At 39.4% G+C, this 43420-nt stretch carries 34 protein-coding genes and 2 pseudogenes; 20 read left to right on the top strand and 16 right to left on the bottom strand.

Going from position 1 to position 43420, the window contains the following annotated elements:
* Positions 1-159: 159 nt before the first annotated feature.
* The 5 genes and pseudogenes from FC15_RS00275 to uxaC all read left to right on the top strand — a co-directional run bounded on the left by FC15_RS00275 (position 160) and on the right by uxaC (position 6180).
* Positions 160-1775: pseudogene (locus FC15_RS00275) on the top strand (mannitol dehydrogenase family protein).
* A 2-nt stretch (positions 1776-1777) separates the two neighbouring features.
* Positions 1778-2860, top strand: a complete 1083-nt coding sequence (gene uxuA / locus FC15_RS00280) for a mannonate dehydratase (RefSeq protein WP_057822749.1) — start codon at positions 1778-1780, stop codon at positions 2858-2860.
* Positions 2861-2906: 46 nt separating this feature from the next.
* Positions 2907-3566, top strand: a complete 660-nt coding sequence (locus FC15_RS00285; RefSeq protein ID WP_057822751.1) for a bifunctional 2-keto-4-hydroxyglutarate aldolase/2-keto-3-deoxy-6-phosphogluconate aldolase — start codon at positions 2907-2909, stop codon at positions 3564-3566.
* A complete protein-coding gene (locus tag FC15_RS00290) occupies positions 3567-4592 on the top strand; it encodes a sugar kinase (RefSeq protein ID WP_057822753.1) in 1026 nt (341 codons plus the stop codon).
* 169 nt (positions 4593-4761) lie between these two features.
* Positions 4762-6180 carry a glucuronate isomerase gene (uxaC, locus tag FC15_RS00295; RefSeq protein WP_057822756.1) on the top strand — a complete coding sequence of 473 codons (1419 nt, stop codon included), beginning with the start codon at positions 4762-4764 and terminating at the stop codon, positions 6178-6180.
* Between the two features lie 815 nt (positions 6181-6995).
* On the opposite strand, the gene FC15_RS00300 is transcribed toward uxaC, so the two are convergent.
* From FC15_RS00300 to FC15_RS00335, 8 genes and pseudogenes are all read right to left on the bottom strand, one after another.
* Positions 6996-7589 carry a YesL family protein gene (locus FC15_RS00300; protein ID WP_057822758.1) on the bottom strand — a complete coding sequence of 198 codons (594 nt, stop codon included), beginning with the start codon at positions 7587-7589 and terminating at the stop codon, positions 6996-6998.
* A 5-nt stretch (positions 7590-7594) separates the two neighbouring features.
* Positions 7595-8356: a carbohydrate ABC transporter permease gene (locus FC15_RS00305; RefSeq protein ID WP_371861349.1), complete on the bottom strand. Its 762-nt coding sequence runs from the start codon at positions 8354-8356 to the stop codon at positions 7595-7597.
* 167 nt (positions 8357-8523) lie between these two features.
* Positions 8524-9432 carry a carbohydrate ABC transporter permease gene (locus tag FC15_RS00310; protein WP_057822760.1) on the bottom strand — a complete coding sequence of 303 codons (909 nt, stop codon included), beginning with the start codon at positions 9430-9432 and terminating at the stop codon, positions 8524-8526.
* Positions 9433-9463: 31 nt separating this feature from the next.
* Positions 9464-10773 (bottom strand): annotated as a pseudogene (locus tag FC15_RS00315) (ABC transporter substrate-binding protein).
* 348 nt (positions 10774-11121) lie between these two features.
* Complete coding sequence (locus FC15_RS00320) at positions 11122-14313, bottom strand: AAA family ATPase (RefSeq protein ID WP_057822762.1); 3192 nt, start codon at positions 14311-14313, stop codon at positions 11122-11124.
* Positions 14301-15431, bottom strand: a complete 1131-nt coding sequence (locus tag FC15_RS00325) for a metallophosphoesterase family protein (protein WP_057822764.1) — start codon at positions 15429-15431, stop codon at positions 14301-14303. Before FC15_RS00325 ends, FC15_RS00320 begins: the two co-directional genes overlap by 13 nt.
* Before the next feature lie 6 nt (positions 15432-15437).
* The gene (locus FC15_RS00330; protein ID WP_057822765.1) at positions 15438-16346 is read right to left on the bottom strand and encodes an HNH endonuclease; all 909 of its coding nucleotides are present in this window, start codon (positions 16344-16346) and stop codon (positions 15438-15440) included.
* Positions 16347-16461: 115 nt separating this feature from the next.
* Positions 16462-16785, bottom strand: coding sequence for a hypothetical protein (locus FC15_RS00335; RefSeq protein ID WP_057822767.1), 324 nt, complete (start codon positions 16783-16785; stop codon positions 16462-16464).
* Positions 16786-17046: 261 nt separating this feature from the next.
* Here FC15_RS00335 and FC15_RS00340 point away from each other — a divergent pair, with 261 nt between their 5' ends.
* The gene (locus FC15_RS00340; protein ID WP_057822770.1) at positions 17047-17304 is read left to right on the top strand and encodes a hypothetical protein; all 258 of its coding nucleotides are present in this window, start codon (positions 17047-17049) and stop codon (positions 17302-17304) included.
* A 94-nt stretch (positions 17305-17398) separates the two neighbouring features.
* Here FC15_RS00340 and FC15_RS09385 read toward each other — a convergent pair whose 3' ends face one another.
* The 8 genes from FC15_RS09385 to rpmH form a co-directional block, all read right to left on the bottom strand.
* Complete coding sequence (locus FC15_RS09385; RefSeq protein ID WP_268872197.1) at positions 17399-17530, bottom strand: hypothetical protein; 132 nt, start codon at positions 17528-17530, stop codon at positions 17399-17401.
* A 138-nt stretch (positions 17531-17668) separates the two neighbouring features.
* Complete coding sequence (locus FC15_RS00345; protein ID WP_057822772.1) at positions 17669-19228, bottom strand: ClC family H(+)/Cl(-) exchange transporter; 1560 nt, start codon at positions 19226-19228, stop codon at positions 17669-17671.
* 61 nt (positions 19229-19289) lie between these two features.
* Positions 19290-21191 (bottom strand): tRNA uridine-5-carboxymethylaminomethyl(34) synthesis enzyme MnmG, encoded by a 1902-nt coding sequence (gene mnmG / locus FC15_RS00350; RefSeq protein WP_057822774.1) that lies wholly within the window; start codon positions 21189-21191, stop codon positions 19290-19292.
* Between the two features lie 9 nt (positions 21192-21200).
* On the bottom strand, positions 21201-22607 hold the full coding sequence (gene mnmE / locus FC15_RS00355; RefSeq protein ID WP_420835676.1) for a tRNA uridine-5-carboxymethylaminomethyl(34) synthesis GTPase MnmE: 1407 nt from the start codon (positions 22605-22607) through the stop codon (positions 21201-21203).
* A 179-nt stretch (positions 22608-22786) separates the two neighbouring features.
* On the bottom strand, positions 22787-23584 hold the full coding sequence (gene jag, locus FC15_RS00360; protein WP_057822778.1) for an RNA-binding cell elongation regulator Jag/EloR: 798 nt from the start codon (positions 23582-23584) through the stop codon (positions 22787-22789).
* Between the two features lie 26 nt (positions 23585-23610).
* On the bottom strand, positions 23611-24396 hold the full coding sequence (gene yidC / locus FC15_RS00365) for a membrane protein insertase YidC (protein ID WP_083479008.1): 786 nt from the start codon (positions 24394-24396) through the stop codon (positions 23611-23613).
* 75 nt (positions 24397-24471) lie between these two features.
* Complete coding sequence (gene rnpA, locus FC15_RS00370) at positions 24472-24834, bottom strand: ribonuclease P protein component (protein WP_057822782.1); 363 nt, start codon at positions 24832-24834, stop codon at positions 24472-24474.
* Between the two features lie 78 nt (positions 24835-24912).
* On the bottom strand, positions 24913-25053 hold the full coding sequence (rpmH, locus tag FC15_RS08920) for a 50S ribosomal protein L34 (RefSeq protein WP_083479007.1): 141 nt from the start codon (positions 25051-25053) through the stop codon (positions 24913-24915).
* A gap of 527 nt (positions 25054-25580) precedes the next feature.
* Here rpmH and dnaA point away from each other — a divergent pair.
* From dnaA to FC15_RS00440, 14 genes are all read left to right on the top strand, one after another.
* Positions 25581-26927 carry a chromosomal replication initiator protein DnaA gene (gene dnaA / locus FC15_RS00375; RefSeq protein WP_057822784.1) on the top strand — a complete coding sequence of 449 codons (1347 nt, stop codon included), beginning with the start codon at positions 25581-25583 and terminating at the stop codon, positions 26925-26927.
* Between the two features lie 166 nt (positions 26928-27093).
* On the top strand, positions 27094-28227 hold the full coding sequence (dnaN, locus tag FC15_RS00380; protein WP_057822787.1) for a DNA polymerase III subunit beta: 1134 nt from the start codon (positions 27094-27096) through the stop codon (positions 28225-28227).
* A gap of 340 nt (positions 28228-28567) precedes the next feature.
* Positions 28568-28783: an RNA-binding S4 domain-containing protein gene (locus tag FC15_RS00385; RefSeq protein ID WP_235803296.1), complete on the top strand. Its 216-nt coding sequence runs from the start codon at positions 28568-28570 to the stop codon at positions 28781-28783.
* A gap of 1 nt (position 28784) precedes the next feature.
* Positions 28785-29900 carry a DNA replication/repair protein RecF gene (recF, locus tag FC15_RS00390; protein WP_057822792.1) on the top strand — a complete coding sequence of 372 codons (1116 nt, stop codon included), beginning with the start codon at positions 28785-28787 and terminating at the stop codon, positions 29898-29900.
* Between the two features lie 50 nt (positions 29901-29950).
* Entirely contained in the window at positions 29951-31933 is a 1983-nt protein-coding gene (gene gyrB, locus FC15_RS00395) for a DNA topoisomerase (ATP-hydrolyzing) subunit B (protein ID WP_057822794.1), read from the top strand.
* 19 nt (positions 31934-31952) lie between these two features.
* Positions 31953-34553, top strand: coding sequence for a DNA gyrase subunit A (gene gyrA / locus FC15_RS00400; RefSeq protein WP_057822795.1), 2601 nt, complete (start codon positions 31953-31955; stop codon positions 34551-34553).
* 199 nt (positions 34554-34752) lie between these two features.
* Complete coding sequence (rpsF, locus tag FC15_RS00405; RefSeq protein ID WP_057822797.1) at positions 34753-35055, top strand: 30S ribosomal protein S6; 303 nt, start codon at positions 34753-34755, stop codon at positions 35053-35055.
* A gap of 27 nt (positions 35056-35082) precedes the next feature.
* Positions 35083-35574 (top strand): single-stranded DNA-binding protein, encoded by a 492-nt coding sequence (gene ssb, locus FC15_RS00410; protein ID WP_057822799.1) that lies wholly within the window; start codon positions 35083-35085, stop codon positions 35572-35574.
* A gap of 38 nt (positions 35575-35612) precedes the next feature.
* Complete coding sequence (gene rpsR / locus FC15_RS00415; RefSeq protein WP_057822801.1) at positions 35613-35855, top strand: 30S ribosomal protein S18; 243 nt, start codon at positions 35613-35615, stop codon at positions 35853-35855.
* Positions 35856-36407: 552 nt separating this feature from the next.
* Positions 36408-38420 (top strand): DHH family phosphoesterase, encoded by a 2013-nt coding sequence (locus FC15_RS00420; RefSeq protein WP_057822803.1) that lies wholly within the window; start codon positions 36408-36410, stop codon positions 38418-38420.
* Positions 38421-38454: 34 nt separating this feature from the next.
* Complete coding sequence (gene rplI / locus FC15_RS00425; RefSeq protein WP_057822805.1) at positions 38455-38907, top strand: 50S ribosomal protein L9; 453 nt, start codon at positions 38455-38457, stop codon at positions 38905-38907.
* 76 nt (positions 38908-38983) lie between these two features.
* The gene (gene dnaB / locus FC15_RS00430) at positions 38984-40366 is read left to right on the top strand and encodes a replicative DNA helicase (RefSeq protein WP_057822807.1); all 1383 of its coding nucleotides are present in this window, start codon (positions 38984-38986) and stop codon (positions 40364-40366) included.
* A 152-nt stretch (positions 40367-40518) separates the two neighbouring features.
* Positions 40519-41802: an adenylosuccinate synthase gene (locus FC15_RS00435; protein WP_057822809.1), complete on the top strand. Its 1284-nt coding sequence runs from the start codon at positions 40519-40521 to the stop codon at positions 41800-41802.
* 422 nt (positions 41803-42224) lie between these two features.
* Positions 42225-43298 carry a M42 family metallopeptidase gene (locus FC15_RS00440; RefSeq protein WP_057822811.1) on the top strand — a complete coding sequence of 358 codons (1074 nt, stop codon included), beginning with the start codon at positions 42225-42227 and terminating at the stop codon, positions 43296-43298.
* The last annotated feature ends 122 nt before the right edge of the window (positions 43299-43420 follow it).

Genomic DNA, 43420 nt, shown 5'->3' on the forward strand with positions numbered 1-43420 from the left:
CGGGGAAGGTCTTCCCTTTTCAATTACTATTTACACAAAATATTGTACACTCCCAATCTATTTAACAAAATACGATTGACATTTGAATAAAAGAGAATAAACTATTAATCGTCAACTGATATATTAATATTTTAAAAGGCGGAAGGGTCTAACTACAAAATGGTCAAATTAACTGACGACTATCTCAATAACCCCAATAAGTTTAAAAAAAATAACATTCAAACTCCAAATTTCAACCAAGAAGATATGGAGCAAGAAACAGACAAAAATCCAGTATGGGTGCACTTCGGTGGAGGAAATCTATTCCGCTGCTTTCACGCAGAGATTGCGCAAAACCTTTTAGACCATGGAGATTTAAAATCTGGTCTTATTATCGCTGAAACATATGATGATCAAGTAATTGAACAGGTTTATCAACCATTTAACAATCGAATATTACAAGTGGTCATGCAACAAAGCAGTACCTACAAAAAAAGCTATTAGCCAGTGTGGCAGAAAGTATCTATTATAACCATAATAATCCTAAGGGTTGGCTTAGATTAAAACAAATATTTTGCAACCCTACCTTACAAATGGTAACAATGTCAATTACCGAAAAAGGATATCAATTATTAGACGCACATGGTAACTTGACTGATAATGCTAAACAGGATATTAAGGAAGGCCCTGATAAGTCCATGACAAATATGGGAATGATTGCTCGTCTGTTATTCTGCCGTTATAATGCAGGCGCATTTCCACTAGCCATGATTAGTACAGATAACTTTTCTGAGAACGGGCATCATTTCGAAGAGGGCATATTAACAATTGCAAAAGGGTGGGCGCATAACAAGTTTGTTCCTAAATCATTTATTGATTACTTGCAAGATGAAACTCAGATCAGTTTCCCTTGGTCAATGATTGATCGAATTACTCCAAATCCATCAGAATTAGTCGCTCAACAGCTTAAAAAAACTGGATTTGAGGATATTGAAATTATCCACACATTAAAAAATACCAATATCGCACTATTTGGAAACACTGAAGAAACTCATTATCTAGTCATTGAGGATAACTTTCCAAATGGACGACCAGCATTAGAAAATGCTGGTGTAATCTTGACAAATCGTGAAACCGTAAATGACGCCGACCAAATGAAAGTAACGGCTTGTTTAAATCCGTTACACACTGCCTTAGCAATCTTTGGTTGTTTGCTTAATCAACAGTCAATTTCTGAAGAAATGAAAAATCCGACACTGGTATCCTTAATCAAGCAATTAGGCTATTTCGAAGGATTACCGGTTGTTAAAAATCCAAAAATTATTAATCCTAGAGCTTTTATTGATGAATTAATCAATGTTCGATTACCTAATAAAAACATTCCAGATACACCTCAGCGCATTGCAAGTGATACTTCTCAAAAGATTTCAATTCGCTATGGTGTAACTATTCAGCACTATATAGAGTCCAAGCGAAGTCTACAGCAACTAATTGCGATTCCATTAGTTTTTGCTGGTTGGTGTCGCTATCTGATGGGTATTGATGATTCAGGCAATTCGTTCGAAATAAGTCCCGATCCCCTTTTATCAGAGTTACAACCAATAGTTTCAGATATTAACTTGAATTCCAAAATATCTGTACATGATCAATTAATGCCAATCTTAAGTAATAAAAGTATTTTTGGCCATGACTTAAATGAAATTGGTCTGGCAGAAAAAGTAGAAGAATATTTTAAAGAAATGATTACAGGACCAGGTGCAGTCATCAAAACACTTCAAAGAGCGTTGGAGGATTAATAATGGCGGATTTAAAAATGGGGTTCCGATGGTATGGAGAGAAAAATGATCCAATCAATTTAAAATATATAAGACAGATTCCTGGAACTACCCAAGTTGTTGGTGCTCTGTTCGATATTCCTACAGGGGATGTTTGGCCAAAAGAAAGGATCTCACAGCTTAAACAACAAGTTGAAGCAGCGGGACTAAAACTGGAAGTCATAGAATCAGTTAACATACACGATGATATAAAAACTGGCGCCTCGACTCGAGACAAATATATAGATAATTACAAACAAACAATACGAAATTTATCAGAATATGGTATTAAAGTTATCTGTTACAACTTTATGCCAATCTTTGATTGGCTTCGCACGGATCTTCACTTTAAGCTTGAAGATGGTTCAACTGATTTAAGCTTTGAAGCAAATAAGTTAGATAATAACCCACAGAAAATCATTGACCGTGTAAAAAATAACTCCGAAGGCTATGCTTTACCAGGATGGGAACCTGATAGATTAGCAACAATTGAGAATCTCTTTAAATCATATGCAGATATCGATGAAAAAAAATTATCAGAAAATTTAAAGTATTTTCTGAATGAAATTATCCCAATTTGCGAAAAGTATAACGTCAGAATGGCAATGCATCCTGATGATCCACCTCGTTCACTGTTTGGGTTACCAAGGATTTATAAGAACCGTGAAGATATGCTTGCAATCGAAAAGATGTATGAATCTAGATATAATGGATTTACAATCTGCACTGGATCATTGGGTGAAAATCCAAAGAATGACGTTGCAGCAATCATCCGTGAGTTTGTAAGCAAAGATCGCGTTCCATTTGTACATGCGCGAAACATTAAATTTATGAACAATCAGTACGATTTTCACGAATCTGCTCATTTATCATCAGAAGGATCATTAGACATGTACAATATAATGAAAGCGCTACACGAATGTAACTATTCAGGATATATTCGACCAGACCACGGTCGTAATATCTGGGGAGAAAACGGACGACCGGGCTATGGGCTTTACGATCGTGCACTCGGAATCACTTATCTAAACGGATTATGGGAAGCACTGGATAAGAATAGATCTTAATGTAATTAATCAACATTAATACATTTTATAAAAGTGAGGCATTTTGATGTTAAAAGAAGAGATATTAGCAAGTGTTGGTAAAGCCGGTATTATTGCTGTAATCAGAGCAAATAGTATTAGTCGGAGTATCGAAGTTGCCCAAGCTTGCATTAAGGGCGGTGTGAAGGGAATCGAGCTTACCTATACAGTGCCAGAAGCCGCAAAAGCAATTAAACTGTTATTAGAAACAAACTCTGAGCATTCAGATGTTTTAATTGGTGCTGGAACTATTTTAACAGCATTTGATGCTAACGAAGCAATCAACGCTGGTGCTGAGTACATCGTTAGTCCTACATTTGATGAACAAGTTGCGCTGACGTGCAATGCACGAAATATTAATTACTTTCCGGGCTGTTTCACTCCGGCTGAAGTATATCATGCTAAAAAATATGGAATTGGATTAGTAAAAGTTTTCCCAGCCAGCGTTGTTGGCCCAGGAATGATCAGAGAATTGCATGGACCTTTCCCAGATACTCGAATTATGCCAACGGGCGGTATAAATTTATCTAATATAACAGATTGGCTAGAAGCCGGTGCATACGCTGTCGGAATTGGTGGTAGCCTTGTAGGAAATAACGAAACAAGCTTAGATACAATTACCCATAATGCTGAGCAATTTATTAAAAAAATTCAGGGCTGGCATAAAATGATTACTGAAGGTGATTAAATGGCAAAAGTACTAACATTTGGAGAGATGATGTTGCGCCTACATCCAAGTGGTTATCAACGAATTATACAGGCGAATCAATTCGATGCCAACTACGGTGGGGCGGAAGCAAATGTGGCTGTTTCACTGAGCCTTTTGGGAGATGAGTCTGAATATCTTACTAAACTACCAAATAATCCTCTAGGTACCGCTGCTTTATCTGAACTTCAAAAATATGGTGTTAATACCAAAAATATTCTTTGTGGTGGGCCGCGTTTAGGAATTTATTATTTTGAAAAAGGTGCTAGCATTCGATCAACCAATGTTGTTTATGATCGCGCCGGGAGCTCATTTGCGATGGCAACTAAATCTGATTTTTCCTGGCCAAAGATACTAAAAAGTACTAATTATTTTTATTTTTCAGGTATTACGCCTGCAATATCCACCGAAATAGAAGAATCTGTTTTTTCCGCATGTCAATATTGTCAAAAGAATGGTATTAAAGTAATCTGTGACCTAAACTATCGTGGTAAAATGTGGACAACTCATCATGCGCAATGCGTCATGTCTAAATTAATGAATTACGTTGATGTTTGCATTGCCAATGATGAAGACTTCGAAGCTTCTCTAGGAATTAAAGCATTTGATGGCAACATGAAATTCGGCATCGATCAAAAGGATAATTTCAAAAAAGGCATGTATGAAATTACCAAACGCTATCCCAACTGCCATATAGTTGCAAGCATATTAAGAAATATCGAGTCTGTGGAGACAAGTCAATGGACAGGTCTTCTGTTGAAAGACGGTCATTATTATCAGTCTCCAATTTATGACATGCATGTAATGGAAGGCGTTGCCTCTGGAGATGCCTTTGGTGCGGGCTTAGTTCATGGTATTTTGCATCATTTCGAACCCAAAAACATGATCAATTATGCAATTGCAGCCAGTGTTTTGAAGTTGACAATTAATGGCGATTTCAATTTAATTAGCGACCCCGAAATTCGCTCTATTCAGGATCACGGAACTGGTGCAAGTATGAGCAGATAACCAAACCGTAGTTCACAAATAAGCAATTTAAATCGTCAGTTGTTTCAATCAATTTATCGCAATGATACTGGTTTTATTTTCGTATAATTGCTTACTATATTTAGCGGAGCTGATAAATGATAGATTACCATTAGTGTATTTAAAAATTGCACAATCAAGGGGAATAAACATGTCTTTTCTAGATGATAACTTTTTATTAACGACTCAACCTGCACGTTATCTTTTTCATCACTATGCGAAAGAAATGCCAATTATTGATTTTCATTGTCATTTAAATCCTGAAGAAATTTATAATAATAAAAAATTTACTAACATCACAAAACTCTGGTTAAATGAAGGTACCTATGGCGACCACTATAAGTGGAGATTAATGCGTGCAAATGGTATTTCAGAACGATTTATCACAGGAAACGGAAATGATTATGAAAAATTTTTAGCTTGGGCTGAAACCATTCAAAAGGCTCAAGGAAATCCTCTTTTTGAATGGACACACTTAGAACTACAACGTTTTTTTGGCATCAATGACTTATTGACAACTGAAACAGCACCTGATATCTGGAATAAAGTCAATAAGCTATTACAAACAGATAGATTCAGTACGCGATCTTTGATTCGTAATGCAAATGTTAAAGTTGTATGCACGACAGATGATCCAGCATCGGATCTTCATTATCATAAATTACTGAGAATCGACGAAAGAATCAACGGATTTAAAACATTGCCAGCTATGCGTCCAGATAACTTAATGAACATTAAAAGTAATACATTTGGCAAATATATACAAAATTTTAGTGAGGTTTCGGGAATCAACATTCATTCATTTAACGACTTAATCTTAGCATTACATCAGCGCTTTGAGTACTTTTCCGACATTGGTTGCAAATTATCTGACCACTCACTAGGGACATTTGTATTTGTCAAATCTACAAAACAAGAACTAGACATAATTTTGGAAAAAGGGATCCATAACGAATCGTTAACTTCCATAGAATGTTATCAGTATATTACTGCACTAATAGAAGCTCTAATGAAATTAAACAATGACTTTGGTTGGACAATGCAATTTCATCTAAATGCTGCAAGAAATTTAAATCATCCAATGTTTAATAAAATCGGTGCTGACACAGGGTTTGACTCAATGGGATCTCAGCCTGATATAGTTATTCAAATGCAAAGATTATATTATGAAATGGCTGATCAAAATATCATTCCGAAATCAATTTTTTATTCCCTCAACCCTAATGATTGGTTATCACTAACAACCATGATGCAATCATTTCAGGGGAATGGCATCCAAAGGCTACAATTAGGTGCAGCATGGTGGTTTAATGATACAAAGGAAGGAATAACAAAACAATTAGAAACTTTTGCGGAGCAAAGCCTATTATCTAATTTTGTTGGAATGTTGACAGATTCCCGAAGTTTCTTGTCATATCCACGTCATGAATATTTCAGACGAGTTCTATGTGACTATTACGGAAATTTAATTGTCAGTGGCCGTGTCCCAGATGACTTAACCGGAATTGGTAAAATCGTTCAGGACATTAGTTATAATAATGCTTATAATTATTTTGGATTTTTTAAATAGTTGCAAGTACAATGTATTTGACAAGAATTTTTTTATCATCAATTTTAAACAGATTTAAAATTGATGTGCAACACTAATTCAGTTGGACCAATTTCGACTAGCAAAAAGCTATGAATGAAGTGAACCCTGAACTGAACCCCTTGAATTGGAGAAAAATAATTCAAGGGGTTTTTCTATAGAAAAATATAGTATTGAAACAAAAATTGAGAGTGTCAAACAAGCCGCCAAAATAGTTATTATAACGGTTTGTTTGAACACTACGTAAGTTTCCTTAAAAATTTGGTAAAGATGCTTGAGGAGACTAAATCAATGTTCTACAGCATAGATACTTTTATTCACTGAGTCAAAGCCAATCACCTCGATTTACCCTGCTCACTCATATCGACAGTCTATCGTTACATTGATCAAAAATTGATTCCTTTACGAAATTATGATCTACCCATGAAATCACGTCGTAGAGTAAAACTACCCAGCCATAATCATGTTCGGTTGAACAGGAAAGAGCCTCAACCAGAAATATCCAGCAGATATTATTCCTGTGTTGAGGTTTATTTAGACCAATTAAGGAATAAGTCCGAAAGTTTTGCACTTGATCTGACAATTGGAAAATTAGTAAAAAAACGCTATAGAGCAAGTTTTACGATTTGAAGTTGATAGACGTTTTGTACTGAAACTCCTTTTTATTATTTACCAATTTTAAACAACTGTTTGAACACCAACTAGTTAATTGTCATACCACGAAAATTTACTTTTTTTACATAAAAAGGAACTGACCCATATATCTGCCAGTCCTTCCAAATAATTAATAACAATCTTCAGATATTAAACTTTCTTCGTAATCGTTTCTCCACAAGAACGGTATTCAAGGTCATGAGCCCAACACCGCCTATGATGATAAATACCCCGCTAAATAATCCCATGAATAATCCTATCAATATAAGCGAACTCAATAACTGAGTGACAACGACTAAAAGATTCCTCCCCGCAATCATAAAGGCCAGTAAAAACGAGCGCTCTGAATCAAATTTGCTCAGAAGGACCCGCCAACTACAAACCACGACGAAGCCAATCATCGCGAACATCAATGCATAGCCTAAGCGATTGGTCCAAGCGGTTGGTTGCTGTAATAGAAACCAAACATTTACGCCCGCAATCATAAAGAGTAAACTTCCAATACGATCATAACGCCGTTCATTGGACTGGTAAATTTTTTTGAACAACTCACGGATTGGCTGGTGCACATTGGTCTGCAATTCACTTAGGACTAACATTGCCGATCGTGTTGATCGAAATAATGTAATAATTGGGAGACTGCTTACTAGCCAGACTAGATTTAAGGCTGCCATTTTTGGCACCCAATTGGCAATTTCCACCATAATTTGCGAGGATTTCTTTGTTTGTATTTGCATGGCGATTATCCTTTCGAGCCGGCTGTGAGATCCATACCTTCGATGAAATACTTCTGTGCGAAGAAGAAGAGTAGTATCGATGGTAGCAAGACCATTACTGCGCCGGCCATTAGGTAGTGCCATTCGGTCGTTGATTGGTTTTTAAAAACCTGTAAGCCAATCTGAAGCTTATATTGATTCTGATCTTTGATGTAAATTAGCGGTCCTAAGAAGTCATTCCATGCGCCATTGAAGGAATTAATCGCAATGGTGATTAGTGCTGGCTTGGTTAATGGAATCATCAGGTGGCTCCAAATATAAAGGTGATTAGCGCCATCCATTTTTGCGGCTTCAATTAATTCGTCACCAATAGACAGATAGAATTGGCGCATCAAGAAGATATTAAAGGCATTACCGAAGAACGAAGGTACGATCAACGGTAAGTAAGTGCCAACCCAGCCGATTTTTGAAAAAATAACATATTGCGGAATCATCGTCACAAATCCTGGAACCATCATCGTTGAGAGCACCAAAGCAAACAAGAATCTTTTCCCGGGAAATTCCAATTTAGCAAATCCATAGGCAATGAATGAATTAGAGAGAACATTGCTGATTACCACGAAGCCGGCAATAATAATGGTATTCTTCGCGTATGACCAGAAGGGAAACGCGTTGATGGCGGTTAAGTAGTTTTCCCACTGAATTGACTTTGGAAAAAAAGTCGGTGGGAATTGAACGATTTCACTCATCGGCTTCAATGATGTAAAGAACATCCAGAGGAGCGGCATCAGCAAAACTAGACTGACGCCACTTAACAACAAGTAGCTCAATAGCGTTCGGGCATTAATCTTACGTCGTTTTTTTTGCGCCAGGGTAATTGCAGTATTGTCGCTATAACGGGTGCTCAAAGGACCGTGATATCGCTCAGAACTCATTGTTTGCGGTTCAACTGCCATTATTGATTCCCCCCAGCATAATGCACCCATCTTGGTGCTAACTTCAAATTAATAATCGTCAAAATCGAAACAATGACAAACAACGTCATTGACATGGCCATCGCATACCCCATGTCGAATCCTACAAAGGCTTTATTCCACATGTGCAGGTTGAAGAATAAGAGAGAGTTTGCAGGTCCACCTTGCCCGTTATTTGTCATCACATAGGCTTCTTGGAAAATTTGGAATGATCCAATTGTACTCGTGATGACATCATAAAAGATAATTGGCGTGATCATTGGCAAGGTGACATGTCGGAATTTATGCCAGGTATTCGCACCATCAAGTTCTGCGGATTCATATAGTTGTGTCGGCACATTTTGTAACGTCGCAATATAAAGCAACATTGCCCCGCCAGCACTCCACAATTTCATCATGATCAATGCGGGCTTCGTCCAATTCGGATCGAATAACCAAGATGGTCCTTTGATGCTGAACCATGAGAGAATCGTGTTGACCATACCACTCGAAGGCGATAACAATTGCATCCAGAGAATGTATACGGCAACACCTGATAGAATTAACGGTAGGAAAAAAATCGTTCGAAAAACTCGAATTCCTTTTAGCTTTTGATTCAAAATAACAGCTAAGAAGATACTAAACACCGTCGTCATGGGAACGTTAAAAATTGTAAAATACAACGTGTTGTACAACGACTTCCAAAATAACTGATCTTCTAAAAACATGCGGCGAAAGTTGCCCAGACCAATAAAATTCATTTTGGACGTCAGATTGTAATCTGTAAAGCTACCGATGAAAGAAAATAGCATCGGACCTAGCATGAACACCACAAAGCCAATGATAAAAGGGGCAACGAATAAATAACCCCATCTTGCTTCCCGTTTTTGTCGCAATGAACGCTTCTGCATTCAGAACACCTCGCTTCATTCGAGATTGAGCTTACTTATGCTGTTTAACCAAATTTTCAACTGCAGTTTGAGCATCACCTAACGCTTGTTTCGCTGACTTGTTGCCCAGCAGCGCTGCGTCGATTTGTTCTTGGATAAGATTAGTAAAATCAGGAGCAGTCAGTGGAACCGGCGTCATTATGGTCTCCTTCATATTTTTCGCGGCCATCGCATAGATCATCTGCCCCGTTTTATCGAGCTCATCTCCGCTAATTAGATTATTATTGGCATTTTCGTTGGCCATAATATCGAAACTCGCCGCACCGAATTTCTGTTGCACTTTTTCGCTGGTCAAATATTTAATGAAGTCTGCCGATTCCTTGACGTGTTTTGCACCATGAGGAACTTCAACGGTGAACCCACCGCCCCAGGACCAATGACCACTACCCGCTTTAAATTCTGGTAATTGAAGCACCCCAAATTCAAAATCTTCAGGTGCGTTTTCCTTCAGACTCGTATAATAATTTAAATTTTGAGCACGCATCGCCACTGTTCCCGACAAGAATGGGTCAGAAACACCAGAACCAAACTCTGCTTCTAACCGATTAATCGTATCTTTACCATAGTGCTTCTGCTGGTCAAGGATCCATTGGAGTGCAGAAACTTTATTTTTAGTATTAATCTTAATATTTTCATCATCATCAAACCAACTGACACCATTATCAGCATTTAATGCTTAAACATCGGCACCTAAATTCCAGAGCGGGTAGAAACCAACACGGGAGTACGTCTTCCCTTTTTTAACGTCTAATTTACGCGCAACGTCTTCTAGTTCTGACCAAGTTGTTGGTAAATCCGCATCTTTTAATCCGGCATCACTGAATAGTTTTTTATTATAGAAAATGACCTGTGTATCTGTATTAAAAGGTAATCCATAGGTACCACCTTTATATTGTGCCGTTTTCCAAAGTTGCGGATAAAATTGTTTCTTCGTCTTTTGATCAAGATATTGGCTGATATCAACGGATTGTTTGGCTTCAGCTCGTTGCTCACAGACATAATATCCTGCACAATCACGTCGGGTGGATTGCCGGCCGTAATTGCAGACAGTGACTTGGTCCAAATATCTCCCCAAGGTTGATAACTATGTTTAACCGTCACTTTGTCTTGCGATTGATTATAATCCGAGATGATCGACTCAATAACTTCTCGACGGTCCCCAGATCCCCAAAAAGTCCAAAAATCCAACGTCACTTTATCCGAACTTTTAGTACTGGACTTAGATTGACTTTGTGCCCCACAAGCTGTCAGAAATACCATTAATGAAGCCAATAGCGCAATCATCAGTTTGCTTCTTTTCATCATCTAAAACCTCCAATATCAAAATGAAAACATGCTGTTTTTTGTAGTATAGCAAGTGATAAATAATTAATCAATCAAAACTAATGTTATTTATAAACTAAAACTAATTTATTTTTATTTATTGTGCACTTTTTATTTTTATGTAAAAAATAAATTAGCTATTAAAATGCGACTAATAAATATTAGACAAAATAAAAAAGCATTGTTGTTCGCAACAATGCTCAATATTAATCTATCTATCGACTATAGTCATTTACCTGTTTTTACGGCTAAATAGCACTTGTATTTCTATTCTGAATGACACTGATTTGTCATTGAAACCAGAATATTCAGATTGATAATCGAATGTTAGGCTTCAGCACTCAACTGGTATCTAATCTGACTTTCGCCACCACCAGTGCTGGTTACTTTTAACTGATCTGGAATCTGAGTCTGTAGTTCACGCACATGACTAATAATGCCAATCATACGCTGTTGGCTTTCAAGACTCATTAAGGCATCGATTGCTTCGTGCAATGAATTTTCATCCAGTGACCCAAAACCTTCATCAACAAATAAAGCATTGATCTCAACGGCTCCAGTTTGCTGCTGAACCACTTCACCTAACGCCAGAGCCAGAGCTAACGCCGTAATGAAGCTCTCGCCACCGGATAATGTGCGGACACTTCGATGATGACCAACATAATCATCGAACACGTCCAATTCTAATCCTGAGTTTTTACGTGTGGCACCAGATTCCGTGGCAAGCGTTAATTGATAGCGTCCTTCCGTCAATCGAGCAAGTCGCTGATTGGCAACTTCTAACACTTCTCGCAAAAAAGTTCGTAATACATAACGCTCCAAACCCAACTTTTGACTGCCATTACCACGCGTCACTTCACTTAATAATTGCAGCTCACTGAGATCTGTTAAATGGCGATTTAAATCATCCACCTGCTGATATATCTTTTCTTGCTGTTCAATTTGACTCTTGAGTTGCGCACGAATTTCCTGCTGATGTGTAAGTTGTCGCTTAACAGTTTGAACTTCTTGTTGTGCAGCGTCTAGATCTGGCACTTGGTGATAATTGGCTAATTGCGCGTTGAGATTACGTATCAAGGCTTTATTCTGAAGGACTTGTTGTTCAAAGGTTGTCAGTTGTGTCTGCCATTCAGCCATCTGGTTGATTGTATTCGCCACTTCGGCAAAACGAACCAACTGCTCATCGAACCCCATATCAGGCCAAACCTTGTCAAAAATTGTTGCAAGTTGTTGCCGTGAGTCGTTATAACGTTCTCGTTGTGTTTTTAACTGTTCGGCAAAATGTTGTTGGTTCGTTTGATTTGCGGTTTGTTGTTGGTGCAATTGATTGAGTTCTTGACGATTTGCTTCCACAGATTGGCGATACTGATCGAGTTGTTTCTGACTCACTTGCAGAAACTGATTAAGTTCTATAAGAGTCTTAAATTCAGTTGGCAATTGTTTTTGCTTATCAGCAACTTGTGTTTCGATGACTAACAACTCCTGCTCAAGCTTAGCCTCATTTGTTTGTTCAACTGTCTGCTGAGCGACCAATTCAACTTGTTGTTGTTCGAGTTGCTCGAGCTGCTTCACTCGCTGCTCCGCCAGGACCTGTTGATCTCGCAGTGACGATTGTTGCGTCGTGATCGTCGTTTGTTGCACCGTGAGCCACGAGTTAATGTCAGTTAATGTTGCTTGCTGATCTAGAGAAGATTGTCGGGTTTGCGCTGAGTCGCGTAGGTTCTGTCTAAAAAGTCGCTCAGCTGTTGAGTGATCCTCAATTAATTTATCGAGTTGTTCATGTAACATCATTAATTGATTCTTGCTTTGCGTCAGCTGTTTTAAAGCGTCTTGGCGCTTTTGATCAGCATCTTCTACCATCTGTTCAGAAATCGTCGCCACCGCAGTAGCCACGTCGTGAACTTCAGCTTGAGGATGGTCTTTAGATCCACAAACTGGACAAGGTTGCCCTGGCAACAAGTCGCGTCTCAAAACTAAAATTTGTTGATACGCATAGTCACTCTTCTTCTCCTGGTAAACCGCCAGCGACTGTTCATAGACTTCTTGCTGATCCATTGACGCTTGTTCAAGCTGACTAATTTTCTGAGTCAATTGTTGAATTGATTCCTGCTGCGATTGTAACTGTGTTAACGTCTGTTGCCAATTTGTCAGTGATTGTTGACGATGTTCCAGTTCAAGCTGTTGCGTATAAAAATCAGGCTGTTTTTGTTGCGCCGCTTTATTCTTTTGACGTTGTTGCTGATTTTGTTCAAGAGCATCTTTTAATTCAGCCAGCCTTTGTTTTTGCTGGTTGTATTGTTGCGTAATTGTTTTTTTATGTGTATTGATTTCCGTAATCTCTCGATACAATGGTTGTAACGCCGTCAACTGGAATACTTTTTGAGCCAATTTTTCTTGCTCACTAGCCTGTTCATCTAGTTTGTTTTTTTGTGTTTCAGCTTGGCTCAGCCGTTCTGAAATCTGTGTGTCCTCTTGCTGTGCCTGTAATATTTGTCGCTGTGTTGTTTCAATCAGCGACAGCAGCTGTCGTAATTCAAGGACTTGCGAACGGTTTTTTTCTGCCCAAGTTGCCAACTGTAACTGTTGCTTGATTTGATTTATTTTTGTGGCTTGGACTTGCAATGATTCAGCTTCAATCTCTAACGACGTACGTTGTTCAAATAATTCTTGAATACGTCTTAATTCGGCCAGCTGATTTTGCTTTTGTTCATTTTCTTCAGTAAGTTTCGATAAAACAACTTCGACGTTATCCAACGTTGTCGATAACGTCTCTGTCTGTATTTTTAAACGAGCTAGTTTATCAGTCGTAGAAGCTACTTCAAGTTCTTTCGCCGGACTCGACTCAGAATTTTCTGTTGTTTCAACTTGTTGCAACAACATCTGAATTTTTTGTTGCGCAGCAATATTCTGTTGTCGAGCACGCTTGAAATGTTCTTGGATTTGAACAACCCATCGTTCATAACGCTTAGTTTGGAAAAGATTGCGTAATACTGCCTCTTTTTGATTACTATCTCCATTTAAGAACATCCGAAATTCGCCCTGTGGTAACAACACAATCTGACGAAATTGATCGGCATTCAATTGCAACAGATCGGCCAAAAAAATATTCGTTGCATCTATCTTGGTGTACTGCTTCACCTCAGTTGCATCCGTCTCGTCTTCATAAACGGTGAGTTCAACTTGAGCAGCCCGTTTGGTTGTCCCTGATCCGCGCTTTTTTGCCAGAATTTGTTCTGGCTGCCGTTTAATTCGATAGAATCGATTTCGATGGATGAATGTTAATTCGACACTCGTTTCATCGTCATCACTCGCGAATTCTGAGCGAAAATCACCAACCTCGCGTTGTGAACCCGATGCCGTTCCGTACAAAGCATAAACAAGGCCATCAAAAATAGTCGACTTTCCCGCACCGGTTGGTCCACTGATGAGAAACATGGGTGACTGATCGAAGGCTGTAAAGTCGACGGCCTCGTGTCGATAAGGTCCGAAGAAATTCATGGTCAGTTTTAAAGGTCGCATTCATCTGCCTCCTTCAATGCATTTTCGGCTACTTTTTTCTGTGCTGTAGATAAAGTGGTTTGAGTCGCATCCTCGTAAAAATCTGAAAGTAATTTTAACGGTGATTGCAGTTGTGACGCGGTAATTTTTTTCTCCGTATAAGTGGCTAATCCATGCGCTCGACTCATCATCAGAAAGCGTGGGAACTTGTCGCGCAAATATTGACTCGCATTGCTAATGACGTTTGTATCCTCAAGTACAATTCCCGTATAGGCAGTTTGATCGACATGATGAGTACGTAAATAGTCATTATTCGTGAGATCACTGAATTCACCTTGGATATTCTGAACCTCATGCAATTGTTTAATTGGTCTAAAGTGTACCGAAATCTGCGGGTCCGTATCGACAATCAGCACACCTTTTGTTTGATGTGCTTCAGATAATGAGAACTTCAACAACGATCCGCTATAACGCACTAGTTTTTGTTGTAGCGCATCTTTGTTGTGAACGTGTCCTAATGCAACATAATCAAATGGTGCCAATAGATTTATCGGAACTGCATCTAATCCACCGACACTGATCGTCGTTTCGGAATCGGAACGTTGACTCCCTGCAGCAAAAAAGTGAGCCACTAAGACATGCTGCTTTCCAGCAACGAAATGTTTCTGCATCTGCTCAACCACCAGAGTGATCGCCTGTTCTAACGTTCTGATTTGATCATCTTCAAAAAACTGCCGTGCTTCATAAAGCTCAAAATAGGGTAACAGAAAGAATTGCACGTTTTCCATTTCAATTGGCTCAAAAGCCTGACTCAATTGTGTGTGCAAATAGAAATTCGTCTGCTGATACCATTGATTGCCGACACCTAAACGGACAGCACTATCATGATTCCCATTAATCATGAGCAATGGTAGCTTTAACTCAAGATTGATTTCTTGGATAAAGTCAGCCAATTGCGCGACTGCTTGTTCGGCTGGATTTTGGCGATCATACAAATCACCCGCTACGACCACTGCATCAACCTTTTCTTCTTGTGCAATCTCAATTAATTGTCGCATCGCGTCTCGTTGTTCCTCATAAAGATCATAGCCGAATAGTCGTCGACCTAAATGCCAGTCCGCAGTATGTAAAAAACGCATTTTATCCTATCCTTTCCGTTCAAGCTGCCATGCTTCATAATGCGATAAAACATAATCATGTCGAATGGCAATCATCTTTTGATAATCACTCATCTCTCCATCGATCAGACCCTGCAAAGACTTGATCTTTTGACGAAGTATCATCAGCTGTGGGTCACGTAAATTCGTTGTTAAGTGACTTTGAACCGCCAATCGATTCTGTTGTCGTTTCTGTTGTTCTGCTAGGTTGTGCAATGTCTGTTCAAATTCACGTAATCTTGCTAAAACTGCTGGTATTTCTGCATTCCATTGTTTAAATAGTTGGTAAGGCATACTGCCTTTTAACTTATTACATTCACGGCAAGATAAAGTTAGGTTTTCAATCCGATTATCGTTTGAAAATGTGACTGGATTTTTATGATCCACGCTATCGCCATAACGCCCACAATATTGACACCGATACTGATACTTTTCGCGAATATAAGCACGAGTCGTAAAATCAAGATTATTTTTATCAAACAGGACTGCTGTATCACAGCCTAAATTAGCAATATCTTCCGGGATGTTTCCTGTAATTACCAAGTGATCAGGGTGATCCTGCCACTGAATTATCCGCCGATAAAAGTCGTGCTGCAGCTCATCATGCTGAGTCGCAATCGTTAGGGCATCGAATCCATTAATTAAACTCATGCAAGCGCGCTGCTCTTTTTTCGTCAAAGCAAGACGATTCTGTGATGATTGACGAACTTCTGAAGGTAAGCCCAAGAAGATTGATTGACGCGCAAGTGCCAGTTGCTCAATAGGACCATTCTCGAACTCACCAATCGGCAACCCACGCACCTGACAAATATCGCAGATACTCGTTAATTGCTTTTCACCTAGCATAAAATGTTGTTGATCTAAAGTTAAGCGACAATATTGACACTTCAAACGCATTTATTCCACCCTCGCTTCAATCACCGTGAGCAAAAAAACCGAATGACCACAAAAACATCATTCGGTTTGACCCTTGGCATTTAAATTCATTAAACTTCGCAGACGATATCTCAACTTAAACAAAATCATCATAAACGATTTCAACTAACCCCTTTTTCGTTGCAAAGTTGACTTGATAAACAGCTTGCTCGAGGGCCTTTTGATATTCGTCTAAAACATCTTGCGGAAGTGGTGTTGTTCGCGCTAATCTTGCAATCACGTCGCCCACATCCTCAATCTGTTCTAAATCGACAAATAAATACATTTTAGTCAAAATATCATGTAATAAGTCTGTCATCACCGCATTGGGTTTACCGTTTAGGTCAGTCAATGCGACCTGGTCAGGTGACACGTTTTGATGATTGACCGTAATAAACTTGAGTGCTTGAAAAACATTCATCTGATTTACCCCGTACCCTATATTATTATCTTTATCTTAGCACAATTACTGTTGGACAACAGCTCATCACATCGTAAAATTTTAATCATCTTTTTGAGGATAGACTCAACAACCACATCACCAATTTTACCAATCGATAATAAAAATATCGTATTCTTCAAAATTAAATCAGATTTTGAACTGTTTTTTCGTCATTATCTCGACATTTATTCTTGGTAAGCTGAACTTATCATTAACAAATATCAGAAAGGATGATTGATTATGCTCCTAGAAAATCAACAAATTGTTGCTATCCAAATTAAAAGACTCGTCAACATGAAGAAAATCGAATGTATCTCTGAAGAAGGTGAATCAATTCAACTCCATTTAACAACAGTTGAAAAAAACGATCCGTTATTCTGGTGGAGTCTCGTCAGAATTTATACTGCTCAATTATGGATTCCAATTTGGCGGCAAACGCGAACTCTTCTCGAAACAGACTGGCTACAAGATGAAACACTTAACTCGATAGAAAGCTAGCAGTAGAACACATCAATATCTAAAGATCCCAATTCACTAAAAAAAGCAAAAAAAAATCGAACATCATGAATGTTCGACTTCAATTGAGCTAAAATTATTTATCAGCTGCAGCTAATTTCTTCAAAGTTTCCAAAACCTTGTCATTAGCTTTTTTGTTCTTCTTGATGTTTGTTTCGTTAACAGGGCGACGTGCACCGTTCATACCAGTGTGATTATTCTGTGACATGATGAACCTCCTTACTTATTCAATTAATTTTATTGCATTTGAACTGATTTTTCAAGCACAACCGCCGATTACTTCACAATATCATAAAAAAATACTGGAATTCATCCACGGCGATTATTCCCTGGGAAATAATCTTACTCAATCGGATGCTAGATGACTTAATTTTTCAAGACGCATCTTTACCGTTAATCTTTGATTGTGATCAGTAGAAACAATCAATGTGTCTCCTGCCTGAATCTCGGTATCACCGTGAGGAATTAATTCATGTTCCCCTCGATGGATTGAGATCAACAGTGTGTTATCTGGCCAAGCAATGTCACGAACCTGTTGATCAATAAAACTTGAACCTTCAAAAACAGGAATCTCAATTCGATCTTGTCGACCCGTTTGCTTCAATGTTAATTGCTCTTTTTGCATCTTTTCAGCTAATGATTCATAAATCGGGGCACCATCCAATAAATCGACCACTAGGTAGGCCGTTAATGAGACAACAGCTAATGGCATCAAGTGTTCCAAAGTACCAACCATTTCCGTGATCAACAGTATTGCTGTAAATGGAGCCTTCCCAATACCAGCAAAGTATCCTGCCATGGCAAAAATAACAAGATTGATGACGAGTTCGCGTGGCAATAACCCGAGATTAACCATCACAACACCATAAAGGTCCCCAATTAGCGCACCCAAAGTTAGAATTGGTAGAAAAATGCCGCCAGGTAATCCGGAGCCATAAGAAATCATCGAGAAAACAAAACGTAAAACAAACAGTCCAAGGACGATCAAGGCTGCTGGCTGATGATCAGCTAAACTGAGGATTAGGCTGTTGCCGCCTCCTAGCGTTTGTGGCCAAAGATAACCAATGGGAATCACAAGCAATATTGGCACAAAACCGTCAAGAAACCTTGGTAACTTAACCAGTCGTGCATACAGCTCAGGCAGTTTCAACAGAATTTGTTGATAAATGATACCGAGTATACCGAGCAGCACACCTAATGCAAGCAAGTGTCCATAAAGTGCTAATGGAAAATTATTCGCATAGTCCAAATGGAGGACGGGTGTTAAACCGAAAAAATTAGAAGAGATAAAATTAGCTGCCAATGCACCGGTTAATGATGTCATCCAAACCAACGGAGAAAAATTATGATAAATTTCCTCTAGTACGAAAAACGTCCCCGCAATTGGCGCGTTAAATGCCGCTGAGAGCCCACTAGCGGCTCCTGCAGAAATTAGCACCCGTTTATTAGTTCCGTGTTCATGTAACCGTTCAGCGAACCCCTGACCTACTGAAGAACCTAATTGAATCGATGGTCCTTCACGACCTAGAAATAAACCCGCACCGATTGCTAACACGCCACCAACGAATTTACGCCATAAGATGGCCCACCATTTCATGGCTAAATGTCCACTCAGCTGAGTTTCAACCTCTGGGATACCAGAACCCATGATATGCGGCTGTTGTTTGACAAGCACCGCATTAATCGCACCAATAACAAACAGAATGGCAACAATCAGCACAAACCACCAATGGTTCAAGTGCGCCAATCGATATAAATCAATCCAATAACCTAAGGATTGTTGAATGAGTAATCGGAAGCAGCTCACTATTAACCCAGAGAGTAAGCCAACAATTAATCCCTTAAAAATAAAGCCAATATGAAAAAAGTTAAAATGATCCCTTTGCCTCAATATCAAACACCTCATATTTAATTAAAACTCAAAACATGAGGAATTGCTAGTTAGGTTTAGGGATCATTTAATTTAATTAGCTGACCTTTGCAATTCGGCCTTGTTCGATATAGACGCTGAGAATAGCCAAATCAGCCGGATTAACACCGCTAATACGCGACGCCTGTGCAATTGTCTCTGGCTGAATTTTCGTTAGCTTCTGTCGTGCCTCTGTCGCTAATCCATTAATAGCTTGGTAATCAATATTTTGTGGGATTTTCTTAGCTTCAAGACGCTTAAGTTTTTCAACACTCTGCTTTTCTTTATTGATATACCCAGCATACTTGATTTGAATCTCAACTTGTTCTTTAATATATCGATCAATTGGAGCTGAGCTGTCACCACACAAGGCAATAATATCATCATACTTGATTTCAGGACGCTTCAATAATTCGCTTGCTAAAATGCCGTCCTTCAGTGGTGTAACGTGTCGATCTGCCAGATAAGCTTGCGTTTGTGGTGTTGGTTTGATTCGAGTTTCATTTAAACGCGTCATTTCTTGTTCAATCAATGACTTCTTGTTCAGATAGTTTTGATATCTTGCCTCACTGATCAAACCGAGTTCATGACCTTTTTCCGTGAGTCGTAAATCTGCATTGTCATGACGTAAAATCAAGCGATACTCTGCGCGGCTCGTCAATAATCGATAGGGCTCGTTCGTTCCTTTGGTAACTAAGTCATCGATCATAACGCCAATATAAGCTTCATCACGACCGAGTGTGAAGGCAGGTTTACCTTGTGCCCGCAAACCAGCGTTAATACCAGCGATAATGCCTTGTCCAGCCGCTTCTTCATAGCCTGATGTCCCATTCATCTGCCCCGCAGTGAACAAATTGGCAACAACTTTAGTTTCTAAGCTATGCTTCAGTTGCCATGGCTCAATAATATCGTATTCGATGGCATATCCAGGACGCATCAATTCAGCGTGTTGTAAGCCAGCAACTGAGTGCAGCATCTTAAGCTGAATTTCTTCTGGCATCGAAGTCGAAAAATCACCAACATAATATTCTTCAGTATGGCGGCCTTCTGGTTCTAAGAACAATTGATGCCGTGGTTTATCGGCAAAACGAACCACTTTATCTTCGATTGAAGGACAATAACGAGGGCCAACACCCTCAATGATGCCTGAAAACATTGGTGCTCGACTTAAATTTTCACGAATAATTCGATGTGTCGTCTCGTTCGTATAAGTCATCCAGCAGGATAATTGATCTTTTAGATACGCGGTATCAGGCGTTTCAAAAGAAAAATGATTTGGTTTCGTATCTCCTGGTTGCTCTTCTGTTTGATCGTAATCAATGGTGTTTCCATCAACTCGTGGTGGTGTTCCAGTTTTAAAGCGACGTAATTTAAACCCATTTGCTTCGAGATTTTCTGATAATTTAATTGAAGGCAATGAATTGTTAGGACCAGACGAATAGGTTAGCTCGCCAATAATGATTTTTCCACGAGAAGATGTCCCAGCAGTCAACACAACACTTTTCGCATAATAGCGAGCTCCAGTTGCCGTTATAACGCCTTTACAAATCTGCTCTTCAACGATTAACTCATTAACTAACCCTTGCCGCAGCGTCAAATTAGGTTCATTTTCAATCGTATCCTTCATCACGGCATGGTAGTCTGCCTTATCTGCTTGTGCTCGCAGTGCACGTACGGCTGGTCCCTTACCCGTATTCAACATCCTCATCTGAATATAAGTCGCGTCAATATTCTTTGCCATTTGTCCGCCGAGTGCATCTACTTCGCGAACGACAATGCCCTTTGCTGGGCCACCGACAGAAGGATTACATGGCATGAATGCAACCATATCTAAATTAATGGTCAACAATAATGTTTTTTGCCCCATTCGGGCAGCTGCCAAGGCTGCTTCGCTGCCGGCATGACCTGCGCCAACAACAATCACATCATATTCATAAGAATCGTACTGCTTAACTTCCAAATTCTTTACCTACTTTCCTAAGCAAAATTGACTAAATAATTGCGTAATTAATTCATCTGGTACATTTTCACCGGTAATTTCACCCAACTTTTCCCAACATGCCGTCATATCAATTTGCACCAAATCGATTGGCACTTGCGCATCTAATCCGTTAACTACGGATACCAATGAGGCTTTAGCTTGTTGTAACAGACCAATTTGCCGATTGTTTGACACAAGAACATTCTGTTGACTATTCTCAATTCCACCAAAGAATAGCACTTTGATTTGTTGCTCAATTGAAGATAGTCCGCTCTGATTTTTGATTGAGGCAAAAATCGGCGATTCTTTGACACCTAGTGCGGCCAAATCAGCAGGACTGATTTTTTGAGGTAAGTCTGTTTTATTTAAGATCACTAACCGTTTTTGCGCTTTTGTTTCTTCTATTAATGATCGATCTTCTTCGGTGATAGGTTCACTCGCATTTAAAACTAATACAATTAAGTCTGCTTGAGATAAGGCTTTCCGACTACGAGCAACACCAATTTTTTCAACTTTATCTTCTGTTTCGTGAATTCCAGCAGTATCGATCAGCTTCAGAGGAACGCCTTGAACATTCACATATTCTTCAAGCACATCGCGTGTAGTTCCCGCAACATCTGTAACAATGGCTTTATCTTCATGCAATAAATAATTTAAAAGTGAAGATTTACCAACGTTAGGCCGACCAATAATCGCTGTTGCAAGACCTTCGCGCAGAATCTTACCTTGTTGCGCAGTTGCAAGGAGTTGATCGATTCGCTGTTGCACCATAATTGCTTTTTCCCGCAACATTTTTGCCGTGATTTCCTCTTCATCGTACTCAGGATAGTCAATATTCACTTCGACCTGAACTAAGACTTGAGATATTTCGGCGCGTAGTTCGTGAATCAGATGATGTAAATTACCGTCAAGCTGATCTAATGCAACTTGCATCGCACGATCTGTTTTTGCACGAATCAAGTCCATGACAGATTCTGCCTGCGTCAAATCGATTCGTCCATTCAAAAAGGCACGTTTCGTAAATTCACCTGGTTCAGCCATTCTTGCACCAGTTGCAAGTAATAATTGCAGAATCTTATTTGTCGGGACAATACCGCCATGGCAATTGATCTCAACAACATCCTCGCGTGTAAATGTCTTCGGCGCACGCATCACCGAAACCATGACCTCGTCGATTTCCTTCTTCGTCTGCGGCTCAATGATATGGCCATAATGAATCGTATGACTAGCAACCTTCAATAAATTCGGTCCACGAAAAACCGATTCTGCAATTTCAACGGCCTGATCACCGGAAAGTCTAACAATCGAAATTGCACCTTCACCAGGTGGTGTTGAAATGGCAGCAATCGTATCATATTCAGTAACAATCGGCATATTATCGATTCCTTTCTTCATATGCAGTTAAAATTTGACCAATAAAAAAAGCGCCCGAAATCCATTGAGCTTCCATTAAAGAAAGACTCGATGGATAAAGCACTTTGACTACTTCATCAATTAAGTTGAACAAATCATATCTTAAAAATTTAATTTTGTCAAAACATCATGTTTGTGATTTTCAACCATTAAAAGCAAGGTTAAGGTAGTTTAACAGTTTTTCTTGGCGCTATAACGACGTAGCGTTCTGGATCGACACCTTCAGAAAAAGTCTCAACATATGGACTATCTGCTAACAACGTATGAATCAGCTTACGCTCAAACGATGGCATTGGATCTAGATAGACAGACTTATGATCTGCCACCACTTCCCGTGCTGTTCGCTTTGCAAGCGCAGTTAATGCGCGCTCGCGCCGCTCACGATAATCGCCAACGTCTAAAATAATGGTTTGTCGCGAACGACCGCGATGATTAAAGAATGTCTGGCTTAAATACTGTAACGAATTGATTGAGCGGCCATGTTTGCCGATCAGCAAGCCTTCTTTAGCCGTATCTAAGTGAAAAACCTGTCCCTTACCTTGCTGTTCAACCCGAATTAATGCAGGGGTACCCAAGCGTTTCGTCAAATCCATCAAATAAACTGATAAATCTTTAATTGCCTGTGTGTCATTACGTTGTACTTCAGGCTTTTTAGCTTGAGCAACTTGTGCCTGGCGTGGTGCCATTGGATTTTTCTTAATATCTGAAACAGTTTGTTGATCTTGCTTTGCATCGTGTTTGATCGCAGTTTTTATTTTCTGTTCAAAAACTTGTTGTTTAGCCTTGGTCACCGCTGGAGAAGTGGTCATTTCAACGATCGCAGTTTTCTTCCCGAACCCCAGAAAACCCCGAGACTCTTCACGAATGACTTGAATATCAGCTTCTTGTCGTTCAATTTTCAAATTGGCTAATCCATTTTGAATCGCCGCTTCAATCGTCTCACCTTCGTATTGCGCCATGATCAATCAACTCCCCAGTATTTTTTCTATTTTTTCTTGTAAACACGTTTTCTTGCACGTCTTAAATTCTGTTCATGCTCTCGTTCAAGTCGTTCCTTCTCCTCACGCTCATGCTTTGCCTTGAAGGGGTTCTGAAGCAACAATGTTTGTACAACTTGGAATGCATTCGTGACTACCCAGTATAACGAGATTGCTGAAGCAATATTAATTGCTGGAATGATAATCATGAATGGCATTAAGTACTGCATGATTTTCCCAGTTGAACCAACTTGAGGCATACTCAAGTTACTGATATACGTACTTAAGAAAGTAAATAACCCGGCCAAAATTGCCATGATGTAATAAGGATCTTTCTCGCCCAATTGCATCCACAAGAACGTTCCTTGTTTCAATTCAGTCGTTCGCCAAATCACTTGATATAAAGCATACATGAATGGCAACTGAACCAACATTGGTAAACAACCATAGACAGGGTTAACCCCAGCCTCTGACATTAACTTCTGCGTTTCTTCACGAAGTTTTTGCTGTGTTTCCATGTCTTTCGCGCTATATTTCTTTTGCAAAGCTTGAAGTTCAGGCTGAATCGCGCTTTGTTTCTTCATGTTCTTAGTGCTGAGATGATTCAAAGGCAGTAAAATCACTCGAACAATAATTGTGAATGCCACAATTGCCCAACCATAACTGCCACCGAAAAATGAAGCCAGTTTTAGAATGAACCAAGAAAATGGATATAAAATATATTGATTCCAGAATCCCGTACTCTTACTCGTGATTGGAGCATTCATGTTTGCACATGCCGTCAAAAACAGCATGAGACTCAACAGTGAAACTACTAGCAAAACCTTTTTCAGTTGCGAACGTTTCTTCACTTATTTTTCCTCACAAATTTAATTTGCTGATGAATCGTCTTGCGACAAAAGCTGACTTAATTTTAACACATGGATGAGATTACTTTTAGTCTCTTTCATACTTAAATTTTTAGCATTCTTTCGAGCGATCACTAAAAAATCAACATCCTGTTTGAGGTCACCATCAAGCTCATGCAGACTTTGCCGAATATAACGCTTAATTCGATTGCGACTGACAGCAGTATGTCCTATTTTTTTGCCTACAGAAATCCCAACACGAAAGTGAGGCTGCTCTGGCTTATCCATTCGGTAAATCACAAAACTACGATTTGCTACCGACTGCCCAGCTTCAAATACGCGTTGAAAATCCTTTTCACTTTTTACACGGTAAGTCTTACGCATGAAATCGACCCAATCCCTTATAAATGTCGTTACGTTTTCTAAAAATAATAAATAAAAAAACCACTGAACTCAGTGGCCTTAAGCAGATAAAACTTTTCTACCTTTACTACGGCGTCTTGCTAATACTCTACGGCCGTTCTTCGTGCTCATACGTTTCATGAAGCCATGGACACGTTGACGATGACGTTTCTTTGGTTGATAAGTTCTCTTAGTTGTCATGTGTGTTGCACCTCCTAGATTAAACAGTGAATACACCATGAAGATAATTATAGATACTTTCTTCAAGCGCAATTACCTAAATATATTAGCATAGTCAATACTAAAAAGAAACTAATTTCAGCACTTTTTTCTATAAAAGTAACGGATAATTTTAAAAGTTATCCACAATTATATTTTTTTACGGTGAATTAGCTTGAGGATAACAAGATAAACGCTCTACGGTTATCCACAAGGTTTGTGAATGATTCCAAGTTATTAACGTACCCGTGAGTAAGTTTTGCACAGGCCTGTTAAAACTGTGGAAAACATCCAATACTTTTATTTCCCGTGTCTTTTAAACTCACAACTACCTGTGCATAATTCATAACCAATAAAAATTTCGCTTTATTTATGCACAAGCTGTGGACAGATTTTTAGCAGCCTGTGCATAATATTTTCGCTTTTTAAAAAATCTGTGGAAAACTTTTTTATAGAATGCTAAACTTAAGTTATCTTTCCACAGACTTTTTACGAAAGGAGTGACGTTTTTGGCAAACGAACAACTGTTATGGAATCAAATTGATGCAGAATTTAAAAAAACCTTCGAACCCGTCAGTTATGAAACCTGGATCTCCCAAGTCAAACCAATCCAATTAACGGATGATACCCTGACATTAGAGTTACCATCACCGTTTCATCGCAATTATTGGGAACGCAATCTACTCAAAGAGGCTACCGCCTTATTACGCGATTTTAGTGGGCGCGAACTGCAAATTGCTCTCATTGTCCCTAATGAGAAAGCGAACGACTCAGAAGTGGTTGACATCGATACTGATACTGACAAGTTTCCAGAAGGGTTAGTTTATTCGCATGATACTCATTTAAATGACAAATATACTTTTGATAATTTCGTAATCGGCGCAGGTAACTATCTAGCGCAGGCTGCTGCACTATCAGCTGCCGAAGAACCTGGCCAGGTTTATAATCCCTTAAATATTTATGGTGGCGTTGGTTTAGGTAAGACCCATTTAATGCAGGCGATTGGGCATGAAGTCATTCGACGTAATCCAAATGCAAAAGTTAAATACGTGACTAGTGAAGAGTTCGCCAACGATTTTATCAACTCAATTCAAACACGTCGGCAAGAAGAGTTTCGTCGTGAATATCGTTCTGTTGATTTGTTGCTCGTTGATGATATCCAGTTTTTTGCAGACAAAGAGGCTACACAGCAGGAGTTTTTCCATACTTTTAACAAACTCTACGAGAATAAAAAACAGATTGTACTAACTTCAGACCGTATTCCTAGTGATATTCCTAAACTTGAAGATCGTTTAGTTTCAAGATTTAAGTGGGGCTTGTCTGCGGATATTACACCACCAGATTTGGAAACACGGATAGCCATTTTGCGCAATAAGGCAATTGCTGAAGGTCTTGAAATCGACAATCAGACACTAAGTTATATTGCTGGGCAAATTGATACCAATATTCGAGAATTAGAAGGAGCTTTAGTCCGCGTTCAAGCCTATGCCACTATCAACAAAATCGATATTACTCTGGAAACAGCAGTCGCTGCACTCAAAGGATTGAAAGATATCACCAATCAACATGGTTTATCCATCAGCAAGATTCAAGAAGTTGTCGCACAGTATTATCGATTGCAAGTCAGCGAATTAACAGGTAAGAAACGAACGAAAAATATCGTTGTTCCTAGACAGATTGCCATGTATCTGTCACGAGAATTAACGGACAATTCCTTGCCCAAAATCGGTAAAGAATTTGGAGGCAAAGATCACACAACTGTTATTCACGCTCACGAAAAGATTGCTAAAGATCAAGAACACGATTCCGAATTGCAATCACAACTCAGTGACTTGAAAAAATTACTCCGCGGCTAGCTTGTGGATAACTCCTAAAATCATCCCCAGATTTCTTCACAACTTATCCACAGTGGAAAACTTTTAATCGTTACGTTAATTTTAGTTATCCACAGAATCAACAGGGCCTATTACTAATACTTTAAAATCTTTTATATAATAACTATTAACCTCAGGAGGATTCCTTATGAAATTCACGATTGATCGCCTTGGCTTTATGCGTCAACTTAGTAATGTTTTACGTGCAGTCCCTTCAAAAACAGTTATTCAAATTTTGACTGGTATTAAATTTGATTTAACGGATTCAGGGCTTAACTTAACAGGGAGCAACGCTGATATTTCCATCGAAACATTCATCCCTGTCACTGATGAATCGATGAAACTCCAGATTGAATCAACTGGCTCAGTTATTTTGACCGCACGTTTCTTCAGTGAAATCATTAAAAAGCTACCTGGCGAAACATTTACCTTTGAAGTTAAGGATAATTTTCAAGTCGTTCTGACTTCTTCGGTCTCAGAATTTACGGTTATTGGATTTGATGCGAATAGCTATCCGCGTTTACCAGAAATCACAGATGCAACCGAACTTGAATTTTCATCTGAAGTTTTCCGTGGGTTGATCAACCAAACTGTATTAGCTGTTTCTGCTCAAGAAAGTCGTCCAATTTTGACGGGTGTTCATTTCATGATCAATGCCGATGGTCTCTTAGCAGTTGCAACAGATAGTCATCGATTAGCTCAACGTAAACTTGATCTTCCAGTGGCTGGCAATTATGATTTTGTCATTCCTGGTAAGAGTTTAGGAGAATTAGCGCGGATGCTTGCAGACGTTCAAGATGAGATTCACTTGAAAATCACAGATAATCAAGTGTTATTCAACTTTGGATCAACGAAATTCTACTCACGTTTACTTGAGGGAAATTATCCAGATACAACTCGTCTAATTCCAACAGATTCAACCACTATCATGCAAATTGACGCTGCCACATTGCTAGCTTCTGTCGATCGTGTTTCAGTGATGTCACACGAAAGTCGTAATAATGTTGTTCGTCTTCAACTAAATGCCGAAAATAAGCAAGCGACGCTGTTAAGTAATTCGCCAGATGTTGGTAATGCCGAAGAAAATCTAAGTTTCACCGCCTTAACGGGTGAAGTATTAGATATTTCTTTCAACCCTGATTATTTAAAGGATGCTCTGCGTGCTTGTGGTGCCACAGAAATCAAATTGGCGTTCACGACTAATCTGCGGCCATTCACGATTGTTCCTTCTGAAGACGGTGATTACTATGTTCAATTGATCACACCGGTCAGAACTTTTTAGTTAAAACAATAAATAAGTGAATTTAAGATAGATTTGATAAAACTAGCATTTTTTATCGACTAGGGAGCAAATTTAACGATTCGTCGTTTAATTTGCTCTTTTTTAATTAGCTATTTTAATTCCAGACAATATTGCCAGTATAGATTCAACATTTCGCATGGTATCTTCTAGAAACGTCATAAAATACATTTTCAGCAATTTTAGCTTTTTTGGGCTAAATATATTGTTTGAGGTTAAATACGCTCTAGAAGGTTAATATTGCCATTTAAATTGTACTTTTGATCAAATAAAAGGTATAATTTAAATATGAATTACTATTTTTTTGATAGGGGCGATGTTTTTGAAACAGGTTAAATTGACCGCAGATTATTTGACATTGACTCAATTGTTGAAAGAGGAAGGCATCATCGGAAGTGGTGGTGAGGCGAAGTTTTATCTACATGATTTTCCTGTAACCTATAATGGTGAACCCGAAGATCGTCGTGGTAAAAAATTGCACGCCGGTGACGTGGTCAAATTAAGTTCTGGCGAAGAATTCCAAATTGTGAAGGCCTGAGATGTATTTAGAACACCTTGAGCTAACTCACTTTCGCAATTATGATAACTTGGTGATTGATTTTTCACCGCAAATCAATGTTTTAATTGGCGAAAATGCTCAAGGTAAGACGAACTTGCTTGAAGCAGTTTACGTTTTATCATTAGCTCGTTCGCACCGAACAAATGATGATAAGTCGTTGATTCAATGGGGAAATGATTTTGCGAAGTTATCAGGAATTGTGCAGCGTCGTGTGGGCCGGTTACCTTTAGAAATTGTGCTTAGCCATCAAGGCAAGCGTGCTAAAGTTAATCATCTTGAACAGCGCCGATTATCACAATACGTTGGACAATTGAATGTTATTTTATTTGCCCCAGAAGATTTGGGCCTCGTCAAAGGATCGCCGGCTATTCGACGCCGATTTATCGACATGGAATTTGGCCAGGTTAATCAGCAGTATTTATACAACATCACCCAATATCGAAATATTTTGAAGCAAAGAAATTTATATTTACGCTCTTTGCAACATGGTCAAGCAAAAGATCTTGTCTATCTGGAAGTCTTATCAGATCAATTAGCGGGTTTTGGTGCAGAGATTATTTGGGCACGGTGTGAGTTCTTTAAGCAGATGGAAACTTTTGCCAGTCAACAGCACCGTGAGATAACTCAGCAGCGAGAGAATCTTGCATTTCAGTATCAAACCGTTGTGCCTGTTGCTGAAATCGAAAGTTCAGAACAACTGTACCAATACTTAAAAAAACAGTATCAGAAGTTGCAGAAACGTGAGTTACAACAAGGAACAACTGTTTTAGGACCGCATCGAGATGATGTGGCTTTTATTGTAAATGGCAAAAATGTTCAAACATTTGGTTCACAGGGACAGCAAAGAACAGTCGCTTTAAGTTTAAAATTAGCAGAAATTGAATTAATGCGCGCACAAACGGGTGAAGCACCCGTTTTACTATTAGACGATGTTTTATCTGAGCTCGATGATATTCGTCAGACTCATTTATTGCAGACAATCAATCATCGCGTCCAGACTTTTTTAACGACAACGAGTTTGGATGGTGTTGCAAAGGATATTATTGGCAAACCGACAACTTTCAACGTTAATTCGGGGCAAATTGTCCAACAGTAGTCACATCACGATATACTCAGAATCGCTTGATTTATTGAGGAGGTACTTAATTGAACGACGAAAATAAACCAACAACCAGTGAAGAAACTGAAGAAGAAAAAATCGAAGAAAAAGAAGAAAGGGCCCGTGAATATGATGCGAGCCAAATTCAAGTTCTTGAAGGACTAGAAGCTGTTAGAAAACGGCCTGGGATGTACATTGGTTCTACGAGCTCACAAGGATTACACCATCTTGTTTGGGAAATTATTGATAATGGGATCGATGAAGCTTTAGCCGGTTTTGCATCAGTTATTGATGTGGTTGTTGAAGCAGATAATAGTATTACCGTGACAGATGATGGTCGTGGTATTCCAATTGATATTCAAAAGAAGACGGGACGTCCAGCTTTAGAGACAGTCTTTACGATCCTTCATGCCGGCGGTAAATTTGGCGGTGGCGGTTATAAAGTTTCTGGTGGACTTCATGGCGTTGGCGCTTCTGTTGTTAATGCGTTATCGACGATGCTCGATGTCACGGTCACACGTGATGGCAAGCGTTACTATATGGATTTTGTTCGTGGCAAAGTAAATACTGAAATGAAAATCATCGGTGATGCGCCAGAACATGAGCACGGGACTAAGGTTCATTTTCAACCAGATCCAGATATCTTTACCGAAACAACGATTTATGATGATCAAATCTTAAACACAAGAATACGTGAATTAGCATTCTTAAATAAGGGATTAAAATTAACCTTTACAGATAAGCGTGCTGCAACTGCAGAACGAATTGAATATCATTATGTTGGTGGTATTCGTAGTTACGTTGAATTCTTGAATGAAGGCAAGGACGTTATTTTTCCAACGCCAATTTATGTAGAGGGCGAGCAGGATGGTATTACGGTTGAAGTCGCCTTGCAGTACACAGATGATTTTCATTCCAACTTGCTAACATTTGCGAATAATATTCATACTTATGAAGGTGGGACCCACGAAGCCGGATTTAAGGCGGCTTTGACGCGAGTTATCAATGATTATGGGCGCAAGTCTAACCTTGTTAAAGAGAATGAGGACAAATTGTCAGGTGATGATGTGCGTGAGGGAATGACGGCTGTCGTTTCTATCAAACATCCGGATCCACAGTTTGAAGGTCAGACCAAGACGAAGTTAGGTAATTCAGATGCTCGTAGCGTTACCGATAAGATGTTTTCTGAGACGTTTACGAAGTTCTTGATGGAGAACCCTGCAGTTGCCAAACAAGTTGTCGAGAAGGGCCAATTAGCTGCAAAAGCGCGTCTGGCTGCAAAGCATGCGCGTGAAGTCACACGTAAAAAGTCTGGGCTTGAAATCAGCAATCTTCCTGGGAAACTAGCCGATAATACAAGTAAAGATCCCGAAATTTCTGAATTATTTATCGTCGAGGGTGATTCCGCCGGTGGATCTGCAAAACAAGGGCGTTCTCGGTTAACGCAAGCTATTTTGCCAATTCGTGGGAAAATCTTGAACGTTGAAAAGGCATCGATGGAAAAGATCTTAGCTAACGAAGAAATTCGAACGCTATTTACGGCTATGGGTACTGGGTTTGGTAGTGATTTTGATTTGGGCAAAGCGCGTTATCATAAGTTGATCATCATGACCGATGCAGATGTCGATGGTGCGCACATCCGCACGCTGCTGCTGACCTTGTTTTATCGTTACATGCGTCCAGTTGTTGAGGCTGGCTATGTTTATATCGCCAAACCACCTCTATATCAAGTTCGTCAAGGAAAATTCATGCGGTATATCGATTCAGATGAAGAATTAGACGAAGTAGTTGGTCAATTACCTGCCTCTCCAAAACCAGTGATTCAACGTTACAAAGGTTTAGGTGAAATGGATGCTGAACAGTTGTGGACCACTACCATGAATCCAGAGAATCGACGCATGGATCGTGTTCAAGTCACTGATGCGAAGGAAGCAGATGGTGTTTTCCAAATGTTGATGGGCGATAATGTCGGACCACGTCGTGAATTTATTGAAACTAATGCTAAATATACGAAAAACTTGGACGTTTAGAAGGGAAGTTTGCGAATAAATGGCAGAATTTGAAGATCGACGCATTGATACGGTGAATTTATCTCGAACCATGCGCGATTCATTTTTGGACTATGCGATGAGTGTCATCGTCGCGCGAGCTTTACCTGACGTGCGTGACGGTTTAAAACCAGTTCATCGTCGTATTTTATATGGCATGAATGAATTGGGAGTAACTCCAGATAAACCTTATAAGAAATCAGCCAGAATTGTCGGTGATGTTATGGGTAAGTATCATCCCCACGGTGACTCGGCAATTTATGAGTCGATGGTCAGAATGGCTCAGGATTTTAGCTATCGCTATATGTTGGTTGATGGTCATGGTAACTTTGGTTCCGTCGATGGTGATGGTGCAGCCGCAATGCGTTATACCGAAGCACGGATGAGTAAAATTGCTGTTGAAATGTTGCGTGATATCAACAAAGATACCATTGATTTTCAGCCTAACTATGATGGGACTGAACGCGAGCCGGTCGTTTTACCTGCACGTTTTCCTAATTTACTTGTCAATGGTGCTACGGGTATTGCTGTCGGAATGACGACGAATATTCCACCACATAATCTCTCAGAAGTCATCAGCGCAATTCACTTGTTGATGAAAAATCCAGATGCGACAGTCGCTGACCTAATGGAGGCTGTTCCCGGACCTGATTTTCCAACTGGTGGTATTGTCATGGGTAAGTCTGGCATTCGGCGAGCCTATGAAACGGGCAAGGGAACAATTATTCTTCGCGCCAAAACCGAGGTTGTGACCTTAAAAAATGGACGCGAACGAATTATTGTTCATGAAATTCCATACATGGTCAATAAGGCTAAGTTAGTGGAGCGGATTGCTGAGTTAGCACGCGATAAGCGTTTGGATGGCATCATCGACTTAACTGATGAGTCTGATCGTGAAGGGATGCGTGTCGTTATTGATGTGCGTCGCGATACCAGCGCGTCTGTTGTTTTAAATAATTTATTCAAGATGACGCCTATGCAGACAACCTTCGGATTTAACATGGTTGCAATTGTCAATGGTGCGCCTAAACAATTAAGCTTGAAGGAAATTCTTCAGTATTATTTGAAACATCAAGAGCAGGTTATTCGCCGTCGAACAGCTTTTGATTTAAAGAAGGCTAAAGCACGTGCTCATATTCTTGAGGGTTTGCGGATTGCGCTAGATCACATTGATGAAATCATTAAGATTATTCGTGGTTCTGAAACGGGTGATATCGCCAAGAACACGATGATGGATTGTTTCGGATTGAGTGATAAACAGTCACAGGCTATCCTTGATATGCGTCTGGTTCGTTTAACGGGCTTGGAGCGCGATAAAATCGAGGCTGAATACAATGAGCTGCTGAAAACAATCTCTGACTTAGAGGACATCTTGGCACGTCCAGAACGTATTGACCAGATTATTTATGAAGAGCTCTTGGAAATTCAGAAGCGCTTTGGCGATGAACGTCGAACGGAGCTTTTAGTTGGTGAAGAACTGAGTCTTGAGGATGAAGACTTGATTGAAGAGCAAGATGTCATGATCGTGTTGACTCATAACGGTTACGTCAAACGGCTCCCTGCAACAGAATTCAAAGTTCAAAATCGTGGTGGTCGTGGCATTCAAGGCATGGGTGTGCACGATGATGATTTTATCGAGCAGTTGATTTACACTTCAACGCATGACACACTGTTGTTCTTCACAAATACAGGTAAAGTTTATCGTGCAAAAGGGTACGAGATTCCCGAATACGGACGTACGGCGAAAGGCTTGCCAATTATTAATCTATTGGGCATTGACACAGGCGAAAATGTTGAAACCGTCATTAATGTGCATGATGTTGACGATGAAGATAGTTTATTCTTTATTACTCGATTGGGTACAGTTAAGCGAACGACCGTTGGTGAGTTTTCAAATATTCGTGCGAATGGTTTGCGTGCGTTAACGTTGCGGGATGGCGATGAGCTGTCTAATGTTCTGTTGACTGATGGTAAACAGAATATTTTGATTGGGACGCATCTTGGTTATGCGGTTTCCTTTAACGAAGAATCTGTTCGATCAATGGGTAGAACTGCCGCAGGTGTTCGTGGTATTCGATTACGAGATCAAGATTATGTGATCGGTTCAGCTGTATTGACCCCTGATCAAGAAATTTTGACAATTTCTGAGAATGGTTATGGCAAGCGCACGGCTGTTTCTGAATATCCAATCAAGGGTCGCGGTGGTAAAGGTATCAAGACAGCTAACATCACTGCTAAAAACGGACCACTAGCCGGCTTAACGGTTGTCAATGGGAGCGAGGATCTGATGTTGATTACAACTGAAGGTGTTTTAATTAGATTCCCAGTGGCAAATGTTTCTCAAACTGGACGTGCGACTCTGGGTGTTCGTCTGATTAAAGTTGATAATGGCACCAAGGTGGCAACGTTAGCGAAGGTTGATCATGAAGATCCAGGCGAAATTACAGCAGATTCTGATGAATCGGATGCAGTGGGAACCGAAGATTCCGAACAGCTAGAAGTACCAGATACTGAGGAATCTCACGAGTTACCAGCTGATGTTCAAGAATTGGTCGATCGAGCTGAAGCACCAGATGATCCGACTGAAGATCACGAAGATTAATTAACTTCAAAAAAATAATAGATCGTTTTGTTGTATATAAAGACGTAACCAACTCAAGGTTCTTTAGTCGACAAAACGATTTTTTATTGTCTAAATGACTTATCTATGATAAACTAATAGCTTGTGAGCAGGCTGAATGACTTGCTTACTCCTTGTTCTTAGTAGATAAGAACCAATAGTCCAGAAGGAGGTGTAACACATGGCACAAGCTTTTTACGAAGTTACTTATATCATTAAGCCTGATCTTGATGAAGAATCAAAGAGCACTTTGATTAAACATTACGATGAAGTTTTAGGTAGCGATGGTGCTGAAGTGGTTGATTCTAAAGATTGGTCTAAGCGACGTCTCGCTTACGAAATCAAGAATTACCGTGAAGGTATCTACCATATCGTGAACGTTAAGGCTGACAATTCTAAGGCAATCGATGAATTTGATCGTCTTGCAAAAATCGACTCAGCTGTTTTACGTCAAATGATCGTTAAACGTGAAGACAAAGAATAGTTTTTGTTAGCGAAAGGGGATTTTTAAATGATTAATCGTGTAGTACTTATTGGCCGACTAACTAAAGACGTTGAGTTGCGTTACACCGGTAGTGGTACTGCGGTTGCAACTTTCACCGTTGCCGTTAATCGTCAATTTACAAATGCCCAGGGAGAGCGGGAAGCTGATTTTATCCAGTGTGTGATCTGGCGTAAGTCGGCTGAAAACTTCTCTAACTTTACACACAAGGGTTCCTTGGTCGGTGTCGAAGGTCGGATTCAAACACGATCATACGATAACCAACAAGGCCAGCGTGTTTATGTCACTGAAGTCGTTGTTGACAACTTCTCGTTACTTGAACCAAAGGGTAGCAGTAATGGCTCGGCAAACAGCCATCCAGCTAGTTCGGGTGATAGTAACAGCTTTTCAGCACCTAAAAATAATCAAAGTCAGAATTCACCGGTGGATACTGCAACGAATGATCCATTTGCAAATACTGGTGAACCAATTGATATTTCTGACGATGATCTCCCATTTTAACAATTAAACTTAAGAACGCTTGAGAGGAGGAAACCTACATGGCTCAACAACAACGTCGTGGTGGTAACCGTCGTCGTCGTAAAGTCGACTTCATCGCTGCTAACCATATCGAATATATCGACTATAAAGACACAGAACTGTTGAAACGTTTTATCTCTGAAAGAGGTAAGATTTTACCACGCCGAGTAACTGGTACTAGCGCTTTAAATCAACGCAAGTTAACCATTGCTATCAAGCGTGCAAGAATTATGGCTTTATTACCATTCGTTGGTGAAGAATAGTCATCATGATTCAAGGGCTGCAGACTGCAGCTCTTTTTTGATGTTTCAAAGACTAACATAGATTTGAAATATCAAAAAAGGGATGATTTGGTTCAATACCCGATGATGATAGTCTAAATATCTTCATTGTCTAATCGAATAATTTTGTTAAACTGATAAGACACGTGCTTTGATTAGCACTGAAACGTCCTATGAGGATGGATGATCAAGTAAGTATAACTAGACTTAAAAGTAATTAACGAGGCCTCAGCACGAAATTAGAGAGAAATTTAGGCAATCTAATGGTGCAGTTATTTATTGGAGATTGAATGTTTACTGAGAACTTGATCGAAGTATAATTAATATTGATTTAATCGAAGTCTTTTTGATGTCATAGATCATCGATGGCAAACAATTATTTTAAAGGTATGAATAGCATGCAAGGTTGTCGTTTTACGCCATCCTTGAGAATAATACAATGTATTTATGGTAAAATGGGCATATAACATAATTAGGCGCAACTTTAACGAAAGAACCCTATTGGAATCAATCACGATGTCATGAAGGGATATTATGAAGAAAATAATTAATTGGATTCGCGGTTTAATTAGCATTCCAACTTTTTTTGCGGACATACAATTAAGAATCATTGCTTTAACGATTATTGGGATTGCAATTATTGCGAGTGTTGTGGCACTGATTATCGCGCCAACCTTTGGCATCATCTTTTTGGTTGCAATGATTCTGATGATTGGTGTCATCTTTTACGGTTTTGAATTATTATCGAAGAACACGAGTAAATATGTTTCTGATCTCTCCTATCGAATCAAGCGTGGAGAACAAGAGGCATTGATTCAAATGCCAATTGGAATCATGCTGTTTGATAAAAACGAGGAAATTCAATGGGTCAATCCGACTTTACAGAAGTATTTGGGGGATCAAAGTGTTTTGGGACGCCAAATCAAAGAAGTTGATCCACAACTTGTCGATTTAATGACGCAGCACAAAGATGATGAAGTGACTAAAGTTGTCGACTGGGATAATCGCAAGTTTGAAATCACTGTTCAGGAAAAAGCCGGCGCACTTTACCTATTAGATGTCACTCGTTCCGCAAAGATTGAGCAACTTTTCAATGATCAGCAAGTCGTTATTGGTCAAATTTTCATTGATAACTATGATGAAATTACTCAAGCGATGGATGATCAGAGTGTCTCAAACTTGAGTAATTATCTGACGAATCGATTGACAGACTGGGCAACCAGTTATCAAATGTTTCTGAAACGCGTGGATGAAGATCATTTCTTTGTACTCGCTTATGCTAAGGCGCTTGCACATGCCGAAGAAAATAAATTTAAGATTCTGGATAAAATTCGAGAAGATACCTCTGTTCAGAACTTTCCTGTGACACTAAGTATTGGGTTTGCTTACGGTAGTGATGATCTGTCGGAATTAGCAGTGACTTCACAGGAAAATTTAGACCTCGCGCTTGGACGCGGTGGTGACCAAGTTGTTGTTCGTGCTAAAGGGCAACAAGCGCATTTTTATGGCGGAAAAACGAATCCCATGGAGAAGCGGACGCGGGTTCGCGCACGAATGATTAGCCAAGCATTGCAAGGTTTATTTGCACCAGCACATGATATATTTGTGATGGGACATAGTCGTCCAGATATGGATGCTGTTGGTGCTTCGTTGGGAATTCGCCGGATTGCACAGATGAATGGCATTCAATGTCACATTGTTTTAGATCAAAACTCCATTCATACCGATGTTCAACGGTTAGTACAGGAGATTGAGAAATATCCAGAAATTAGTGAGAGTATTGTAACGCCTGAAGTTGCTTTGAACATGATCAATAGTGAAAGTATGTTGATTATGGTCGATCATTCTAAGCCGTCAATCTCAATTAGTCCTGAGCTCTACGAACGATTAAAAGAGCGTGTGGTCATTATTGATCACCATCGTCGTGGGGAAGAGTTCCCTGAAAATCCAATGCTGACATATATTGAGCCGTACGCTTCCTCAACATGCGAATTAATTGCTGAAATTTTTGAATATCAACCCACAGATGTTGATCCATTAAATAAAGTCGAAGCAACAGCGATGTTAGCTGGTATTTCCGTGGATACACGTTCGTTTGCTCAGCGAACTGGAACTAGAACTTTTGATGCTGCCAGCTATTTACGTTCAGTTGGTGCCAACAATACCATGGTTCAAGAACTACTTAAAGAAAATCCGGACGAATTTATCCAGAGAAATCATTTGATTGATAATCTAGAGATGATTACGTATAATATCGCAGTTGCTGTAGGTGAAGAGGATGAGATTTATGATCCAGTTATCGCAGCACAAGCAGCAGATACGATGTTAAAACTTTCGGGGATTGATGCTTCATTTGTCATTAGTAAACGCTCAGACGATGTCATTGGTATTTCTGCACGTAGTGTTGGCGATGTCAACGTTCAAGTTATTATGGAACAAATGGGCGGTGGCGGTCATTTATCGAACGCTGCGACGCAAATCAGCGATATTTCCGTCAGTGAAGCTCGGAAACAATTGGTTGATATTATTACTAAGAAGACTGTTTAACCAGCGCAATATAAATTATCTGGAGGTAATTAGAATGAAAGTTATTTTTCTCGAAGATGTACGTGGTAAGGGTAAACGTGGACAAGTTAAAGAAGTTCCAGACGGTTATGCGCGCAATTTTTTAATTAAGGGTGGTAAGGCACAACTTGCTACACCGCAGTCCATCAGTCAATTACAAGCACAACAAAAAGCTGAGGAAAAAATTGCTGCAAACGAAAAAGCAGAGGCAAAACAAATCAAGGAAAAACTAGAAGCAGATGAAACAGTTGTTGCAATTAAGTCTAAAGCTGGTTCTGATAGCCGATTATTTGGTTCCGTTCCAAGTAAACAAATCGTAACAGCACTTGCGGACCAATATGGTATTAAGATCGATAAACGCAAGTTGAATCTACCAGAGCCAATCAAAACTCTGGGATATACAAATGTTCCAGTTAAGCTTTACAATGGTGTTAATGCAAAAATTCGAGTACACATTACAGCAGAATAAAATGTAGATTGAAAGTTTGGCGATTCTTCAGCCAGACTTTTTACTAGGTCACAGTTGAATCAACGGAGAGGGAAACATGGATAATTTACAAAATCAACTACCTCCACATAGTGAAGAGGCAGAACAATCCGTTTTGGGTTCTATTTTCTTACGTCCGGATACAATTATTGATGCTATGGAATTTCTTGTTCCTGACGATTTTTATCGTCGAGCAAACCAGATCATCTTCCAAGCCATGATCAATATTAATGAACGTCAAGATGCGATTGATGTTGTGACTATTCGTAGCGAATTAGAGAGTCGTCATCAATTCGACGATGTTGGTGGAGCGACGTATATTGCGGAACTGGCAGCTAACACGCCATCTTATCGCAATATGACGTATTATGCGAAGATTGTCGAAGAAAAATCAATGTTGCGGCGTTTAATCGGAACTGCCACACATATCGTGAATCAAAGCTATCAACAAGATGATGATGCTGCGACTATCCTTGATGAAGCAGAGAAGCAAATCATGGACGTTGGACAGAATCGCAATCGTAATGGCTTTAAACAGATTAGTGACATTTTACTGGAATCTATGGCCAACATTGATAATCTCACTAAACAAGATAGTAGTATTACCGGATTATCAACTGGTTATGCAGCATTAGATAAGATTACCGCTGGTTTACATGAAGACGAGTTAATTATTTTGGCAGCTCGCCCTGGTGTTGGTAAAACCGCATTTGCTTTAAATATCGCACAAAATATTGGTACCAAAAATTCCAACGTTTCAATTGCTATTTTTAGTTTAGAAATGGGCGCCGAACAACTAGTTAATCGTATGATCTGTGCAGAGGGAAATATTACCGCCGATCATCTTCGAACGGGACAATTGACAACTGAAGAATGGGATCATTTAATGGTTGCAATGGCTAGTTTATCGAAAGCAAAAATTTATATTGATGATACTCCAGGCGTCAAAATGGCGGAGATTCGGGCAAAATGTCGACGTCTGCAGCAAGAACAAAAAGACTTGGGACTTATTGTGGTAGACTATCTTCAGTTGATTGAGGGGAGTGGTCAAGAGAACCGCCAGCAAGAAGTTTCAGCGATTTCTCGTCAATTGAAGAAATTAGCGAAAGAATTACACGTGCCAGTTATTGCACTGTCTCAACTTTCTCGTGGGGTCGAACAGCGGCAAGACAAGCGACCTGTTTTATCTGATATTCGTGAATCTGGTTCTATCGAGCAGGATGCGGATATTGTCGCATTCCTATACCGTGAGGACTATTATCGCCCCGAAGATTCAGATGGAGAAGGAGGCGCTCCTCAGCCACAAGATGAAGGTGAGCAGGACGTTGGCCCAGTTGAAGTTATTATTGAGAAAAACCGTGCTGGTGCTCGAGGAACGGTCCCCCTACTTTTCGTCAAATCATATAATAAATTTGCTTCAGTATCTAATCGTGAAGAATAAAAAATCTTAAGATGGCATCGAAATCCTAACAATGTTCGGATTTCGATGCCATTATTTATTTTTGAAAGATTGATTATAAGGATTTTATTGAAAATAGAAACTTTTAATGTTAAAATTCAACTTGGTGTTAATAAATTAAGGGAGTTGCTAATATGTCTGGAACCGTTGTAGTAGGTACTCAATGGGGTGACGAGGGAAAGGGTAAAATCACGGACTTTTTAAGTCAAAAAGCCGATATCATTACGCGTTATCAAGGTGGTGATAATGCTGGTCACACAATTAAACTGGATGATAAGACGTATAAACTACGTTCAATTCCGTCGGGTATCCTGTATGCCGATAAAACTTGTGTGTTAGGCAATGGCGTTGTTCTTAATCCTAAATCTTTAGTTGAGGAAATTTCTCGGGTTCAATCACAGGGACTGTCTACGGATAACTTAGTGATTTCTGATCGTGCACATCTTATTCTGCCATATCATATTGCGCTTGATAAAGCTGAAGAAAATTATCGTCAGGACGAAAAAATTGGCACAACTAATCGTGGCATTGGTCCTGCATATATGGACAAAGCTGATCGTTCGGGGATTCGAATGGTTGATTTATTAGATAAAGATATTTTTGCCAAAAAATTAGCAGCTAATCTTAAATTTAAAAATGAATTACTGACAAAAATATACGGTGCAGAGCCATTAGATTTCGATTCAATTTTTGAACCATTCTATGAATATGGGCAACAACTAAAACCTTATGTGATGGATACCTCTTATTTGTTGAATCAAGAGTTTGAAAATGGCAAAAACTTACTATTTGAGGGTGCTCAGGGCATCATGTTGGATTTAGATCACGGCACGTATCCATTTGTGACTTCTTCTAATCCAGCTGGTGGTGTTTCTGCTGGTGCTGGTATTGGTCCAAAAATGATTGATCATGTTGTCGGTGTCGCTAAGGCATACACCTCACGAGTAGGTGCTGGTCCGTTTCCAACTGAGCAATTGAATGAAATCGGAGATTATATACGTGAAGCCGGGCATGAATTCGGTGTTGTTACTAAGCGTCCTCGCCGAATCGGTTGGTTTGACGCAGTTGTTGTGAACCATTCGAAACGTGTTGCAGGTGTGACCGAACTCTGTTTGAATTCAATTGATGTTCTCACAGGTTTAAAAACGGTTAAGATCTGTACGGCTTACCGATTGAATGGGCAGTTGATCAAAAATTATCCAGCAAGTCTTAGCGATATTGCAAAGTGTGAACCTGTTTATGAAGAACTTCCTGGCTGGGATGAAGATATCACCGAAGCACAAAAATTATCTGATCTTCCAGAAAATGCACAAAATTATTTAAAACGTATTTCTGAATTAGTCGAACTTCCGTATGCCACTTTTTCAGTTGGTCCGGATCGAGAGCAAACAATTGTTTTGAACCATGTTTGGCATTAATTAATGTGAAATAAAAGAGTCATGGAATTAGTTGTGTTCACTAATTTCATGACTCTTTTTCTATGTAAGTGGAGATGCAAGTCTGTTTTCAAAACGCAAATGCGCCAGCAAACTTCATCTCCTGGGTTTGGCACCCAAGATATTATATCATATAAATGATTAATTGCGAGATTTAATTTTATTTTTAGCTTAAACCTCAATCTCCCCTTGATTCTAACACATTTGTCAGTGTAATTTTTTCATGTTTCACGTGAAACAACATTCATCCTATAATGAAATTGTTGGTTATTTACCTTTCCTTAACAGAGCTCAATTTTGGATTTTAAACGTGGTATACTTAAGTATGGAGCAAATGGTTGATTAAGTATTCTGTTCTTAATGAGAATGTTTCATGTGAAACATGACAAATGGGAGTTGAAAAAATGGATAAAAGTAAAGCAATTAAATTAATTCAAGATCTCTCCAATGCTCGGGGAATCTCAGCGTTCGAAGATGAGGTTACCGGTTTATTTAAACGCGAAGTTGCGGATACTGGTGAAATTACTGAAGATCATATGCGTAATGTTTTCGTTAATCATCAATTCAATAATGGAGAGAGACCAGTTGTTGAATTAGATGCACATTCGGATGAAGTTGGTTTCATGATTCGTGCCATCAAGCCAAATGGTCAAATGATGTTTGTTAATGTTGGCGGATGGGCAACAGTTACGATTCCAGCACAGAAAGTTAAAATTCAAAATCGTAACGGTGAATGGATTTCCGGAATTGTTAGCAGTACACCACCACATTTTATGACAGCAGAGGAGAGAACCCGATTACCAAAAACAACAGAGCTCAGTATTGATGTTGGTGCTTCAAGTGCTCAAGAGATTGAAGAAATTTACGGCATTGAAGTCGGTGCACCGGTTGTTCCTGATGTCACCTGTGAATATAACGAGCAGACCGGATTATTTTTAGGTAAGGCGTTTGATAATCGTATCGGAACCGCACTACTTGCATCTACCATGAAGGATATGGCTAATGAAAAGTTGGATGTTGATGTCGTTGCAGGATTATCCTCTCAGGAAGAGGTTGGCGATCGTGGTGCTGAGGTTGTCGTACGAAAAATTAAACCTGACCTCGCTATTGTGTTCGAAGGAGCGCCTGCTGATGATACAGTAATGCCAGACTATTTGATTCAGTCTGGTCTGCGCAAAGGACCTATGTTGCGCGATTTTGATTCAACAATTGTGACTAACCCACATTTCCAGCGTTTTGCTTTAGACATTGCCAAGGAAAATAATATTCCCGTACAACGATCGGTTAGAACAGGTGGCGGACAAGATGGCGCAATTATTAATCGCTATAATGGTGCACCAACAATTGTAATTAGCGTGCCAGTTCGTTACGCACATACACCATATTGCTTTATTGCGTACAAAGATTACGAAAATGCACTTGAACTTGCAAAAAATATATTACGAAAACTTAATGCACAACAACTTTCTAAATTTTAAACCAATTAATATGAAGTAAATAGATAAAGTCCGAGGATAATTGAATCCACGGGCTTTATTTTTTTATCGCGAATTTTATAATCAAGTTAGCCACCCATGTTGATTGATCAAAAAATGGTCAA

This window comes from Lapidilactobacillus concavus DSM 17758 (assembly GCF_001435835.1).
Classification (GTDB): domain Bacteria; phylum Bacillota; class Bacilli; order Lactobacillales; family Lactobacillaceae; genus Lapidilactobacillus; species Lapidilactobacillus concavus.

Excerpts from the sequence above, each read along its gene's own strand:
- FC15_RS00330 (WP_057822765.1), bottom strand. The coding sequence starts at position 16,346 with ATGCGTTTGAAGTGTCAATATTGTCGCTTAACTTTAGATCAACAACAT.
- FC15_RS00335 (WP_057822767.1), bottom strand. The coding sequence starts at position 16,785 with ATGAATGTTTTTCAAGCACTCAAGTTTATTACGGTCAATCATCAAAAC.
- FC15_RS00345 (WP_057822772.1), bottom strand. The coding sequence starts at position 19,228 with ATGAGGTGTTTGATATTGAGGCAAAGGGATCATTTTAACTTTTTTCAT.
- FC15_RS00285 (WP_057822751.1), top strand. The coding sequence starts at position 2,907 with ATGTTAAAAGAAGAGATATTAGCAAGTGTTGGTAAAGCCGGTATTATT.
- rplI (WP_057822805.1), top strand. The coding sequence starts at position 38,455 with ATGAAAGTTATTTTTCTCGAAGATGTACGTGGTAAGGGTAAACGTGGA.
- uxuA (WP_057822749.1), top strand. The coding sequence starts at position 1,778 with ATGGCGGATTTAAAAATGGGGTTCCGATGGTATGGAGAGAAAAATGAT.
- ssb (WP_057822799.1), top strand. The coding sequence starts at position 35,083 with ATGATTAATCGTGTAGTACTTATTGGCCGACTAACTAAAGACGTTGAG.
- FC15_RS09385 (WP_268872197.1), bottom strand. The coding sequence starts at position 17,530 with ATGTCACAGAATAATCACACTGGTATGAACGGTGCACGTCGCCCTGTT.
- rpsR (WP_057822801.1), top strand. The coding sequence starts at position 35,613 with ATGGCTCAACAACAACGTCGTGGTGGTAACCGTCGTCGTCGTAAAGTC.
- dnaN (WP_057822787.1), top strand. The coding sequence starts at position 27,094 with ATGAAATTCACGATTGATCGCCTTGGCTTTATGCGTCAACTTAGTAAT.
- yidC (WP_083479008.1), bottom strand. The coding sequence starts at position 24,396 with ATGCTGTTTTTGACGGCATGTGCAAACATGAATGCTCCAATCACGAGT.
- rnpA (WP_057822782.1), bottom strand. The coding sequence starts at position 24,834 with ATGCGTAAGACTTACCGTGTAAAAAGTGAAAAGGATTTTCAACGCGTA.
- FC15_RS00440 (WP_057822811.1), top strand. The coding sequence starts at position 42,225 with ATGGATAAAAGTAAAGCAATTAAATTAATTCAAGATCTCTCCAATGCT.
- jag (WP_057822778.1), bottom strand. The coding sequence starts at position 23,584 with ATGGCGCAATACGAAGGTGAGACGATTGAAGCGGCGATTCAAAATGGA.
- recF (WP_057822792.1), top strand. The coding sequence starts at position 28,785 with ATGTATTTAGAACACCTTGAGCTAACTCACTTTCGCAATTATGATAAC.
- dnaB (WP_057822807.1), top strand. The coding sequence starts at position 38,984 with ATGGATAATTTACAAAATCAACTACCTCCACATAGTGAAGAGGCAGAA.
- rpmH (WP_083479007.1), bottom strand. The coding sequence starts at position 25,053 with ATGACAACTAAGAGAACTTATCAACCAAAGAAACGTCATCGTCAACGT.
- uxaC (WP_057822756.1), top strand. The coding sequence starts at position 4,762 with ATGTCTTTTCTAGATGATAACTTTTTATTAACGACTCAACCTGCACGT.
- gyrA (WP_057822795.1), top strand. The coding sequence starts at position 31,953 with ATGGCAGAATTTGAAGATCGACGCATTGATACGGTGAATTTATCTCGA.
- rpsF (WP_057822797.1), top strand. The coding sequence starts at position 34,753 with ATGGCACAAGCTTTTTACGAAGTTACTTATATCATTAAGCCTGATCTT.
- FC15_RS00420 (WP_057822803.1), top strand. The coding sequence starts at position 36,408 with ATGAAGAAAATAATTAATTGGATTCGCGGTTTAATTAGCATTCCAACT.
- FC15_RS00320 (WP_057822762.1), bottom strand. The coding sequence starts at position 14,313 with ATGCGACCTTTAAAACTGACCATGAATTTCTTCGGACCTTATCGACAC.
- FC15_RS00435 (WP_057822809.1), top strand. The coding sequence starts at position 40,519 with ATGTCTGGAACCGTTGTAGTAGGTACTCAATGGGGTGACGAGGGAAAG.
- FC15_RS00290 (WP_057822753.1), top strand. The coding sequence starts at position 3,567 with ATGGCAAAAGTACTAACATTTGGAGAGATGATGTTGCGCCTACATCCA.
- FC15_RS00305 (WP_371861349.1), bottom strand. The coding sequence starts at position 8,356 with ATGCCGCTCCTCTGGATGTTCTTTACATCATTGAAGCCGATGAGTGAA.
- FC15_RS00300 (WP_057822758.1), bottom strand. The coding sequence starts at position 7,589 with ATGCAAATACAAACAAAGAAATCCTCGCAAATTATGGTGGAAATTGCC.
- mnmE (WP_420835676.1), bottom strand. The coding sequence starts at position 22,607 with ATGAAGAAAGGAATCGATAATATGCCGATTGTTACTGAATATGATACG.
- FC15_RS00340 (WP_057822770.1), top strand. The coding sequence starts at position 17,047 with ATGCTCCTAGAAAATCAACAAATTGTTGCTATCCAAATTAAAAGACTC.
- FC15_RS00310 (WP_057822760.1), bottom strand. The coding sequence starts at position 9,432 with ATGCAGAAGCGTTCATTGCGACAAAAACGGGAAGCAAGATGGGGTTAT.
- FC15_RS00325 (WP_057822764.1), bottom strand. The coding sequence starts at position 15,431 with ATGCGTTTTTTACATACTGCGGACTGGCATTTAGGTCGACGACTATTC.